Consider the following 57,100-nt stretch of genomic DNA (forward strand, 5'->3'; position numbering starts at 1 on the left):
GCCCGCGATCGCGCGGCTCGTGCTCAATCGATCGGACGATGAGCGCAGCTGGCGCGAGAAGTGGTGGGATCGCCTGCGTCGAAACGTGACCAGCGACGAGCAGCGCGAACTGACGGACATCGCATGATGGTCCGGGAAAGGAGAATACGATGTTGAAGATAGACGAAGAGAACGGGCTACTGTGGATACGCGCGAGTGGCCAACTCGAAAGCTCGGACTACGATGACTTCGTGCCTCGGTTCGAACAGCTTGTCGGGCGAAAGCCCGGCAAGCTGCCGATGGTAATCGAACTTGCGCCCGATTTTGCAGGCTGGGATCTGCCTGGACTATGGCGCGACCTCAAGTTCGACGCGCATCATCCGGACAGCTTTGGCAGGATTGCCATCGTCGGCGATGCGAAATGGGAGGAATGGGGCACCAGGCTCTCCGATCCGCTCTTCCGCGCCGAAATGAAGTTTTTCGAGCCCTCCCAGCGCCAGGTTGCCGAGAACTGGGCCCGATCCGGGGAGGACACCGCATGAGTGGGGACCATGATATCGATCTCGGTTTGGCCGGGAAGCGACGGACGCTGTGGATCGTGCTCTGGCTGAACGTCGCAATCGCGATCGGGTTCTTCGTCGTCGGCTACTTCGCGGACTCGAACGCGCTCTTGGCGAACGGGCTCGACAACTCGTCCGACGCGATAGTCTATGCGCTCAGCCTGCTCGCGCTGGCCCGCTCGCGCATCTGGCAGCGTGGTGCGGCGCGGTTCTCCGGGGTCATGCTCTTGGCGTTCGCGGCAGGTGTCATTGCCGATGCCGTGCGTCGGTTCGTGGAAGGCTCGGAGCCAGGTGGATTTATGATGCTCGCGATGGCGGCAGTCGCAGCCGTGGTGAACCTTATCTGCCTGCGGATGCTCCAGCGGACGGAGGACAAGGACGTCAGCATGCGCGCAGCGACGACCTTCAGCTTCAATGATTTCATCGCCAATGGCGGGATCATCATCGCAGGCATCGTCGTGATGCTTACCGGCGCTAATTGGCCCGACCTGGTGGTAGGCGTCGCTGTGGCATGCATTGCCCTTTATGGCGGCATCCAGATCCTGCGCGATGCCCACATGGATATCCATGACGAGGAAGGAAGCGAGCATCGGAAGGGGGATCAGTTCCGGACATGAGCAATCAACACACACATGGTGGTCATGGCGGCCACAGCCACGGCGAGGAGAACCTGAGCGATCGCCAGCTGATCTTCGCGGTCGCGATCAACGTCCTGCTCACGCTCGCTCAGATCGTCGGCGGGATAGTCTCGGGTTCGCTCGCTCTCATTGCCGACGCCCTTCACAACTTCAGTGACGCCGCCTCGCTCGGCCTCGCGTGGTTCGCCCGTAGGATCGGCAGGCGTCCCGCCGACAGACGGATGACGTTCGGTTATGCGCAAGGCGAGGTCGTCGCTGCGCTCATCAACCTGACGACGCTGCTCATCATCGGCTTCTATCTGCTCGTGGAAGCGATCAACCGCTTCGCCGATCCGCAACCAATCGAAGGATGGATGGTGATCACCGTTGCGGGCGTGGCATTGGTGATCGATCTGGTGACCGCTTTCATCACCCACCGCGGCGCCAGGGACAGCATCAACATGAAGGCGGCGTTCCTGCACAATGTGTCCGATGCCATGGCTTCTGTCGGTGTGATCGTCGCAGGGGTCCTGATCCTGCTATACGATCTCTACGTGGCCGATTTGGTCATCACCGTCATCATCGCCGCCTATGTGATCTGGCAGGGGCTTTCGTTAATGCCGCGCACGGTTCGCCTGCTTATGGGTGCGGTGCCCGACGACGTTGAACTGCGAGAAATCATGGACGAACTCGAGGCGATCGACGGCGTCGAAAGCATCCACCACCTTCACGTCTGGAACCTGGGGGAGCACCGCCGTGCTCTCGAAGTGCATATCGTGCCATCCAGCCCGTCACTCGAACGGTTCGAAAACCTGAAGCGAACGGTGCGGCGGCGCGTGTCCTCCCGATTTGGCATCGAGCACACGACGCTTGAAGCTTGCCTCGCAACAAACTGCGATGAGGGACTGATAGCCCAAGCTGGGCATTCCGGGAGGGTCTGAAGACCGCGACGGGGCGCTCGAGTCTTATGGGCGGGACGTTCCGCGCAGAAGCGAAAAGCTGCCGGCGCGAGCTAGATTCCAGGCGTTTGGCATCGCGCAATGCTAGGCATTCCGTGTCCGCTATCTGCAGTCATGAGCCGAAGAGCGGACAGACAGCTGTCGGCCCAATTGCCGTTATTCACCTTCCCACTCGACGGATCAGGGTCTCGGCAGTGAAATTGTCCAATGATTTGAGTGCCCATCTTTGTCCTCTATGGGGCACCACATTTCAGGAATGGCGAAAACCACCGACTTTGCGCACCCCCATAGACGACTGCGGAGAACTTTTGGGCTAAATGGGCGGGCAAATGGCTGCATCGCGCCCAAATTCGGGTCATTCAGTTGGTCGCAATTTTCGCTCGAAAGCTGTAGTTGGTTCAGACTAGCGTCGATACCAGCCACACCTACCCTCGTAAGCAGATACTTTCAAAATCACTTAAATCTAGAAAGCAGCAAGCTCAGGATCTCGCCGCGAGTTCGACAAGAGCCCGCACATCAAAATCGCGCTCAATCTCTCCGGCCAGCTGCTCGCTCAGTATTCGTTCTTCAGCCGCAGACAGAGATGCTTCGACCCTGATCGAAATCCAAACCGGATTTTGCCCCTGGGGCCTGTTTCGAGTGAATCGGGATTCGACCGAGACCGGCGTGACCCCATCCATCGCCTCAAGGTCTTTCTGCACCTCCGCGGAAATTCGCTGGGCTACCGATGACTGCTGAAACTGAGGAGCCCCGGAAAACTGGACCGCGATAAGCACGCCGATACAGACTACGCTGCCCAGCAGCGAGATCGCAGAAAGCCAGCTCTTGCCGCGAGGGTATCGCGCGCCAGAAGTAGACATGCCATAAATTCGAAAAACGACGAAACCGGCGATATTTATGCCAACCATCTGGATGCTGAGCGCCCAAAGACTGGATATTACAATATCCATCTGTCCTATTGCTAATCCCATGCCGACCAACCCGGCGGGGGGCGCCAGCGCCGCTGCTACGAGCATGCCAGTGGCCGCCCCGCTGACAAGGCTGCTGCGTTCGGACTGAACCAGGTTCAGGGCTCCCGCCACACCAGCGGCAAGCGGAAGGAGCAGTGAGACGGACGATCGCATACTGGTCTCGATCATGAGACCGGTCGCAATTTTCTGATCGAAGATACGACTGAGTAGAAAGGTCGTGAGGATGGTAGAAAAAAGGGCGACCACGTAACGGATCAGGGATCGCCATAGTAATTTGCCGTCCCCCCTTGCGGTCGCTATCGCCGCAGTCATGGCCGGGCCGGCGAAAGGCGCGATCAACATTGCGGCCACCAACAAGAACACGCTTTCCGTGAAAAGCCCGATCCAGACTATGACCCCTCCGGTTACCGCATATCCGATGAGGCCAGGCCAAGAGCCTATGCTCTGCAAAGCACCTAAGAAAACCTCCAGCGGACTGCGCGCCTGAATGTCGAGCATCTGTCTTTCCGGTTCGGAAGCTGGCGGGCGCAGCGAGATAATTCCTTGCGGGGCCAAGATCACCCGCAGGCTTTCCGCGCTTTCGATCCTGCGCAGAAAGTCCTCGATTTGAGCATTTGGAGCCTCGAAGATGAGCATCCGCCGTTCTTCGCTCTCATCAAGAGTTTCCACCTGTGCAAAAAGAGTAAGCCCGCTGGTTTCAGCAGCTCGAAGAACTGGCTCAGTCTCGGTTGCGAGCACATTCAGCGAGAGTTGCCGCATCTTGATTTCCCGGATTTTTCACGGCCCGAAGAGGACTTGTTTCTTCGTTCAGGGCTTAGCCAAGCGTTCGTGCATCTTGGCCACCAGTTCGCCGGGCAGGATATCAGCAAAAAGGTCTTGCACCTTGTTGAGGAACCCGCTGACTTCTTGCGTTTCGCCCTTGAGCACCGCCTGGTAGCCATCTTGAGCGACCTTGGCCGGGTCTGCCTTGTTTTCCATCTGCCCGGCGTTCGTCGTTTCCATTCCTGCGCGCTTGAAGAATTGCGTGTCGGTCACTCCAGGCATGAGGCAGGATATTACTATGGGCGTATTCTTGAGTTCGTTCGCGAGACCCACGCAGAAGTCGTTCACGAAAGCCTTAGTCGAGTTGTAGACCAGCTGATACGCGCCGGGCATGTCCCCCGCGATCGACCCAGTGACGAGGATCCGCCCCTTATCCCGAAGCACCATCCGCGAGCCAACCTTGTGGATCAGGGAGACGGTGCCTTTGATATTGGTATCGATCACATGTGCGATATCGTCCCACCGCTGAAGAAGAAACGCATCGCCGAGCCCGTGCCCGGCATTGGCAATCAACGTGTCGACATTACGATCGCCGATCTTCTCCATCAGCTCGTCGATGCCAGCCGCTGTTCCCAAATCAACCTCGAGAGTCTCTATGGACTTTGCCCCGGATTCGCGAGCCGACGCCTCTGCAGGCGCGAGATCACGGTCTGCCACCAGCAAGAGATCACAACCGTCCTTGGCGGCAAGTTTAGCCAGTTCCAAACCGATCCCGCTTGACGCGCCAGTCACCACTACGAAGCCCGAAAGTTTGGCGGTCGGATTCTTGCTCATACTGTTTCTCCCTTTTCCATTTCGGGCTTGAGGACCACTTTGGTCCAGCTGTCCTGTTCCTCGCGGAAGTTCTTGTAACCGCGAGCGGCATCTTCCAGCGGGAGGCGATGCGAGATCAGGAAAGTGGTGTCGATTGTCCCGTCCTCGATCTTTTCGAGCAACGGCTTGGTATAACGCTGCACGTGGGTCTGGCCCGACTTGACCTGAAGACCCTTTTCCATAAGCGCGCCGAGCGGAAACTTGTCGGTCATGCCGCCATAGACGCCGGGGATCGAGACGCGTCCGCCAGGACGCACTGCCAATATCGCCTGCTTCAGCGCAGCGGCTCGGTCTGCCCCGATGCCAATGGTCTGCTTCACCATGTCGAGCATGTTATCGACCGCGAAGCCGTGTGCTTCCATGCCGACTGCGTCTATGACCGCGTCGACACCGATCCCCCCTGACATTTCCATCAAAGCCTCGCGCACGTCGGTTGTCTTGAAGTTGATCACTTCCGCGCCGAGTTGCTTCGCCAGTTCCAGCCTGTGAGGATAGTGATCAATCGCGATCACCTTGCTCGCGCCCTTGATGATGGCGGATTGGATCGCGAACAGCCCCACCGGGCCGCAGCCCCATACGGCGACCGTGTCATCAGGCTGGATATCCGCATTCTCCGCCCCCATCCAGCCGGTCGGCAGGATATCGGACAGAAACAGCACCTGCTCGTCTTCCAAATGGTCGGGGATCACGATCGGCCCGACATCTGAGAACGGCACGCGGACGTATTCCGCCTGACCGCCCGAATAGCCTCCCGTAAGGTGCGAATAGCCGAACAGCGCAGCCATCGGATGACCGTAGAGCGTTGCCGACATGTCCTGCTTTTCGGCAGGGTTTGAATTCTCACACGCGGAATATTGCTTGATCTGACAATGGAAGCAGCCGCCGCAGCTGATTGTGAAGGGTACCACTACGCGCTGGCCCTTCTTCAGAGTGCTGTCTTTCCCCGTCTCCACGACCTCGCCCATGAATTCATGTCCGAGCACATCGCCGGGTGCCACGCCTGGAATTACCCCATCATACAGATGGAGATCCGAGCCACAGATCGCCGTTGAGGTAATCTTGAGGATTGCGTCGCGCGGATTGATGATTTCGGGATCGGGCACTGTGTCCACGCGGACGTCGTGCGTTCCGTGCCATGTGAGTGCACGCATTATCCGTTCTCCTGCTGTTTTGCTTTGCGCGTTTCGCTCTTGCGATGGGCGGACGTGGCGATCTCGCCCGTTTCCATCAGCATCTTGAAACGCTTGAGATCGTGGCGGGCCTGCACTTCGGGTTCGCGCAGGAAGGCCTTGGCAATCCCGCGCCCGATGGCGCCGCCCGGTGCGTCGTATTCGATCCGCAGCGAGACGCGGGTGCCGCGATCGCCGGGAGCTTCCGTAAAAGTCACCTCGCCGGTGGTCTCGATATCCGAGCCTTCAAGGGATGCCCATGCGATCCGCTCGTTCTCGACATCATCCGTGATCTCGGTTTTCAGATCGACCGTCGTCCCGGCGGGTGCTTTGATCGTCCAGTTCGCGCGGCCCTTCGTCCCGCCTTGCTTGGTGATCTGCTCGACGTTCTCCATGAACTCGGGCAGGTTTCCGAAGTCCCGCCAATAGGCATACAACTCGGCGGCAGGCTTGCGGATGGTAACTGTGCGGCCAACCAGCGTGTGTTCGCCCTGGTTTTTTCGGCGGGCGATTTTCGGCGCATCTTCGTTGCCACCGTCATGCCGGCGGGAGAGGAAGGCGCCAAAGGCCACGGCGCCCAGCGCCACACCCGCGGCGGCAACACTGCCCGCAATGCCGATTTCTCGATTGTTTTTCATATCGGTATCCTTCCCACTCAGTCCTGCTTCACGCTCTCGCGGTCCCAGAAGCGCAGCTCGCCGCATTTTTTGATGAAGTCGCTGGCCGCGTCCTTGCCGGTCGAAACATCGACGAACCCGTCGTCCATCCAGTTCCACACGCCTGCCGTCTCGAAGAGCGGTTTGACCGCGGGGACGTAGGCGACGAATTTCGCATGGGCGAAGGCGTCATTGACGAAGTCGATGCTCGGCTTGTCGGTGTTGTAGCGCTTGGCCGAAGCCTCGCTCATCACGACGGCCACCGCATCGTAGGTCACCGAAGGACCGCCATCGATCTTCTCGTCGGCTTCCATCATCTTGCCATCGGAAAGCTTGGCGCCGGCCACGTGCGGCGCAACGATCTCGACCATGCCGCCTGCGCTGGTCGCGGCATCCTTCAGCGCCTTGACCACATCTGCATCGCCACCCTCGGCAATATAGATGCCCAGCTTGCGGCCCTTGAAATTGCCGGGGCCGTTCTTGAGGATCGAGAGCGCGGGGCTTTCGGCCAGATCGGTGATCGGGTCGCGCGCCGCCGGTACCTTCTCGGGCAGTTCGGGAAGGCCGATCCCGTCGGCTACCTCCTGCGCAAGTCCTTCGTCGATGTGCCGCAGGTGGCCGATCATCCGCTTGCGAATGCTCATGCGGCCAACCTTGGAAAGCTCGAAGGTCAGCGCGTTGGCCATGTGCGTCTGCTCGACCGGGGTCTGGCTGACGTAGAACTGGCGCGCCTGGCTGTAGTGATCGGCGAAGGTTTCGCTGCGCACGCGCATCTTGGGGCCTGCGACCGGAGCCTCATAGCTCTGGAAGCCTTTCATCGGGCAGGCGCGCGGGCCGCGATCCTCCTCGGCACCGTCGCCATCGCCCCAGCTGTTGGGCTCGTAATTCACCCGGCCCTTGGGGTTGGTCATCGCCATATGGCCGTCCTGCTGAAAGTGGCGCACCGGGCACTTGGGCGCGTTAATCGGCAGATGCGTAAAGTTGGGGCCGCCCAGCCGCTTCAACTGCGTGTCGAGATAGCTGAAATTGCGCCCCTGCAGCAGCGGATCGTCCGAATGGTCGATGCCGGGCACCAGGTTCTGCGTGCAGAATGCCACCTGCTCGGTCTCGGCGAAGAAATTGTCGACATTCGCGTCGAGCGTCAGTGTGCCGATGATCTCCACCGGGACTTGTTCCTCGGGAATGATCTTGGTCGCGTCGAGGACGTCGAATTCGAACTGTTCGGCGAATTCCTCGTCAAACACCTGAATGCCGAGGTCCCACTGCGGGAAGTCCCCCGCGTCGATCGCATCCCACATGTCGCGGCGATGGAAGTCGGGATCCATCCCGTTGACCTTGAGCGCCTCGTTCCAGACCACCGACTGGAGGCCTAACTTGGGCTTCCAATGGAACTTGACGAAGTGGCTTTCGCCCTTTTCGTTCACCAGCCTGAAGGTATGGACGCCGAAGCCTTCCATGAACCGGAACGAGCGCGGGATCGTGCGGTCGGACATGATCCACATGACCATATTCATCGCTTCGGGGCTAAGGCTGATGAAGTCCCAGAAATTGTCGTGCGCGGTCTGCGCCTGCGGGAAGCCGCGATCGGGCGCGGGCTTGGCGGCATGGATCAGATCCGGAAACTTGATTGCATCCTGAATGAAGAACACTGGGATGTTGTTGCCGACGAGGTCCCAGTTGCCCTCCTGCGTATAAAACTTGGTAGCGAACCCGCGCACGTCGCGCGCCAGATCGGGCGAACCCTTGTTGCCCGCCACCGTCGAGAAGCGCGTGAAGGTGGGCACCTTGACGCCCTCTTCATTAAAAATCCGCGCACGCGAATACTGCGGGATCGCTTTCTTCAGCTCGAAATGGCCGTGCACACCATAGCCGCGGGCGTGAACCACACGCTCGGGGATACGCTCATGATCGAAATGAAAGATTTTCTCACGCGCGATCTGGTCTTCGAGCAGCTGCGGTCCGCGCGGGCCTGCAGTTAGCCAATTCTGATCATCCGCGATCGGATGGCCTTGTGCCGTCGTCATTACATCGTCGTCGCCCCGAGGCTTCTGATGGTTGGCGCCCCCTTTGGACAATTCGAAATCTTTGGTCATACGCGACGCTCCGATAAGGGTATGGCTCCCAAACGAAGTCGATTGAATTAAGTTGCCCAGTTTGAAATATTAAATTTGATTGGCACCAAATCTTATTACTAATTAACATATGTTAACCGCTTTTTTCAAATAAATAAGTGTGTCCATCACCAGCAGGAATTTTTTCTGCACTGATCTATTCGTGTTTAATTTTCCAGGATCCACACTTAACATATGGCAATTGCCTTGTTGCTAAGTGGCTTATAGGTTCGTCGCTTCGGTATCGAGGCTTTCCCCCATGAATGACGTTGCCAGTTCTAATGATCTTGCTGGTCAACGAACCGATCTCGCGGAAGATCGTACGGTCCTAGCCAACGAACGAACTTTCGCCGGCTGGATGCGCACCGGCCTTGCAGCGGTGGGCATCGGTCTGGGGTTCAATGCTCTGTTCGGCAAAATGGAACCTGCGTGGCTTCCCAGAGTAATAGCTACCTGCTTCATATTGTCCGGTATGGTTGTCTTCTATCTCGCCGAACGAAGTTCCTGCAGCGTGCTCAAAAGATTGGATGCTCACTCGGTCCAACCTCTCAAGCGAATTAATTTGCGTTTGGTCGCTTCCCTGATGGGGTTCGGCTCTTTGGTTTTGCTCTTCGGCATCTGGTTCTTAATTTAGCGCTGACTGGAAATTCAGCCGCCGAAGCAATCCAAGTTGCACACAAACTGGAAAGCAGCGCTTACACGGCGCTTCGAGGCGGCTGCGCTCAGTAATTTAAGACGCGGGGATGTTTTCAACATCGACAAAGGCAGCGCTTGAACTTCCTCCAGAAATCCGCGCGATCTCGCATGGCAGGCTGTCACAAGATTCAAGCCTGGCCACCCTTGCCGTATGTTTGAAAGAAGTTGCGTTCTTTTACCTGAGAGCCGCTACCGCGTTACGCGCGCAGCACATCGCTCAGCCCAGTCACGGATGGTGGGATCGGCTGGCAGCAATTCCTTGAACCATTGGAACGGCGACGAACAGAGCATATCCGCCGCACTGAACCGCTCCCCTAGAAGCCAAGGTCCTGAGCGGAGCGGCTCGGCCAGACGCTCCAGCATGGTGGCCTCGTCACGCAGGCCAGACTCGATGGCGGGATGCGATACGCCGGCCCATTTCAGGATCAGCAGCGGTTCCATCACGCCCTGATACCATGCCAGCCACGACAGATAGCTACCGCGCCCCTCTTCGCCGACGGTCGGCCCCAGTTTCGCTGCGGGGTAGGCATCGGTGAGATACAGCACAATCGCCCCGCGCTCGCGAATGTGCTCGCTCCCATCGACGAGATAGGGCACCTTCTTCTCCGGATGCGGATTATCTGGATCGGGGCCTCCGGTGCCGTCCTGCCGCGCGATCGTCACTTCGCGAATTTCGATGTTGGCGCCGAGCAGGCGGACGAGATCTACGACGGTGTCGGACCGCGATTGAGGGGAATGATAGAGGGTGGTCATCGGAATACTCCTTTCGTTGATGGAGACGAAGGGATAGGCTCTGCCTCCTGACAGATTGAGGCAGGAACAGGTATGGCCAGACAGGACAGGCTGATGCGCTTGCTCGCCGCGCTCAGGCGATTACCCGCTCCCGTCACCGCCGACCGGTTGGCAGCCGAGACCGAGATTTCGACACGTCAACTCTACCGCGATATCGCCACCTTGCGCGCTGGCGGTGTGCTGATCGATGGCGCTGCTGGATATGGCTACACGCTGACGGAAGACCCCGCACTGCCCCCCCAAAGCTTCTCCCGCCTCGAAACCGAAGCGCTCATGCTTGCGGTGGGAAGTCTCGATCAGTTGGGTGACGAGCGGCTTACCAGAGCGGGAAAGGATGCGCTGGCCCGGATCATCGCCAGCCTGCCCGACCGCCAGTCACGTCAATCCATGCACGCCATCATGAGATCGTGGCGACCCACCGTAGAGCGACCCGACATAACCATCGACATAGAGCTGTTACGCGAGGCCTGTTGGGACGAAGTGAGCGTTCATTTCGTTTATCGCGACAAGCAGAACCGCCTAACCGAGCGGGAAATTCTGCCGCTCGGGCTGTCCTATAGTCCGACCACGCTCATGATCGTAGGCTGGTGTTTGTTGCGCGAGGATTATCGCACTTTCGAAGTCGCTCGCATGACCGCCCTCGCCAAGGGAGCCACGAGCTTCCGTCCACGCCGGGTCGAGCTACTCAGACGGTACGTTGCCCTGCGTATGGCGGAATGGGAAGCGGAGGAGGCGGCATAGAAACTCTTCGATCCGAAGAGAACTGAATGGCTCTGGAAGAGGAGACTTCCAGCCTAATACTAGCCGCTTTCGGCGAGAGCTTCTAACACCGTCACTGCGGCCTTTGTCGGATTGGCGTAGGGTGCGTCATCCTTGGCCAGCCAGCGTCCGTCGCTCAGAACTAGCCCTTCAGCGTGAAACGCAGGTGATTTTTCATCGGCAGGTGTGAGCGCGATCGCAGCCGGACCAGCATTAATAGCGCGAATATCCATTTCGAATGCCAGCATCGTCAGGCGCGCGCGATCGACAAGCGCTGAAGCGGGCTCGGGCAGCGGTCCGAACCGATCAAGCAATTCGTCTTCAAACGCTTCGAGTTCCGTACGATCCCGAAGCCGCGCGAGACGGACGTAGAGATTGAGACGAACTTCCTCTTCCGGGATCCATTCTGGCGGGAAACCGCCGACCTCGCCAGTGCGGATATCGGGCTGCCACTGGCGTTGCTCCTCGCCCTGCGCGCTGCGAAGCGCCCCTTCGAGCAGGTGCTGGTAAAGTTCGACGCCGATCAGCTTCATATGCCCGGACTGCGCATTGCTCAGAACGTCGCCGCCTCCGCGCTGATCGAGATCCGCTCCAGCAATGGCAAACCCCGAGCCGAGCTGGTCGAAGGTGGCAAGTGTGCGCAGACGTTTCTCCGTTGCTTCACCGATCTCATCACCCTCGGTCGCAAGGATGACCTGGCCACGCCGCCGCCCGCGGCCCACGCGCCCTCGCAACTGATGCAGCTGAGCCAAGCCAAAGCGGTCCGAGCGCCAGATGATCATCGTATTCGCGCGCGGAACGTCGAGCCCGGTTTCAATGATGTTGGTTGCAAGCAGGATATCGCCCTTTCCGCCTGAGAAGTCGATCATGGCCTCGTCGAGTGCAGCGCCCGGCATTTTTCCATGCGCTTCGATCAGCGTGAGGTCAGGCACTAGGCGTTCGAGCATCGTCCGCATATCGGCGAGATCGGCAATACGCGGCACGACCACGAAGCTCTGCCCCCGGCGGGCCTTTTCGCGGCGCAGCGCGAGGCGTATCGCTGTATCGTCGACTTCGCTCACCGTGGTGCGGATAGGTTGCCGACGGGCAGGCGGGGTTGCGATGACGGAAACCTGTTGCAGGCCGATCATGGCGCGGTGCAGCGTGCGCGGTATCGGTGTTGCGCTCATCACAAGCAGGTGGATGCCCTTGTGACCGCGCAGCTTCGCCTTGTCCGCCGCACCGAAGCGTTGTTCCTCGTCAATTACAACCAGACCGAGCTTGGCGTAACTAATGGCCTTGCCAACCACCGCTGCGGTGCCGACAACCACGCCGATCGATCCGTCGGCCAACCCTGTCTGGACCTTCTTCCTCTCGCCAGCACTCGATAGTCGCGACAAACCTGCAACCTTCACGCCGGTATCGGAGAAGCGGCGAGTGAACTCTTCCAGATGCTGGCGCGCCAACACAGTGGTCGGCGCCGCCACGATAACTTGATAACCCGAAAGGGCAGCGATGGCCGCCGCGCGCAATGCGACCTCGGTCTTACCGTAACCGACATCCCCGACGACAAGGCGTTCCATGGGTTTGCCGGCCGCCAGATCATCGCGCACCTCGCGGATTGCTCGCGCCTGATCCGCAGTCTCGCTGTAGGGAAAGCCGGCGACAAAGCGCTCGTAAGCGGCACCGTCAGGCTCCATCACCGGCGCCTCAAGCTTTGCGCGTTCCTCTGCAAGATCGATCAGGGAAGTCGCAGTCTCGGCAATCGCTTTGTCGATCTCCGCGCGGCGCTTGTTCCAGCTTTTGCCTTCAAGCTTGTCGAGCGTGACGCTGTCACTGTCGCCGCCGTAGCGCCACAGCAATCCGGCGTCGCGCACTGGCACGAGGCGTCGGTCCTCATCGCATATTCCAGAGCGATAACCTCGCCATCTCCATCGGGAGCCGGTTCAAGGCCCAGCACCTTGGCGAAACCATGGCTTTCGTGAACGACGAGATCGCCGATGCGTATTTCTGCACCGCCAAGCCCCACAGGTTGCACCGGATTGGAATTATCTTGGATCAGGGCGCGCGTACCTAAAATATCCGCGGCAGCAATCAGGGTCATCTGCCCATCACAGGCTCCCCGGTCTAGCGGCGCACTGATGGTCACGACGTCCCCTGCGTCCCGCTCTTCCAATTCGCGAATGTCGCCGATCTCGCAAGCGCCAGACAGGGCTCCTTGCAGCCGGATACGCAGGAAACGCAAGTCGCGTTCACTTCCGATCAAAGCGATGGCGCGCCCTTTTTCCCGTTCGGCGGCGAGAAAACGGGTAAACGCCCGGGCTATCGATTTTTTCTCCGCGAAGCGCGGTACCGATGCGATGGCGTTGCCACCCGCTTCGTCCAGATCACTTTCGGTTCGCCAATCCTCGAGCGCTGCTGCCCAGCGCTCGTCCGAAACGGCGTCGACCTCGGTCTTCATCTCTTGGGCCGTCCGCTCAGCCAATTGCACGAACCGCTTGCGCCGCTTCTCGGCGCGGCGGGACAGCAACACGGTTCCTGTAGAAAGGTGGGTAAGCATAGTCGCCTCCAATGCCTCTTCGGGCTCTGCGGCGCGGCCAATCTCTATTGCATCGCAAGCTTGACCGCGGCGCTGCGTGACCGGATCGAAATGGTGGATTGCACCGATATGGCTGTCCACAATATCGATGCGCACCGGCCCGCCTGCATCGGCAGGGTACAGGTCGATTACTTCGCCGCGCACGGCTATCTCGCCTGGCTCGTCGATACGATCGTCGGCGAAATAACCGTTTGTGACCGCCTCGGCGAGGAAGGCGTCCACATCGATGCTATCGCCTACGCGGACTACCGGGGGCTCGGCATCGAAAGCTTCCGGACAAGCGTAGCGTCGCGCAGCTGCCTCGCCGCTGCTCACCACAATCGGACCTGAAGACCTTGGGTCCACCGAGAGCGCCCGCAGTCGGCGCAACGCAGTAACGCGGCGACCAATGTTAGAGGGCGAGGCAGGGGCATCCTCGCCGGGCAAAGTGTCACTGGCCGGAAGGTGGATGACCGGTGCATCCGGAAGCAGTCGCTCAAGGACGAGCGCCAGTCCTTCTGCCTCGGTTTCATCATCAGCAAGATAAAGCACGGTTTGGCCGTCTATCACGCCAAGCACCCGTAAAACCTTGGCGCCGACCCCATCTATTTCGAGGCCCTTTTGCGCATCAAGTGGCTTGTGCACGCTGTTTTTCCTGTTCTTAATGACTGCCGAAAAGTTTCCGGCTCGCCAACAACGACCGGATGCGACTATTCGTTGCGCGTCTCGTTGGGTTGGACAGAAAGAATGTGCGATTTATTCGCGCCAAGTGGCGTTTGCGGGTATCTAGGTAAGAGCGGCACTCGCCCGTATCGTACGGCTCCCGGGTCCACCGCTTTTGCCTCTCGACTTATGTCGCGGGCTGGGCAGAATAGCGCTTTGACACCCTTAACCGCCTCGGTTAGCCGCACGATCACGCTCCAAAAGTTACAGGAATTAAATGTTGCACACGAAGCTTTTCCTGCAAGGTCGACTCCGCCACGAATTGGGCACACGAGAAAAGGTCTGGCTCGAAGAAGCAATCAAGCGCACCATCCGGCTGAAACCGCGAGAAACTCTGGTCGAACGCGGCACGCGGGTCGAGCATTCCTATTACATCATTGAAGGCACAGTTCTTCGCCATCTTGATGACCGAAATGGGGAAAGACAGCTAGTCGGCCTCAATTTTCCGGGCGATTTCGTGGACCTCCACGGTTTTCCGATGAAACGGCTGGATCATAGCACGGCGGCCCTTGGCCATGTGCATCTGGCAGAGGTACCGCATTCCGCCATCGCCGAACTGGTTGACAGGTCGGGGCATCTTGCACGCGCACTCTGGTTTTCCACTCTACTCGATGCTGCCATGCACCGCGAGTGGATCTTCCGGCTCGGAAGGCTAAATGCCGAGGGCCGAATTGCCCATTTGATCTGCGAAATCGTCGAAAGGCATAAATTCGTGGGTCTTTACGACGGCCACAATCTGCCCGTCCAATTGCTGCAGCGCGACTATGCCGAGGCCTGCGGCATAACCCCAGTTCATGCCAATCGGAGTTTCCGCAATCTGAAGGATCGCGGTATTTTGGAACTTGGCGGTGACGGCCGGATCGAAATACTTAATGAGGCAGAGCTGAAGCGCTTGGGCGAGTTTCGCGGAGATTACCTTTATGGAGAAGGCGATCTCGCGCTCGATTCCTTCGAAGATCGCGACGGCGGGGCGGCGCGGTAAATATCCAGAATTTGTCGGGCCATCCGCGCGCTTGAAAAACGCTCTTCGAACCTGTCGCGGATACGCTGCCGATCAAGGGTAAACACTTCATCCAAACGCTCGGTCGCTTCTTTGAGACTGCCGACCACAATGCCGGTCAGCCCATCTTCCACCACTTCGGCTACGCTACCCTCGCGCCAGGCGATGACAGGTGTTCCGCAAGCCATCGCTTCGATCATCACCAAGCCGAAGGGTTCGGGCCAATCGATCGGGAAAATCAAGGCCCCGGCATTGCCCAGAAGGTCCTGCTTCTGTTCGTCGTTGACATTGCCAAGATGATGGGTGGCATCGTCCAGCTTCGGTCTGACCACTGTTTCGAAATAAGCGGGATTGCCAGGATCGATCGGCCCGGCAAGTTTCAGCACTCGGCCACTGGAACGGGCCAGTTCGATTGCGCGGTCGGGCCGCTTCTGGTCGGTCATGCGGCCCAGAAATGCAAGATAGCCGCCCCGGCCATCGCCAAGCCGGTAGCGGGATGAGGGCATGCCGTGATGCGCCACACCGGCGAGACTGGCCGATGGCACAGACTTCGCTTGCGAATGCGAAATGGCGATAATGCGTTCATCGGGGAAGGCCCGGAAGTGCTCATGATGGTCAAGCTCGTCCGCACGCCAATGGATCGTGCGGAAGACCGGAAGGCCAAGTTTTCCGGCGATCGCACTCGCATGGGCCGACCCATGCAGGTGTAGCACGTCGTGATCGCCGCCATGCTCCAGCAGATCTCTGAGTAGCTGCGCTTCGAGCACCGCTGGCAAACCCGCCGGAACATTGCTGGCATGTCGTTCATGCCAGCTCAGCGAATGGTAATCTCCGACTTTAGTCAGGCCATCCAATGCAGAGTCCGCGGGACAAAACACCGTTACGTCATGCCCTTGCGCAACCTGAGCATCGGCGAGGTCAGCGATGACGCGCTCCGTTCCGCCATAGGTTTGCGGCGGGACCGGATGTATCACGGGAGCGACGTGGGCTATTCGCACTTAGACAACATTTATCACCCTGTTTGCCAGGAACTTGGGAGGCTTCGAACCACTCGGTAATAACATACCTGGAGTTCGTCGATGTTTGTCTGTCATATCGCCCTGCAGGGCTGCCTCACATTGTCGGATGTCCCCTACGGGATCAACGCCGACACCGGGGGGCACATTACTTACCTCTTGGAGCTGGCCTGCGCGAGCGCACGCGATCCGTCCATCGACCGCATTGATATCGTCACGCGCGGCTTCACAGACGCCCAGCTGGGTAGGCGGTTCGAAGCGCAATGCGCGGAGAGCCGCGGGAAAATACGTCTTATCCGTCTGGACGATCACGATCCTGATTATCTTCCCAAGGAGCGTCTGCACGAACGCCATGACGCACTATGCGCTGCCTTTCTTAGATATCTGGATGAAACGGGCAGTGTCCCGGACATCATTCACGCGCATTATGCCGATGCGGGTGTCCTCGCGCGCCACGCGAAGGAGCAGCGCGGAATACCGTATATTTTCACGGGCCACTCTCTTGGAGCGGTGAAACGCGAGGTCAACGGAGGCGCTGATGCATCACTTCGGCAGCGGATCAAAATAGAATCACAAGCGCTGGAGCTGGCCGACGCTGTCATTGCAAGCTCGCGCGACGAGGCCGAGGCACAATATGCGCATTACGATACTATCGAGGCGGGACGCATCCGGGTTATCCCTCCCGGCTGCGATCTGACCCGCTTCCAATCCGCCGTTCCAAGCGAGAAGGTGCGGGCAGATCTCGACCATTTCCTGCGCCATCCCGCCAAGCCCATGCTTCTCGCTATCGCTCGACCGGTGCGAAAGAAAAACCTGCTGGCATTGATCGAGGCCTTTGGTGCCGACAAAGAGCTTCGCGAAACCGCTAATCTGGTGATCGTGGCTGGTTGCCGATCACTTATCGGCGATTTGGAGCAAGAATGCCGCGAGGTCATGCAGGAGCTGATCGAGGCCGTGGACCGCTTCGATCTGTATGGTAAAGTCGCTTATCCCAAGAACCACGAACAGACAGACATTCCTGCTTATTACGCTTTGGCGCGCGAAAGTGGCGGCGTCTTCGTTAACCCGGCGCTCAACGAGCCTTTCGGTCTTACATTGTTGGAAGCAGCCGCGTCCCGGCTTCCGGTGGTCGCAACCGATAGCGGGGGCCCGAACGACATAATCGAACGGTGCCGTAACGGCGAGCTTGTTTGTCCACGCGATCCGGCCGCAATCGCCGACGCCTGCCTCGGAATCGTGACGGATAAGCGAAAATGGATCCGCTATGCCTCAGCCGGGCTCGACGCTGTCAGCGCCTATGACTGGGAAGCGCACCATGATCTTTACCACCACCTCATTGCCGAGCTTATCGAACCAAGCGCGCCAATGCCCCGGTGGGAGCGCATCCTGTGCTGCGACATCGACAATACGCTGCTGGGCGATCGCGACGCCTTGCACGAGTTTCTCCACTGGCAGGCTGACAATGCAGGCACAATTGCGCTCGGCATTGCCACGGGTCGCAGTTTTCACAGTGCGCAAGCTATCCTGGCATCAGAAGGTGTGCCGACGCCCGATGTCATCATCAGCAGCGTCGGTACGCGTATACATTGGTATGACCGTGAAGCCCGACAGTTTCGCGAGGATTGCGACTGGCGTCGACAGACCGAAAGCAGCTGGAGGGATGAACAGGTGCGGGCCCTTGCGCGGGATTTGGAATTGCGGCCACAGGCCTTGCTGGAACAGCATCCCGGAAAGGCAAGCTACTTCCTGGACGGACGTGATCCGCAAGCAATCGAGCGTGCTTTTCGAACTGCCGGAATAGCGGTTGAGATCGTAGCGAGTCACGGACGATATCTCGATATCTTGGCCGAGGGCTCGAGTAAGGGGCACGCCGTCGCCTATGTAGCCGACCGGTTGAACCTTACCCAGTCGCGGGTGGTGGTTGCCGGAGACAGTGGGAACGATCTGACGATGTTGCGGGCCTGCCCCTTCCCGATCCTGGTTGGCAATTCAAGCGACGGCCTCGCGCAGGAACCGTCACTATCCCACGCCTATCTGGCAAAGGGCCATTTCGCCGCAGGCGTGCTTGAGGGTGTGCGTCACTATCAGGCACAGGGCAGCTGGTGAGCACCTATCGATCCGTTTCGGTGCTGACGTTAGTACGCGGGCGCCAGCAGCACTTGGACCATTTGGTGGCCGGTCTGGACGCGCAGCGGTTTCCGCCGGACGAACTTGTTGTCGCTTATATGCAGGATGACGCGCCCAATATCGAAACGAAGGGCGCCTTTCCGGTTCGGTATGTGCGGGTGGAAGGCGAGCCGATGCCGCTCGCGGCAGCGCGTAATCGAGCTGCGAATATGGCGGATGGCAATGTACTGGCATTCCTCGATGTCGACTGCATTCCCGACCCGGACTTTGTCCGCCGGGCAGCAGAAGGGCATGCTTTCGACCCACAGGGCGTATTCCTTCCTGAAGTGCGATATCTTCCCGGGAACTCGGAGGGCTGGCGTAAGAAAAACGGGGCGCCGGATTACAATCTTCTGGCAGCGAGGGGTGTTCGCCACCCCAGCAAGCGCCCGCTAAACGATACCAGTTTTGCCCCAATAGCTGATTTCGGCGAATTATGGGGTCTGGCGTTCATCATGGCAGCCTCCGTCTGGCGGTCAGCAGGTGGCATGGACGAAGATTACGTCGGCTACGGCGCTGAAGAAACCGATCTGGGCCAACGCCTCAGGCTAAGTGGCGCGAACATGTATTGGATCGGCGGCACCGTCTGTTTCCATCAGCATCACCACGTCCACCAGCCACCGATGCAGCACTTCCATGCAATTGTGCGCAATGCGCGACTGTACCATAGCCGGTGGGGCAAATGGTGCATGGACTACTGGTTGGACGACTTCGAACGGCGCGGTCTGGTAAAGCGAACCGCAGGCCGGCTCGAAATTATGCGATCCCCCACGACTGCCGAAATAGCCGCCTCCCGGCAAGGCGACGACGTGTTGTTCAGCTAACCCTCCAAAGGTCGGTCGCGAGAGTCTCCAGCCATTCCGCAGCTTTCAGTGCGGCATCATCTTGATGCAGTGAACTGAGGATTGCGGTGTCGAGCGCGTCTGTTTCGTTGAGCGCGCGTTGCCATTCGGGAATGGAGGCTGGCCAAGTCTCGCGGTAAGTTGCCGCTCCCAACCGCGCCAGTTCGCGCGCCTTGGCCTGCTGTTCATCGAAATAGCGCCACTCGGGAATGCATAAAAACGGCTTTCCTGCGCGCGCGATTTCATGGACCGTGTTATCGCCCGCCGACGCAATCACGCGGTCAGCGGCGCAAAGATAGTCCGTTAAATTGTCGATCCACCCTAATTCGCGCAAATTGCCGAAATCGGTTTCGTGCCCTTCGCGGTGAACGGGACCAGCGATTAGCCACTGCGTATCCGGCTCGGCCCTCGCGGCTACGGTCAGCGGCGCGTAAGGCGTGCCGGAGCCACCGCCGCCCGCAATCACCAAGGTGATGCGCCTGTCTTCCGGCAAGCCGAGCTTTTCGCGCGCTTCTTGCCGCCCGCGCAGCGGCGCCTTCGTCGTGCAAAGGCCACCGGTATAGAACGTCCGTTCGCGTAGGCGGTGGGTGTAATTCGCCTGCTCGATCCGCTCGTCGAACGGAGCGAGCATCCCCACACAGGCTTCGTAACCAGCAACATGGCCCTTGTCGTCTCGGTCCCCGTGCATCCTGATGGTAACCGCTGGCACGCTCATGATTCTGGACAACATCGCGATTTCTGCCGAAACGTCGATGACGAATAATGCGGGGTCATGCTCGCACAGGGTCTGCGCAATCACCCCCATGTGGCGGCGCATTTCTTCCACGCCAAGCGGGACGCAGTGCATCGTTTCGGGCGTCGGCTGATCGTGCAGCGCCGGGCTGCGCGAAGGCGCGCCGATCATGTTTGGGAGTTCGACCATCCTCGCTTTGCGTGGCCGGTCGTCGAACTGTGCCGGGTCGGCGGTCATGATGATAACAGGCCGTTCCTCAGGCAAGTGCTCGAGAATTGCCATTATCCGATTTGCATGACCGCGACCCTGATGGTGTGCGAAGAATACGATAGGCTTGAGCAAAGGTAGAACTCCGTCAGACATCGTCATGCGGGGTGAGCTTGGCGATCAGCGAACGCACAGTACCAAACAGCATCGAGACCATCGCCACCAAACCGGCGCTAAGGATCACGACTATCCAGTACAGCACTTTGTAGAGCATCGGAAACCAACGAGCCGGAACATCCTCGAATTCGCCAATCGGCATTGTCATCAGCAGCAGCATCACGACAGCCCCGGCCAGAAGCACCGTCGAAAGAGCAGCGATCCGGTAAATCTGCCTGTACATCAGAGGATCGAATTCGGCGTTAGCACGGCGCACCAGCCCCAGCAGGGTCAGCATGAGAGCAAGCGTTGTAGCAGCGCTCGAAGCGATCGCACTTCCGAGATAAAGCGCTGGGCTGGATAACGCGGAGATCATCTTCCGAGCTTCCAATGAGGAATAAATGGCGCCGGACGCGAAATGGCCAGCCAATCCCACCAGAAGAATTCCGATTGCTGGTCCAAGGGTCGTCGCAATTCTTTTCATGCTACGTCCCCGCTCTTTGCGTCAGTCCCTCGGCGGGGGTGTTTCCTTGGGCCGAGGTAGCGATAAACACCCCATAGGTTGATCAGCAGCAACGCAATGTTCTGCCAACCAATTCCCTGGGCATCTTCGCTCAAGAAGCCCCATGCCGTGAGTGCGAGCGACGATGAAACGAACAGAACAAAGGCCCATCCCGTAACACGTTTGCTCACATTCGATGCGACGATCAAGGCAGCAATGACGGCCGCAATCGCGCCGTACCATTCGAGAATATCGAGCATCGCGTCAGCTGCTCACGGTGAAGTCGATGGGTTTGAATGTCCCCCCATTCGATGCATAGGCGGCGCAAGCGGTGAGCCCGATCACAAGGTCCATCTCGGCTCGGAAGCGGGTAAATGTGCCTGGCGTGGACCGGGGCGGGTCGACCGAAATTGTACCATCGCCAGCGACCGGCACGTTCATGAATACGTTGAAAGCCGTGGGAATGGCGTCCCTAGCCACGCCGTAGGGAGCGAGCGCGTGCGCCAGATTTCCGAAACAACCTCGATGGATCGGCTTGTCCGGATAGAAATGCCGGAAAGTGTCTTCGGAACACGGCGTAAGCAGGAAATCATGGGCTGGGGCGGTATCTTCCACGATGGTGAGCATCGGGTTCGACCTGTTCGACCAAAGGCGCGCACCCGTGGTGAGCATGATCCGCTCCTCGTAGTCAAAGGTCCGGCCATTCGATAAGATTTCCAGTGGATCAGAACGCGACACTGCCAGCAGGTCGCTGACCTGGCCACCCTCCGGATCCGTCACAGTGAGGACCTGCCCCTTTGCGATTTCGATCGCGGTGCCTGTACGTGGTGGAATGCGAGTCATGATTTGGTCCTTGGATCCGAAAAAGGGCAGGCCCAATCTTTTGAAACTGCACGGCCGCTATACTGACGTGCTTCACTAACAGTGCCATGACGCGAAAGCATGGGGTTCAGCGACCCATCCAGCTTTATATCCCGCTTCAGAATGGTTTCTCGCATACGTTCGTAGCGCTGCGATGCCCGTAGCGCCTCGAACTGATCATGCAGATTGAAGACAAGCGTTGGATGCGGCGTGCGGCGCGCTTTTCGAGACGCGCCTGGATGCATTCCGACCACAAAATAAGCCTTCCCCCCGAAACTCATAGAGAAGTGAGGATCCGCTGGATCGCTGCTGACTTGAGGATCGTAGCGCTGTCCGCGCCAGCCGTCTTTTGCAGCAAGCGAATTGAGCCGTTCCCACATCGCTTTTTCGAACTGCACTTCGCTCAGGTCTTTGGGGCCAGAAAAGACCACGGCCAGACTGCGAAGGCCGCTAGGATCTTCAGCATAGGCGCTGCTCCAATCGAGCAACGCCTCGTGGATTTCCAGGTCGTTCCATGCACTGGTAAGCGCCCGGGCGGTCAATACCTTCAGTCGCCCCGTAGCGAGAGCGGACTTGGCCCCGACACATGGAAATCCATCCTCGGAGATGTGCTCGCGCAATGTATCGACCAGTGCAGGCTTTTCGTCAGCCCCAATCGCGGCGTTTTGAATTTCTGTATGGCCTATCATCGCCTGCCCGACGATCCTCCGGCCAATTCGTTTCGGCCATACAACATCGATCAAGCAGAACCCTGTGCAGTCGAAGGCTAAGGCGCATCCTGCAACTACGGAGATCAAGATTGCAGAAGGGAAAATTCAGGCGTTTTCAAGTTTACGGTCAGCGCTGTAGCGGTACTAACGCGCTGATAAAGTTACTCGAACAGAACCTTAAAGAACTCCAGTTTACCGAGGAATACGGTTTCAAGCATTGGCTTGTTTCACCCGAGATCACCATTCCGGACGATGTCTTTGTCATCGTTATTGCGCGGCGCGTCGACCATTGGCTTCGCAGCTTGTACGCGACTCCTTGGCATGTACATCCGGACCTCAAGGCCATGACCTTCGGCCAATTCATACGCGCGGAATGGCGCACTGTTTGGGATCAAGACTTTTGGGGTATCGATAGGGAGCATCCGAAATTCGGCTCCCCGATCTTGGAGGAACTGTGTCCCGAATCCGGCGGCCCATTCGCCAATGCCATCGCAATGCGAACTGCCAAATTACAAAATTGGATTCGCGCCGCGTCGCGCGCACGCGGCCATCTCTTGGTCAGTCACGCCGAGTTAGTGGCGAATCCGGCCGGCTTAATTTCACGCATTGGCTCCGCTTCGAGAACCAGCACTAGAGGCACGTTCAAGCCGGTGACCTCGTACAAAGGACAGGGGAAAAAGGCCTTCAAGGCTTCCTCCTACGAGACGCTGAATGCAATGGACCACTGGCATGTATCGCGACATCTCGATGCGGATATCGAAGAACGATTTCAATATAATACCATAATTGCGTGAGGAATCTGCGGGCCCGGAAGATTTGTTTCTCGAAACTACAGCCGAGAGACGGTTGCGGATCGTAAAGCATCTAGCGGTGACTGCTTAGGTCAGCCTAGTCTGGTCAGGTTCTCCGCGACTTGCATACATCCAATTGTCCAAGGCAGCACCTCTTAGTGCCATCCGCTGCCGCGAGTATTAATCCCGGCGAGCGGTATGACGCTTTTCCGGACTATAGCAGCGATCGACTTCTTTCATGACTTCCTCAGTTGGGTCAGCCTTGCCCGATATGATCGAGATAGCGCCGGTACTCTCCAAAACCATGGCTCGTACATCGGATATGTTTTGGATACCTTGTAAGCGTATCTCGTAGAGAACGTCGCTTTCGCTAACACGCGTTTTCGCGAGCGCACCTTCGAGGATCTTGCCATCGTGCATCAACATGACGGGATCGTTTTCGATGAGGAGCTGGAAGGTTCGCGAATCACGCCGAAGAATTGCCAAAACCACTTGAGCAGTAAGCAACGCCAAGATCGCGCTGCACGCTTGGACAAGCGCAGTCCACTCCGTAACGGAAGCAGCAGATGCCAGGAGCGAACCGGTAGCAAGCGTAATAACGAAGTCGAAAGCGGTCATCTTAGAAAACGTTCGAAGACCGATTACCCGCACTACAAGGATTACCCAGATCAGCGTTAGAATGCCGAGCGCTGACCCGCGCAGGATTGCATCGGGGTAATCTGTTAAGCCAAACATGCGTTAATTTCCTTCGCTGCTACTTTCGAAAACACGACCTGCTTGGCCCGGCAAATAGCAAAACACCTCGAAGTTCCCCTTTTCGCTTCACCTTACCTACGCATTCGAAGGTCTAGCACCCTCGGTCCCACCGTCACCGCTGGGTACTTCTGAATACCGCGAGTGATAGGAATTGACGGAGGCCGCGCCTCATTGATCGACTGGGTAGCGGACCGGCAAGAATAGATTGTTCGCCCAATTGCGCGCGCTATCGGTCCCGGCTGTGGCCAGGCTGGGTAGAGTCCCATTGCCAGAAGTACGAGGGTCGCGAGGTAAACGCCACAAGTGGTCTTCTTTGCAACTTAACATTGAGGAGGGGCACGTCGCTAATGGCGAGTGCGATCTTGCTCTTAACGTGCCATGGCTCTGGAGAGGTGACCGCGCTGCACAGGATTAGGCAATAAGCTCCTCGCGGAGCGCCATCATGCACAACGCGGCTTGAGTTCAGAAAGCGGCCGTCAGCGAGAAGACCACCGCATTGTCAACGATCTCGGGTGTCGCGCCAGCCGCGACCGCGTTGAAATTGGAGATGTCGGTGTCGACATAGGTGACGCGCGCGATCAAGGCGTTCCAGCTTGCGCTCGCGCTCAGGGACCAGTCCGTATAGCCACCGCCGGGGGTGAGCGTCGTGTCGCCCTCGGACCGGCCGACATGCGCATCGAGCCCAAACGGGGTCCTCTCGATCGGCAGCGCGGCATCGGCGGAGACATAGAAATTGTCGTTGCCCCCGATCACATCCTGCGCGGGTGCGTAGGCAACGCCGAGCGTAAAAGCGGCGGGACCTGCCGCCAGAGCGAGCTTGGCATAGGGCTCGAAGAACTCGAATTCCCCGCCCGTCGAGCCCGGATAGGCATAATAGATCACCCCGCCATCGAGCGTGACGTCGTCGGCAACCTCGGTTTTGTAGCCGGCGTAAAGATCTAACTCGACATTGGAGCCGCCGAGCTCGCCGAATCCGTCGACGCTCGAAGCCCAGGTGCCGGCATAAAGGCCGCTCTCGTGGGTGACGCTGACCCATCCTTGCACCGCCACTTTCTCGTCCGACAGGTCGATCCCGCGAAACCGGTAGGAGGAAACGAGCGCCGTTCCGCCCGAGACCGTGACAGCGTCGGCCTCGGTCTGGACGGTTTCCTCCTGCACATCCTGAGCGAAAGCGGGCGTAGCGAGCGAGGCCGCAAGGGCGGCGAGGCAGATCAAGCGCATCGGGGAATCTGTCCTTGATGAAAGTGCGGCGACCATCGCCGCACCGTGCACATGGTCTCTCCTCATTTCGCCCATTAAATTGCCATGCGGATCGCCGGGGTGGCCCGTGAAATCCGCATGAAAGCCTAACGAAGCTGGCGCATTTTCACGCTCTTTTAATGCCACCGCACGCGATAGCCCCGCGAATTTTCATGCGCGCGAGGTCCAGAGCGGCTCCCAAATAAGGGAGCTGTTTCGCATGACATTCGATCTCATCCTCGTGGGGCTCGTGGCGCTCGGGCTCTTGGCCTATCTCACCGCGGTCCTCCTGCGGCCGGAGCGCTTCTGATGGAGCGCGCTGCCTCTGGCCAGACAGGGCTGTTCCAGCGCGAGCTGGTCGTCCCCGCGATCCGCGATTCTTTCGTGAAGCTCGATCCGCGCACGCTTGTGCGCAATCCGGTGATGTTCGTCACCGCGATCGTTTCCGCGACCGCGACGGTGATCCTGCTGCGAGGGATCGCCACCGGGGCCCAAGAGATCGGCTTCCAGGCCCAGCTGGCCTTCTGGCTGTGGCTGACCGTGCTGTTCGGCAACTTCGCCGAAGCGCTCGCCGAAGGGCGCGGGAAGGCGCAGGCCAAAGCGCTGCGCGACACGAAAGAGAGCCTTGTCGCCCGGCGGATTGGCAAGAACGGCGATACCGAGAAAATCCAGGCGACCGAGCTGCGCTATGGCGACATCGTGCTGGTCTGCGAAGGACAGCAGATCCCCGCCGACGGCGAAGTCGTGGCCGGGGTGGCCTCCGTAAACGAAGCGGCGATCACCGGCGAAAGCGCGCCCGTGATCCGCGAGGCTGGCGGCGACCGCTCGGCGGTGACCGCGGGCACCACCGTGATCTCGGACGAAATCCGGGTGAAGGTGACCGCCGAGCCGGGCAGCGGCTTCCTCGACCGGATGATCGCGCTGGTCGAAGGCGCGAGCCGGCAGAAGACGCCGAACGAGATCGCGCTGACGATCCTGCTGACCGGGCTGACGCTGATCTTCCTCGTCGCGGTGGGCACGCTGCCTGCTTTCGCCAGCTATGCCGGGGGAGCGATCGCGGTGCCGGTGCTTATCTCCCTGTTCGTGGCGCTAATCCCGACTACGATCTCCGCGCTGCTGTCCGCGATCGGGATTGCTGGAATGGACCGCCTGATCCGCTTCAACGTGCTCGCGAAGTCGGGCCGTGCCGTCGAGGCGGCAGGCGATGTAGGGACGCTTCTACTCGACAAGACCGGCACGATCACCATTGGCGACCGCCAGGCCAGCGAGTTCGTGATGCTTCCCGGGATCGCCGAGGCCGACCTGATCGAAGCCGCGCGTCTTTCGAGCCTCGCCGACACGACACCAGAGGGGCGCTCAATCATTGTGCTGGCGGGTGGTGACGATGTGCAACCGGGTGATGCCGAGCCGGTCGCCTTCACCGCGCAGACCCGCGTCAGCGGGGTCGATCTGCCCGGACGGACGATCCGGAAGGGCGCTGTCGACGCGGTTCTCAAGCTCGGCGAATTTCCCGAAGAGACGGTATCAGCGCTGCGCAAGATCACCGATCGGATCGCACAGGCCGGAGGCACCCCGCTCGCCGTGGTCGAGAACGGCCGCCTGCTCGGGGCGATCCATCTGAAGGACATCATCAAGACCGGCATTCGCGAGCGGTTCGTCGAACTGCGCCGGATGGGGATCCGCACGGTGATGATCACCGGCGACAATCCGCTAACCGCTGCGGCCATCGCTGCCGAGGCTGGCGTCGACGATTTCCTGGCCGAGGCGACGCCCGAAGACAAGCTCGCCTACATCCGCAAGGAACAGGCCGAGGGCAAGCTGGTCGCCATGTGCGGCGACGGGACTAATGATGCCCCCGCGCTCGCCCAGTCAGATGTCGGCGTGGCAATGAACACCGGCACGCAGGCCGCGCGCGAAGCGGGCAACATGGTCGATCTCGACAGCGATCCGACCAAGCTGATCGAGGTCGTCGGCATCGGCAAGCAGCTGTTGATGACGCGCGGCAGCCTCACCACCTTCTCGATCGCCAATGATGTCGCGAAGTATTTCGCGATCCTCCCGGCGATCTTCGTGGTGCTCTACCCCGCGCTGGGTGCGCTCAACGTGATGGGTCTCGCAAGTCCGCAGAGCGCGATCCTCTCTGCGATCATCTTCAACGCGATCATCATCCCGTTGCTGGTGCCGCTGGCGCTCAAAGGCGTCGCGTATCGCCCGATGCCTGCCGCCAGCCAGCTGCTGCGCAATCTCGGCATCTACGGCGTGGGCGGCGTCATCGCCCCCTTCGTCGGCATCAAGCTCATCGATCTCGCCGTCGCCGGCCTCGGCCTCGCGTAGGCCCGCGAAAGGACACTCCCATGCTTTCCGCAATTCTCACCACCATCCTGATCGTCGGCGGCACCGCGCTGCTGGCATGGCCACTCGGCATATACATGGCCGGGCTCTTTTCCGGCCGCTTCGCAAGCGCTGACGGGCTTTTCGTCCGCACGGTCGGCGGCGCGCCAGAACAGGACTGGAAGCAGTATTCGATCGCTCTTTTCGCCTTCAACATCGTGATGTTCGGCTTCGTCTTCGCGCTGCTGGCGACACAGCACATGCTGCCGTTCAACCCGGATGGTCAGGGCGCGGCAAGCCTGGACCTCGTGTTCAACACCACGGCCAGCTTCACCACGAACACCAACTTGCAGCACTATTCTGCCGAGAGCACCTGGAGCTATCTGGCCCAGATCGGCGGGCTGATGTGGCTGCAGTTCGTGTCTGCGGCGACCGGTATCGCCGCTCTCGCTGCGCTGGCGCGGGGCATCGGGCGCAAGCCTACCATGGGCAACTTCTTCGTCGACGTGCAGCGCGCTTCATTCTGCGTGTTGCTGCCGCTGGCGATGATCGTCGCGGCGGTGATCGCGTTGAACGGCGTACCGATGACGCTGCAGGGCGCAGCGCAGGTCACCACACTGGAAGGCGTGGCGCAGACCATCGCGCGCGGGCCTGCCGCCGCCTTCGTCGCAATCAAGCAGCTGGGCACCAACGGGGGCGGCTTCTTCGGCCCCAACTCCACGCATCCGCTGGAAAACCCGACCTTCTGGTCGAACGCGTTCGAGATGGTCGCGATCATCCTGATCCCGATGGCCTGCGTGTGGATGTTCGGGCGGATCATCGGCCGGCCCAAACATGCGATGGTAGTGTTGGGCGTGATGGCGGCGCTGCTGCTGATCAAGATCGTCGCGTCCGTCGGCTTCGAGACCGCTCCGACCCAAGCCTTCATGGACCTGCCGGTCGCGCAGGATGTCGGCAACCTCGAAGGCAAGGAGCTTCGCCTTGGGGCCACCTCCGGCCCGCTGTGGGCGGTGCTGACCACTTCGACCAGCAATGGTTCGGTCGGTGCGATGCACGACAGCCTCAATCCATTGACTGGGCTCGTGCCCATGGCGGGCATGTGGCTCAACGAGACCTTTGGCGGCGTCGGCGTCGGCATGATCAACATGTTCCTCTACATCGTCGTCGCGGTGTTCGTCGCGGGCATGATGGTGGGCCGCACGCCGGAGTATCTCGGCCATCGGATTGAGGGGCGGGAGATGCGGCTGGCGGTGCTGGCGCTGATCAGCCACCCGGTGCTCATTCTCGGCGGGACGGCGCTGTTCGCGGCGACCGCCTGGGGGCAGGACACGCTCAACAACGCCGGTGCGCACGGCTTCTCCGAGATCCTCTACGAATTCAGCTCGGCAGCCGCCAATAACGGTTCCGGGTTCGAAGGGCTGGGCGACAACACCGTACCATGGAACATCGCCACAGGTCTGGTGATGCTGATCGGCCGCTACCTGCCGATCATCGTTCCGCTCGCCATCGTTGGTTCGCTGATGGCCAAGCGCCGCAGTGCGGAAAGCGCGGGCACGCTGAGCGTGGAGAGCAGCACTTTCGGCGTGATGCTGTTCATCACCATCCTGATCTTCGGCGCGCTGACCTTCTTCCCCGCGGCCGCCCTCGGCCCCATCGCCGAACACCTCACGTTAATGCGCTGACGGCAGCCCAGACAAGGAACCGATACGATGAACTATGTCCTCCCTTCGCTCCGCCTGTGGCTGGCGACGATACTCATCTGCGTGGTTGGCTATACCGGACTGATGCTCGTCTTCGCTCAGACCATGGCCCCCTACCAAGCTAATGGCTCGATCATTGAAGTGGACGGCCAGGCCGTGGGCAGCGAGTTAATCGCGCAGGACTTCACCAAACCACGCTACTTCTGGCCGCGCCCCTCGGCCGCCGGTTACGACGGGATGGGCGCGGCGGGGAGCAACCTTTCGCCTACCAGTGCCGACCTCGCCGCCCGCGCGGCCCAGACGGTCGCGCGCTACGGCGCGACCGCTAAGAAGCCGATCCCTGCGGACCTGGTAGCCGCCTCGGGTGGAGGGCTCGACCCCCACATCTCGCTCGCCGGCACGTTCTTTCAGGCCGACCGGGTTGCCGCTGCGCGCGGGCTCGACGAGGCTCGGGTGCGCGACGTAATCGAGGAGCAGGCCGCCTCGCCTGGCGCGATCTTCGCGCCGGAGCGTATCGTCAACGTACTGCAACTCAATCTGGCGCTCGACCGCCTGAAAGAATAGGCGAGGCGCGATGGTCGAAGATCAGCCCACCAGCGATGCGAGTCGGTTCCTGCGGCTCGCTCGCGCCGAGGAACGCGGTCGCCTGACCGTCTATCTCGGCGCGGCACCCGGCGTCGGCAAGACCTACCGCATGCTACAGGACGCGGCACGGCGGAAGGCGGAAGGCGTCGACGTAGTCGTGGGTGTCGCCGAGACCCACGGACGGAGCGAGACCGCGGTGTTGCTCGAGCCGCTGGAAGTGATGCCGCGCCGCCATTACGACCACGACGGCCACCGGCTGGAGGAGTTCGATATCGACGCCGCGCTGGAGCGACGCCCGCATTTGATTTTGGTCGACGAACTGGCGCACACCAATACGCCTGGCTGTCGCCATCCCAAGCGTTGGCAAGACGTCGCCGAACTACTCGTTTCGGGCATCGACGTCGCAACCACTATCAATATCCAGCACCTCGAAAGCCTCAACGATATCGTTGCGGGGATCACCCACGTTCGCGTGCGCGAGACAGTGCCCGACAATATCCTCGAACACGCCGAGATCATCGCCGTGGATCTCCCTCCCGAAGCGCTGATCGAACGGATGGAAGCGGGCAAGATCTATCTGCCCGAAACCGCCAGACAGGCGCTGTCCAACTTCTTCACCCCCACTAAACTCGCCGCCCTTCGCGAGCTTGCGCTGCGCTATGCGGCGAGCAATGTCGATCGGCGGCTGAGCAATCAGCTCGAACTGAGCGGCGAAGGTGGCGGTTTTGTCTTCGGCAACCGGCTGACGGTGGCGGTTAGCCCTGGCAAGGGCGGTGCGCAGGTTGTGCGCGAGGCCAAACGTTTGGCCGACATGCTGCACGCCCCGTGGACCGCGGTGGTGATCGAAAGTGGCAGCGCGCGCGCGGTTTACGGTGCGCAACGAGAGCAATTGGCGGACAATCTCGCGCTCGCATCGTCGCTCGGCGCCTCGCTGATGACGGTCGCGGCGACCGATGTAGGCCAGGCGCTGGTCGATCAGGCGCGCGAATTGCGGGCGAGCCAGATCGTGATAGGCAAGAGCCGTCGCAGCCGCTGGTTCGAGTGGCGGCACGGCTCGATCGCGCAGGAGGTGATCCGCAAGGCCAAGGGCGTTTCGGTCCACGTCGTGCCGGTGGACGAAGCGGACGAGAAACCCGCGCAACCGAAAGACCCTTACTCCCAACGCAACAACATCTTCGCCTTTGGGTTGGTTGCCTTCACCATCCTCGGGCTGCATTTTGCCCAGCCGCTCATTTCGCGCAGCGCAATCGACTTGGTCCTGCTGCTGCCGGTGATTATCAGCGCAACCTTTCTCGGCATGCGACCGGGAATCTGGGCGTCGATATGGGCGGCGCTGGGCTACAATTTCTTCTTCACCCAGCCACTCTATACGCTCGACATCTACAGTACGGCAGACGTCGTGACCTTTATCGTCCTGTTCGCGGTGGCAGTGATCATCGGCGGGCTGGCTGGCAAGGTGCGCCGTCAGGCCGAAACCAGCGCGGGTGTTGCCCGGCTCAACGCCTCGCTGGCGCGCTTCGCAGGGCTGATGGGCGGGCTCTGCGACCGGGACGACACTGCGCGCGTCGCGTGCAGCGAGATCGGCGGCCTGCTCGATGTGGAGGCGATCATCGTTTCGATCGAGGATGACGGGCTGGTAGTGCGCGGCAACGAACACTATCGCCAACTCGACATGGTCGATGAGGCTGCGGCGAAGTGGGCGCTCGAAAACGGCGTGCCAGCGGGCCGCGACACAGGCACACTGAACGCAGCCGACTGGCAATTCCACCCGCTCAAGACCGCGCTGGGGATGATGGGCGTGCTGGGGATCGCACGGCCGTCGCAGCAGCGCGTAATCCGCCCCGACGATGCCACGCTGCTCGCCTCGCTGGTCGACCAGACCGCGCTTGCGCACGAGCGGCTTGTGCTCGAAGCGCGAGCGCGCGAGGTCGACGCTCTGCAACAGCGAGATCAGCTTCGCGGAGCCCTGCTCGGCAGTATCGCCCATGATCTGCGCACGCCGTTAACGTCGGTGATCGCCGCGACAGACGCGATCCCGTCAGAAGGCTCATTTGCCAGCGAGGTGCTGATCGCACGTGAGGAATCGCGCCGGTTGCAGCGCTTCCTGAACGATCTGCTCGAAGCCTCGAGAATCGAGCATGGCGAGATCCAGCCCAACATGGAGAGCGTGGACATGACCGATGTGATCGCCGCGGTCCTGCGCGATCTGCGGCAGGCCGGCCCCGATACGAGGGTCGAGACCGCGATCGATGCCGATTGCCCCTTGATCCATACCGACGCTCTGCTGCTCCGCCATGTACTGATCAACCTGATCGACAATGCGCTCAAATTCTCGCCGCGGTCGAGCAAGATTTTGGTTGAGTTCGATTGCAGGGACGATGACTTGGCGTTGCGAGTGCTCGACCGGGGCCCTGGCCTGCCGCCGGAATCTGCTGCGCTGTTCGACCGGTTCGAGCGGCTCGAAGGAACCGATCGCGTTGGCGGCTCGGGCCTCGGCCTATGGATTGCGAAAAACTTCGTCGAGGCGGTGGGTGGTTCGATTGCGGCGGAAAATCGCGAAGGCGGCGGCGCAATGTTCGCGATCGCGCTGCCCCTGGCTAGGGGCGTGTCCGAGGAGACCGCCGACCATGCGTAGCGACGTACTGATCATCGACGACGAGCCCGCGATCCGGCGTTTGCTCGTCGGCGCGCTCGACCGCATCGGGATAAGCCATGCCGAGGCGACGAACGCAAGCGAGGCACTACGGCTCGCAAAGCTTCAGCCGTCACCAATTGTGGCGCTGCTCGACCTTGGCCTGCCCGACCGCGACGGGCTCGAGATCATCCCGCAGCTCGCCGGTCTGGGTCTCGCGGTGATCGTTCTGACCGCGCGCGATGCCACCGAGGAAAAGGTCGCTGCGCTGGACCTGGGTGCCGATGATTTCGTTACAAAGCCATTTGACAGCGAGGAGTTGCTGGCACGGGTGCGTTCGGCGCTTCGGCGTAAGGCGGGGCCTCTCGCCGACAGCGCTTCGCGGGAATTCGCCGATGGCTCGATCAACCGCGAGGCGCATTATGTCACTTTGCGGGGCGAGAAAGTCGAACTTACTCCGCGCGAATTCAACCTACTCTGGGTGCTGGTCGACCGCCCGGGTCGGGTGGTCACCCACGATAGATTGCTCGAGACCGTCTGGGGGCCTGCGCACCGACAGGATTTGGACTATCTGCGGGTTGCAATACGTTCCCTTCGTCGGAAGATGGAGAAAGATGCGAGTAACCCGAGGTTGATCGTAAACGAACCAGGCGTTGGCTATCGCGTAGCCCCGTAACCCAAGGTCTGCGGCATTGATCTGATCCGATATGAGCGTCACATTGGACTGTCTGCTTACGGCCCAGCAGTTCCCTTCAGCTTGGGACCAACCCTGCGCAGGCCATCGTTTTGCAAACCGCTCAGGTGCAGCATTATTTTGATCCCAAAATGCGCGATGCATGCAGTATCACGCGAACGGTATCCTCTGGCTGATCCCACATCGGAAAGTGTCCGCTATGATCGACCAGTGCAGCGTGGCTTCAGAGAAGGCCTTGATGGAGCGATCCGCTTGCTGCGGTAGACACAACCGATCCTTGAAACCCCAGCCGATGACAAAAGTCGCAGCTGTTGCCGCAGGGCCCTCCTGCTTTGCGCCGTTGGCGAGGTCGTGTCCCAAGAGCCCGAGGTCGCCCTTAGTCCATGAACCAGGAGGAGAGGTTTACCGCGCCCAGTGCGCGTGTAGTGTGTCATGTAGCAGGAACATCTCGCACCGGACGTATGGCCCCCTGGATGTCCATATTGCCGAAAGCGAGGCCGAGAGCGGATAGTCCGCTGTCGGCCCAAATGCTGGCTTGCCTCCGTTGGCTTCTAGGCCGACGAACCTAACTGTGGTCAAAGCAGGTGACAGCGCTGGGCAACCAGAGCGTTTACAAATGGAGATTCCGAGAGCTGGCAATTTGCTCTGCGCTTACGCGACGATCTTTACCCATCGCGTCACAACTTTCATCAAGTTCACTTGGTACAAACGCGCGGCAGTGATGAAAGTCGACTGCTGACGCATTTTTCAGCCAAAAAGCCATACCACTATAATGCCTAGCACAATACCTAAGGCCAGTCGTTGAGTGTACCGTTTACGGTCGTCTTTTTCAGGATTAGGCATACAGTTCGTCAATGAAATCGAAAAGCCACACTGGCATGGCAACACCTCTTTTTCAGCGGAATTTATCAAGCCTCCTAAGCACAAAGCATGGCACATATTCGTTGGAATTCTTCAAAAGAGCGGAGACGCGGGCTTTGCCCACTTTATCGAAACGGTAACGGAAGGCTGGCTCATCCCAACGCTGGCGCAGCCGATCAAGCATCGCGGCATGACTTGGGTTGTCGTAGGCTGCTTTTAACATCTCAAAGCCTCTCCGGCCCCAATTCGAAAATCCATACGCAAGGTTCAACTCGCGATTTTCGATGTATTCGACCAGCCATTCAGCTTCATCTTCGCTACCTGGAGTGCCCCGTGCGATAGAATCCATTGCAATTCGGTTCTCGAAGCTGGTGATGTCGTAGCCAAGTCGGCGGTCGCCGTAGAGCGCAAATTCGCCTGCAGGATCACTGTAGGGTGTCGAATAGCCATTATAGCAGCCGACCTGTTCGAGCTCGGCGATCTTCATTTCGTCGGGAATGCCGCTGCGGAAAGTACCGTCAGCGTATTTGAAATCATTGCCTTCCTGACTGGAGAAGCTGGCCATCACCCCTTTCATCCGGCCGCTAACGCCCATCCATTCACGCCGGTATTCAACGGAAGCATTCATAGTCCCGAGCGATACGTCAGTTGTCAAATAGCCCTCGGTCTGACGACGCTTCCGTTCAGCGGCCAGCCAGCCAGCAAGCGTGTTCTTCTGGCCATCGAACGGAGCGTAAGTGCCGTCGCGCTCTGCGTCGCACCTCTCCTTCGATAGAGTGCCCAGATCACAAGCGAGCGGACGTCCGACAGCCAAACTGATTGGGCGCACATCGAACTTCGCCAGCATGGTTTGCGGCTGGTCGATCTCGGACCAGTGAAGCCCAACGAGTCCAAGGGTCGTCACGACGGCTGAAATCTGCGCCAGTCTATCGAGCCCGATCCAATTGGTCTTCGAACCCTTACGGATCCGAGGCAGCGCCCTCATCGGCGGCAGGTCGCGCAACAGGGAGGTGGCCTGCGCCTGGGACAGGGAAGGATTGCTCGCGAACTCCTCTGACCGCGGGGACGAATGGCTGTTGAAGACCATCGAACCGGTCGTACGAGCGAGCGCCGCCACGCGTTGCGCCACGGTCGGGTGGGTTGCATTGTCGCCATCGGTATCGCTGGCGATCATCATCGCATCGTCTTCGTTTCGCGCGCCCTCGACGCGATAGGCATGCTCGACCTTGACCAGGGCGGAGGCCATCGCACCAGGATTCTTGGTCAGCGAGACCGCTTCTGCATCGGCGATATATTCGCGGCGGGAAGATATCATCAGGCGCGACATCTGGCCCGCCCTGAGCGCGACCACGCCGATGAAGCTGCCGAGCAGCGCGAGCGGCAGCATCACCGGCACCGCTAGGGCCATCAATCCGTGGACCGGCGTAACCTGCATCGGGTTCGATCTGTGCATGTCAGTGAGTGCCGACATGAAAATGTTCGCCGCCGCCATCAACCGGATGTCGTTGTTCTTGATGTGGCTGAGCTCGTGAGCGAGCACGCATTCGAGTTCCTCGCGGGTCAGACTGTCGATCAGGTCCCGGGTAACGACCACCACCGCCTTCTTGCGCCCGATCCCGCAGGCGAAGGCATTGCGCGCTTCGCTCTCGATCACGCCGACGAAGGGCACTGGCAGCCCCCACGTAGTGATCAGCGGTTCGATCACCGCGCACAGATACGGTTCGTCGCGATTGTCGATAAAGTGGAAGCCGACCGCTTTTTTCACGGTCTCGATATGCCACCAGTACTTGACTGCGAACCAGACGACCGAGATCGCCAGAACTATCGGCGCGTAGCGGACGAGATAGCCGACCGTATTGAGAAACGGAGCGTGAAGCTGGTCGAAGATTACCAGCGGCAGGAACAGGATCGGGATCGCGATCAGTTGGACGGCGAGCATGAACGCCAGAAACAGACCGAGCGAACGTCCGTCATTGCTCCTGATCCAGCCGTAGAGGCCAGTCGGTACGCCTTTCGCCATGATCCCGCCCCCGGGCCTGCGCCCCGTTAGAACTGGACCGCCATCGGCTCGTCGATCAGCGTGCGCTCAATCCCCAGATCGTATTGCTGGCGGCTGTTGAGGCGCAGCTTCGCAGCGATCACATTGCCGGGGAACATGCGCAGCGACGTGTTATATTCCTCGATCGCGAGATTGTAGAATCGACGAGCCGAAGTGATGCGGTTCTCGCAATCGGTCAGTTCGCGGCGGAAATTGACGAATTCTGGCATCGTCTTGATTTCGGGATATTTGTCTAGCGAAGCCATCAGGGTGTCCAGCCGCGCGGTGAGGTTGCCCTCGGCCTTCAGCTTAATGTCCGCACTCATGCTGCCCAGCGCCTTGTTGCGCGCCTCAATCACGCCGAGGACCATGTCCTTCTCGTGATCGCGCACGCCCTTCACCGTGTTGAGCAGACTGGGTATGAGATTCTGACGATGCTTCAGGTGCACGTCGATATCGGCGAAGGCGGTGTCGCAGCGCTCGTCCAGCGCAACCAGCATATTGTGCATCGATTTAAATCGAAAATAGAGCCAGATGGCGCCCGTGATCAGCGCAGCGACCAGCCCCAGAACGACGTATAGCAGCGTTTCCATCGACAACCCCCATCGACTTGCGGTGTTCGGGCTCTTGGTTACTTCATGAGAATTAACAATTTTCTACCGGTCCGATCGTTAGCCGATTAACCGCATTTTAAAATCTGAATGGCAATAGTGTTATAATCGCACTCATACTGCAGGGGGTTTGAAATCATGGCTGAATCCGTACTCGCTCGCGTACGCCGCGTCCTCTCGGGCCGGATCGAGGACTCCGTCGACGCGATGGAGCGCGCCAATTCCGATGGTACGATGCGCGAAGCGATCCGCGAGGTCGATCGCGCCCTTGACGAGGTACGCGGCGATAAGGAAGCTGCCATGACGCGTCGCCTGCAAGCCGCGCGCCAGCAGGAGATGATCGGCACGAAGATCGATGAGCTGACGGGCAAGGCCAAGTTCGCGCTGCAGGAAGGGCGCGAGGACCTCGCCGAGGGTGCGCTCATTCGCCAGGTTGATCTTGAAAGCCAGTTCGCCAAGCTCGAGAAGCTGCAAGCGCTGAGCCGGATCGAGGAACAGAAGCTCGAAGAAAGCATGACCGCACTGCAGGCCCGCAAGTCGGAAATGGAAGAGGCGCTGGCTGCCTTCACGATAGCCCGCTCCGACGCCTCAATGGGCGGCGATGACGGGTTGGACAACAAGCTCGATATCGAGAAGAAGATTCGCCATGCCGAAGCGGCGTTCGATCGCGCCATGACCGGTGCTGGCGGCATCGAATTTTCTCGCAGCGATGCCAAGGCGATCAACGCCGTGGCCGAACTCGACACGATGCAAAAGGGCGCCACCGTAGCCGAACGTCTCGCCGCGCTAAAGCAGGAATCTGGCAAGGCCGCTTGACCTGATCTTCGGAACTTGATCGGACAGGCGGGACCGCGAAGCATGATCCAGAAACCCAAGGATGAGGACTTCCGCGAAAGTCGCGTCGTGACGACCGCGCGGACGACGAGCAAGATTGCGGTCGAGGGGTCGAAGGGCATCGGCGCTGGCGTGGGTCGACTCTATCTCTACTGGTTCGGGGGGATGATGCTGTTCGGCCTAGTCGTCAGCGCCATTCCATATATCGGCTTCTGGGGCTTCCTGGTTTTAGCCGGTGGCGGCATATTCTGGTGGAGGGATCATCGGAGGCAGGCTGCCGCGCGCATCGAGGCGCTTCGTCAGCAGCCACAGCGTTTCTTCGCTGCGGCCTCTGTCTCGAATCCAGCAGCGGCACCCCAGCCTCATGCCCCATCGCCTTTTGCCAGTGTCAGCGATGACGGGGGATTCGCTTTTCCCGCGCATGTGCGACGCGAAGCCAGAATCCTGTTCGATATCGGGCAAGTCACGCAACAGGCGGCGGTGTTGCTGGTTGCTGGCCTCTTCTTCCTGTTCGTGTTGGGTCGTGCGCTCGACAATGGCGGCACCATTTTGGGTATCGTGCTGGTCACGCTTTCGGTGCTGGTCGCCTCGCGCTTGCTCGGCGATCGCGCGGCGATCGAGTGGACGCCGCGCGAGGTGACGGTTCACCACCTGCTTTCGACGGGTAGGATGCAGTGGGCGGATGTGGACGACGTGACGGTCGAGAAAAGCTCGAAGCTCAATTTGAAGACGTACTTCCAGTCCGGTTCGAGCAAGAACATCGTGCTTCGCGCGCCGATCAACCGGCTCGGTGGCCCCACTGAAATGCGGGTGCCGATCCGTCTGCTGGGCATGGAAACAACCGAACTCGAACTACTGTTGGCCGACCTGTTCTGTTGGCGGGCGGCGGGCAACGCTCATCCGGCAGGCTACGCGCTGCCGTTCGACCGCCCCGAGTTGGTCAGCAGTCAGGAAATCGCTGCCGAGCCACTGGCCAGCGTTTCTCCTTCGGCCCATCCAAATGCCAGCTTCGATGCGGATGCGATCATCGAACGCCATCTCGCCGAACGTCGGCGTCTCTCGGCGGAAAATCGGCCTCCCATGCACCCCAATTACGACCTAGGTTCGTCTTCCGCCAGCGCTCAGATGTTCACTAGACGGACATTCGGGCGGAAAAAATTTAGATTCTGGCGCTAGTCTAGGTCTACGAAGTTCCTAATCCGTCGAGCGGTGCGGCCTTTATCGTTCCGTTTGGCCGATTCATCACCATCGGCGATTATTGGCGCCAATGGCGTTTCACTTTTAACTAAACAGATGGGTGGTTTTACGACAGTCTGTTTAGATGCGAAGTTTCTCGGAAGCAGCCGATACCTTGGCTTGTCTTTCCACCTGCGATCTTGATGTTAGTTCGCGAACGCGCCTGACGATATGCTGGTCAGCATTTTCCGGCGAGCCGGAGAGAAATGGCGGCTGCGGATCGTATTCAAGCATCAGCTGCACCAGCTTGGCATGCTCTTCGCCTCTTATCATCGCCATCAAAGTGAGCGCGAAATCGATGCCCGCCGTGACCCCTCCGCCGGTCACGAATTTTCCGTCGACAACTACTCTTTGCTCCATTGGGATGGCGCCGAAATCGGCCAACACAGGCCGGGACAACCAATGACTGGTCGCCTGCTTTCCGCGGAGAAGGCCCGCTGCGCCGAGCACAAGTGAGCCGGTGCACACGCTTGTTATCCAGTCAGCTCCTCCCGAGACTGCCTGAAGCCATGCCATCAATTCGTGATCGAGCATGGCGTCGTCCGCACCCGCTCCTCCTGGGACGCAAACTATATTCGGCTGCGGGCAGTCCTCAAAGGTGCAGGTCGGATTGATCGAAAACCCGCGTCTGTCATCACCGGCTTGAGAGATTTTGCCACGAGGTGCACGGTCGTGTTGCCCAGTCGCGATAGAACTTGCACCGGCCCTGTCAGGTCAAGTTGAGTTACGTTGGGAAAGAGAACGAAGGCAACGTCGAGAGCATCCATTAGCCAAGATTAAGGCTGAAAAAATGCGTCCGCAATTGGAAAACAGCGACGGTTCAGAGAATGACTGAAATCGGGTCGTTAGCGGAATGGCTGATTTCCCTAGTAAAGCTATCATTACCGGACCGACCGCTATCGACCCCGTTCCTGCCGTTTGTGATTGGAGACGGGTAAGGGCTCCGACTTCAATCGGAGTGTGTCGGTTCCATCCGTGCGGTGCGTGGAGGATAAACTAAGTGGGCCTCCATCAATTTGGTGGCTAGCCTAGAGGCGTCCCGCGCTGCGCGAGGGATCGGAGCGCGCTTCAATAGGTAGGCCAGGTGTCTATGCTGATCAGCACTGAAGCCGTGAGTAAGAATTTCGAAGTGATAGACCGTGAATTGCTGTTTCCGACCTGCAGCGTCGAACAGCCTGTGTAGCCAGTCCTGATCGTAGCTAGGAGCATCCGTGGCCATAATCACCTGATGACCGAGAAGGGCATTTAGCCAATCACAGACCTCGCCCGGATTATAACCGTGCTGATTTAAAGTTTGGAGCGACAATCCGTGGGCTGCCTCCGCAGATACCACTTCTTAGCCACGAGGCTGTCGGGCGGATGATCCTTGCCCCGGTTTCGATCAGCTTTGGCTCACCTTGGACCAGGGCCACACCGACTTCGATGGGATAGCTCCTAAAGCCCAAAGCGGAGGCTTCAATATCAAGGATCGCAACCCGCCGATCACTTCGGGTGAGTATATCTTTCATTCGTGCAGCATCCTTTCACCTCATCCACCTTCAGCCTACCAGCATGTGATGATTTTGAAACTATCGCAAAGGGTGCCGCCAAAGGCTGATCGCATCTCCCCTCGTCTCAGTCACATCAAGCACTGCTAAGCATGTAACTGTCGTATGCTATGGACGTGGGAGAAAATTTCCCATTGATTTGAGTGCTCTTTTTGTCATCTATGGGGCACCACCTTTAGCCACCGATCGGCACTGCCGTTTTGTGTTGCCACTTATCCATCAATTCGCTGGCACGCTCCCAACCTTATATTGTTGTCGCCTTTTGCGTGTGTGCAGACTCGATCGCATGGTGTTGGCGGCTGTGTCACGAGAGCGTCCCAAGGCCGCAACGTTGCCCCTAATATGCAACCAAACAGCACGCAAAGTGACACCTTCGGCTTCTAACGCGCAGCGAGCCTCGTTGGATATCCGAAGGAATACAGATGCCCTTGAAAGTACATCGCCTCGCTCTGCTGGCTTCAGTGGCTTTGCTGCCGGCGCCCCTACTGGCGCAGGAGGCAATTGCCGAAGACGCGGATGAGCCGGGTGACACCATCATCGTCACCGCACAGAAGGTCGAGCAACGCATAGAAGACGTGCCCATCACGATCAGCGCGTTGAGCGGGGAAGCGATCGCCGAACTCGGCGTGGCCGATCTGGACGAGCTGTCCAACTACGTGCCCGGCCTCAACATCCAGGAACAGAGCGCCAACAATCCCGGCATCGTCATCCGCGGGATCACGTCCGACAGCGGCTCGGCCCAGCAGGGCCCGCGCGTCACGCTCTATTACAACGGCGTCGACATCTCGCGCTCGCGCGGTTCCTATCAGGCCATCTACGACCTTGAGCGCGTGGAGGTCATCAAGGGCCCGCAGGCCACGCTGTTCGGCACCGCCTCTGCGGTGGGCGCGATCAGCCTCGTCTCGGCCAAGCCGAAGCCGGGCGCGTCCGCCGCGCTGACCGGCAATTACGGAAATTACGACGCGACGCTGCTTTCGGGCTTCGTCAATCTGGGCAACGACGTGATCGCAGGGCGCATCGCGGCCGAGTGGCGTACGCGCGACGGCTATGTCGAGAACCTCGCCGCGAGCCAGGAAGAAGAGCTCTACGCGAAGAACCAGTTCGGCGTGCGCGGTTCGCTGCGCTTCACGCCGAGCCCGTTCGTGACGGTCGATCTCGTCGGTACCTATGACCAGCAGCGCCATGGCGGCACGCCCTTCATTTCCGGCTTCTTCCCGGCCTATGCCGGAGCGCCCGGCGGCGCGGCCAACGCATTCGAAGATGCAAATCTGGGCGGTTCGCCCTTCTCGGCAGAGGCGCTGGGCGACGACCAGCTTGGCCTCAACCGCGAAGTCTACGACGTCAACCTGACGGCGCAGATCGAGCTGAACGACTCGCTGACCTTCACCACCGTCAACGGCTACCGAAAGTTCGACAGCGACGAGGTCTTCGATGCCGATGGCTCGGCTGCTCCGTTCCTCGAATTCGCCGAAATCGCCGGAGGCGACCAGTTCAGTCACGAAGGCCGGTTCAGCTATGCCGATTCCGGCTGGCGCGCGGCTTTCGGCTGGAACTTCTTCACCGAAAACGGGCGGCAAAACGTGCCCTTCTCGACCGAGGAAGGCACTTTCCTCCAGTGCCTGACCGGCCTGTTTGGCTCGCCGCTGATTCCGGGCATCCCCTGCGTTGCGCCCGATGGCAGCGTGCCTGCTGCCGGTGTGACCGAGATCGCCACGGGCGGCGCGGCTACGGCTGTCCCCTACACCTCGGTGTTCGAGAACCAGGGCGAGAACTCCAGCTATTCGCTTTTCGGTGATGTCACCTACATCGCAACGCCCAGCCTCGAACTGACCGCCGGCGCGCGTGTTCTGATCGAGAAACGTCAGTCGTCCTACTTCGCCGACGTGCCCGATTCGGTGCTGAGCGGGGCGCCGCTCGTCCCTGGCCAGGCCGATACGGGCGGGACGATAACTGCGGAAGACAGCTTCACCGCCGTCCTGCCTCGTTTCAACGTTCTCTATCGTGTCAGCCCCGATGTGAACATGTTCGCCACGGTATCGAAGGGCCGCCGTTCCCCGGTGGTGCCGGTGAGCGCGGCCGGTGTGCAGGACCTGATACCCGAAGAGACCGTCTGGAACTACGAGGGCGGGCTCAAGCTCAGCTCGGGCCCCGTGTCCGGCTCGCTCGGCGTCTATTATCAGGTGTATGACAACTTCCAGGTCTCGGTCGCGGAACTCGACGGCGACGGCAATCCCACCGGTTCTTTCGTCACTGAAAGCGCGGGCGCGGCATCGAACCTCGGTGTCGAGGCAGAGATCGCGCTTGAGGCGAATGACTGGCTGCGTGTGTTCGGCAATGTCGGCTACATCGCCGGCGGGATCGACGAGGATGGCGCGTTTTCGCCAGAATACTCGGGCGCGCGCTTCCGCCTCCAGCCCGAATGGCAGGCCGCAGGCGGCTTCACCATCGACTACCCGGTCGCCGAGGGTGTGCGCTTCTTCGCGACGCCCAGCGTGACCTATCGCAGCCGCATCTTCTTCGAAGTGCCCAATGCTCCTCTGATCTCGCAGGGGCCGGTCACGCTGGTCAACGCGCGTGCGGGTATCTCTTTCGCCGACGATCGCTTCGAACTGGCGGGCTTCATCCGCAACGCTTTCGACGAAGACTATCTGCTCGACGCGGGCAACACGGGCGGGGCTTTCGGGGTTCCGACCTTCATCCCCGCCGAGCCGCGTTTGTTCGGAATCGAACTGACAGCACGCATTGGCGATTGAGAGCCATTTTCTGGGAGGAGACCTGCCGGGCCTTGGTTCGGTGGGCCTCTTCCTTGCTGCTGCCGGGCCGGTCGTGCAGAGGCCGCAAGTATCTGTGATAACTATAATTGCCAATTCTCTCGGGTAATCCCGATCGCCTTCCTGGCCACTACGAAATTATCTCTATTCTCAAGTAGCAACGCCGAAATTGGCGCTCTCAATAAAGGGTGATTGACATTTCGGCATAACGAGCCTTATTCTTCCTTTAGCGCACAAAAGGTAGCGCTACCAATAATCAGCGAACCGGCTGATATGGTGGGAGGATGACATGATTGGCTTTTCAACGCGCTCACGTGCGGTTCGCACCGCTTCAGCGTTCGCTCTTGCGACTACATTTGTTAGCGCTAACACTGCTTTTGCGCAGGAAGCGGAGATAGTCGAGGACAATACTGAGCCGCAGGCAAACGATGATGTAATCGTCGTTACTGGTATTCGCGCATCTCTGGATCGATCCGTCGACCTGAAGCGCAACTCTTCGGGCGTGGTCGATGGGATTTCGGCAGAGGAGATCGGCAAATTCCCTGATACGAACCTCGCCGAGTCGCTCCAGCGCATCACGGGTGTTTCGATCGATCGCGTTAATGGCGAAGGTTCGCGGGTTACCGTTCGTGGCTTCGGCCCGGGTTTCAATCTCGTCACTCTCAACGGGCGGACGCTGCCTACGGCCAGCATTGCTTCAGTCGGTCAGGATCAGAACGGCGACTTCGTCTCCGGCACCACCCGTTCCTTCGATTTCGCCAACCTCGCATCCGAAGGTGTGGGCAGGTTGGAAGTTTACAAGACTTCGAGGGCGGCCATTCCGGGTGGCGGCATTGGCGCGGCGATCAATATCGTCACGCGCCGGCCGCTTGATGCACCCGAGGGGATTAGCGGGTCGATCGGTGCAAAGGCCGTATACGACGGCTCCGACACATTTGATCACGCCAGAGTTACGCCTGAAGTGTCCGGATTGGTAAACTGGACAAACAGGGATGCGACCTTCGGCGTCGGTCTGTTCGGCAGCTATCAGAAGCGCAACAACTCGGCCGTCTCTGAATCGGCAAACGACTGGAATATTCTGACCTACGAAGAGTTTGCGTCATCGACCACATTCCGGCGTGCTGACGGCTCCACGGTGATCACCAACGCACCTGAAGATCCGCAAACCTTGATCGGGATCCCCAATGATACGCGTTATCACTATTCGGAATTCCAGCGGGAGCGTCTCAATGGCCAGCTGACACTTCAGTTCGCTCCGACGGATCGCTTGTCGGTGACTGCCGATGCGACCTACTACCGCAACGAGGCTGAAGAGCAGCGCGTTGACCAGACGACGTGGTATAACCGTCCGTTCGACGCGATCGAATTCGACGGTAACGACGAGGTTGCTACGGCAATCTTCATCGACGATGTCATCACCGCCCCGAAGGACGGCGGCTTCGAGCAGCAATATCGCGCAACCAAGGACGAGCTCTATTCACTTGGCCTGAATGTCGCCTACGAGGCTACTGACAACCTGACGTTCATCCTCGACGGACACCATTCCAAGGCAGAGGCTCAGCCGAACAACCCGCTCGGTCACACCTCGACGCTCGTGGCGATTGCTCAAAAAGGTATCGTCGACCAGGGCGTTCGCATTGTCGACGGCTTTCCACAGCAATTCATAAGCTTCGACGACTCCGTCAACGGCAATGGCAACGGTATCCTCGACATTCCCGATCTCGGTTCCCAGGTCGCGAGAAGTCAGACGGCGTTCCAAGAGCAGACGGTCGATGAAATTCGGCTCGATGGTATTTGGGAAATGGGCGACGACGACCGTGTCCAGTTTGGCGCGAATTATCGCTCTGCCTCGATGTCCAGTCGGACAACCAGCACCAACGATACCTTAGGTGACTGGGGCGTTAGCGATATCGGCGATATCGCGGAAACTGCTCCTGGCGTGTTGGAACCCTTCTGTCTCGTGTGTCAGTGGCGCGATTTCGACACGGGAATTCCCGCAGGAAGCCCCTTGCGGACAGCTTTCCGCGGCGACGCAACAGCCCTGTTCAACGCATTCGGCGTTCCGGGAACGCTGGAGTCGCAAAGCGATAACAATGTCGATGAAGATATCTGGGCTGTCTACGGACAGGTGGAAATCAACACAGAGTTGATGAGCAGGCCCGTTAATATCGTGGCCGGAGTCCGCTACGAGCGTACGGATTCAGAATCGGTTACGCTCCAGGGCATCCCCCAGAATATCGTCTGGACTGCGGATAATGACTTCCGTGCGGAGCTCTCTGATGACGAGCAACCCGTTTCCGGCGACAACAGCTACGATCACATCCTGCCAGCCCTCGACTTCTCAATCGATCTCACCGATGATTTGAAGGGCCGCATTTCTTTCGGTCGATCGATTGCGCGCCCTGACTTCGGCTCGCTATTTGCTTCCACCAGCACGGGTAATCCGAACCGGCCTACTGCATTGGGCGGCGTCCCGGGGGGCAATGCAGGGAATCCGCAGCTGATCCCACTCATTTCGGATAACTTCGATGCGAGCCTCGAATGGTATTTCGCCCCGTCGAGCTACGCTTCGATCGGTTTCTTCGACAAGCGGGTCAAGAATTTCGTCGGTACGGGCCAGGTCACGCAGGATCTCTTCGGTCTGCGCGATCCAAGTTCCGGCGCGCCTGGCACGCGGTCGGGGCAGGCACTGACCTACCTTCAGGACAACGGTCTGGACCTTTCGGACGTCAACCTCTTCACTCTAACTGCGCTGATTGACCAGTTCGGCTTCGACGATGCCGTGACGCAATTCAACGCGAATTTGGGTGCTGGTGGTCTAGACCAGGGATTTGTCGATCAAGTTCTGGGTGATTACGACGTCGTCGCCAATGCCGACGATCCATTGTACCAGTTCCAGACCCAGCGGCCGGTCAACAGTGAAGAAGCCCACATCTACGGTATGGAAGTTGCTGGCCAATACTTCATCGGAGACACCGGTGTCGGGGTTGCCGCAGCATATACGTTGGTGCGCGGCGACGTAGGTTACGACATTACTGCACCGACCGATGCCGATCAGTTTGCTCTGCTTGGACTCTCGGATACGTTCAACGCCTCGCTGATCTACGAGAATTTCGGCCTCTCGGCTCGCCTGACCTACAACTGGCGTGATGCGTTTCTGTCGAACAACAGCCGTGGATCGTCGCGCAACCCAGTCTTCGTGGACTCCTACGACCAGCTCGACCTGAACGTCAGCTATGACATCACCGAGAATGTCTCAGTGTCATTCGAAGGTATCAATCTGACTGGATCCAATACGAAGACCTACGCTCGCACGGAGAACCAGCCCTGGTTCATCGTCGAGGGACGTCCTCGCTACTATCTTGGAGCTCGGTTCCGCTTCTAACTCCAGCACACGGAACCGCAAAGAGGGGCCGTTGCCGATCCCAACTGGCAGCGGCCCTTTTCTTCCGCACACAAGCTTGTAGTCTTTCCGCTATGCAGACCGCCTTACTCGACAATGTAGTCCATGCGGATCTGAGGCTGCGTCGCGCCTCTGGGGCGATCCATGGCGATCCATGCGGACAAGTCGAAATTTTATTGCCGGAGATTCCCCAAATACAGAGGGAGTTTCCGATCCTGTTCAGCAAGAACAGCGAGGGAGCCTTCAGGCCGCTTGCGATACTCGGCCTTGAGCCGCAAGAATTGCTGTTCGAACGGGACAGCCAGTGGGATGCGAGATATGTGCCCGCACTAATCCGGAAGGGACCGTTTCTCCTCGGCACGTCCGGTAGTGACGATCCGGTCGTGCACGTCATTCTCGACCATCCGAAGATCACCGACGATGAGCGGAGTTCGGATCCTCTGTTCCTGCCCCACGGCGGCCACGCTCCGGCGCTGGAAAACGCGCTCGACGCCTTACGTTTGGTGCACACCGGCCTTGAGAGCACTAGCCAAATGAGCAAGGTGCTGGATGAGGCCGGGCTGATCCGTCCTTTGCCTCTCAACGTGCAGGTGTCCGAGACAAAAACCGTTAAGTTCGGCAATTTCCATGCGATCCTGCCCGAGACATTGCGGAATTTGGCAGAGGAGAAAGTGCTCGAACTCAACCGATCAGGCTTTCTTCAGTCAGCAATTTTGATTGCTCACTCCCTCGGCAATATGAACGATCTCGTGCGCCGGAAGAGGATGCGTGAAAGCTGATCATGGGCGATCACTCAGGCCATTCGGTGGAGAGCGCCAATCCCGTCGAGGATTATGACACTCCCATGCCGCGCGGGGCCGAGCTCGACCGCTTTCTTACCTCCGTCGGTGGTCCGGCGGTTTTCAGAAGGGCAGGCTATGAACTGCCGATCGTCCGGGAGGCGCGGAATTCCAGCGCATCCGTGGCGAGTTATCTTCTGGACAAATCCGCAGAAAGACCTTTGACCGTTTACAGGGCGGGCGACGAAACCGGCGGGCGTTTTCACTACAATGATGCTGTCGATGGCTTCAACTTTTCAGCCTCGAAAAACGATCTCGCGCCATTGCTAGAGGAAATGCTCTCCGACCCATCCGAGCCCATTTATGTCGGCTCGACCGACCTCAGGCTGTTCTTCCCTGGGTTGTGGGAAGAAAACGATCCGGGCCTGGACGGCCTGGTGGATGAAAGCAGCGCACCCATTGTGGGAAGCCTATGGATGGGCAACCGGACCGTCACGCCCGCGCATTATGATTTGTCCAACAATTGCGCGCTTTGCGCCGCAGGTCGCCGCCGCTTCACACTGTTCCCGCCGGATCAGGTAAGTAATCTCTATCCTGGGCCGTTGGAGCCCACGCCGGGGGGGCAGGTCGTCAGTATGGTCGATTTCGCTGCCCCGGATCTGGATCGGTTTCCGCGATTTGCCGATGCGGTTGAGACGGCTCAGTCGGTAATCCTCGAAGCTGGCGATATACTCGTTTATCCGGCCATGTGGTGGCATCAGGTCGAAGGGCTCGACGCCTTCAACATTTTACTGAATTGGTGGTGGAACCCTGTTCCCGATTTCGTCGATACGCCTCAGTTAACGCTGTTGCATGCTTTGCTATCGATAAGACAGCGACCCACCCATGAAAGGGAAGCGTGGAGAGCGATCTTCAATCACTATGTGTTCGGTGATCGTGCGACCGCCAATGCCCATTTGCCGGCGCATATCCAGGGGCCGCTTGGCGAAATGGACGCATTATCTGCGCGGCGGCTACGCGCTGTGCTCACGCGAAAGATACAGCGATGACTGGGGGCCAGCCGGTTAGAGTGGTCATTGCGGGTGGCGGCACCGCCGGGTGGATATCAGCTTGCGCGCTTTCGCGGCAGCTCGGGCGTCTCGTCGAAGTTACATTGGTGGAAAGCGACGCCATTCCAACTATTGGCGTCGGGGAAGCAACGATTCCGACAGCGCGCAGCTTTCACGAATACTTGCGCATCGACGAGCGCCTTTTCATGTCGGCGACCGGCGCGACGTTCAAACTCGGAATCCGCTTCGATGACTGGGGTGCGCTCGGCGAAAGCTACATGCATAGCTTCGGCACCTTCGAGATGCGTAACTGGGTGGCGGAATTCCAGCATTTCTGGCTCGAAGGCCGTGATCGCGGCGCGGTTCACCCGATCGGTGCCTACTGCCTCGAACACGAAGCTGCGCTCGCAGGGAAATTCACCACCGCGGGTAAGCCTAATCTCAATTATGCTTATCATCTGGACGCGGGCCGTTACGCGGCTTTTCTGCGTGCCATCGCCGAAAGGGATGGCGCGCGCCGGGTCGAGGGTCGTATTGCGACTGTGGAGCAGCATACCGAGACCGGCGACATCGCTGCCCTCCTGCTTGAGAGTGGCGAGCGTATCGAAGGCGATCTCTTCATCGATTGTACCGGATTCAGAGCCTTGCTGATCGGCAAGACCCTGGGCGTCGGATATCAAGACTGGAGCCACTGGTTGCCCACTGACGGGGCTTGGGCGGTCCAGACAGAAGCGACGGAGCAGCCGCTGCCCTATACTCTTGCTGCGGCTCATGAAGCAGGCTGGCAGTGGCGCATCCCACTTCAACACCGGACGGGAAACGGGTTGGTCTTTGCAAGCGACTATCTCGAGGTAGAAGAGGCGCGGGAGAAGCTTCTCACTAACATTGCCGGTGAAGCAGTCAGCGATCCGAGGCTCATCCGGTTCGAAACTGGCAGACGGGCGACCATGTGGTCGAAGAATTGCATCGCTCTCGGCCTGTCTTCAGGTTTTATCGAGCCGCTGGAATCCACCAGTATCCATCTGATCATGAGCGGAGTTACCCGGCTCATCCAATTGTTTCCGTTCGGCGGTGAAATGCAATCCCTGCGCCGACGGTGGAATGCCCTCGCTGATTATGAACTCGAGCATGTCCGTGATTTCGTCATCCTTCACTATCATCTGACCAAGCGCGCCGACTCGGAATTCTGGCGGAGCAGAGCGGCGATGGACATACCGGCTACTTTGAAAGCCCGGCTCGAAAATTTCACTGAACACGCGCAGGCGTGGCAGGATGCCCACGAGCTTTTTCGGACCGAAAGCTGGCTCTACGTCATGCTTGGACAAGGACTTATGCCGCGCCACTGGCACCGCTTGGCCGGCCTGATGGACGATAAAAGGCTGATAGGGATACTGGCTCAGCAAAGAGATGCAATTTCATCTCGGGTCGCTGAAATGCCCGCGCACGGTCAGTTCATCGCCTCATACGCTGCCGCGCGCTGAGCGCTCTTTGGCCTGATCCTTTGTTCAACCGCCGATGGAGGCAAGATGCGGCGTTGCACCGCTATCGCCCTCATTGAGGCGGTGACCGCGACTTTTGCCCGGCATGGCCGCCACGATGCGGGAGACAAGCTCTTCCTGCTGGTCATCCCGCTGCAGGAGTTCACGCAGATCCAATCCCTCGGTGCCGAAAAGGCAGAGGTGGAGACGGCCGCGGCTGGATAGCCTGAGGCGATTGCAACTTTCGCAAAAGCCCGGAGAATAGGGGGCAATCAGGCCAATCCTGCCGCGATAGGCCGGATGCGCATAATCGACTGCGGGCCCAGCGCCGATCTCGCGCGATTGAGGTTCCCACCCTGCCGCCAGGAGTCTGTCGCGGACGATTTCTCCTGGCGTCGCCTGCTGTTCATGAAAAGCGGTATTGTCGTTAGTGCGCATGAATTCGATGAAGCGCCACGATAAGTCTCGCGTTTCGACGAAGCGCAGGATGTCATCCCAGCCGCTGCGTTCGAGATCGCGAAGCAGGACGGAATTTACTTTTACGGTGTCGAACCCCGCTTCGAGCGCTGCGTCCACGCCAGCCACGACATCGGCTAGGCGATCGTGTCCAGTCAGGCTGGCAAAGGCTTTCGGGTCAAGTGTGTCGATACTGACGTTGACGGCATCGACACCCGCCTCCCGCCATTCGCTGGCCCGTTGTGCCAGGCGATAGCCATTGGTTGTCATCGCGATCCGGCGAATGCCTTCGATCTCGCGCAATTTACGTGTGATTTCGGTGAAATCATGGCGCACCGTGGGTTCGCCACCCGTGAGTCTCAGCTTCCACAAACCGAGGCCGGCGAACGCAGCAACGGCCCGGTAGATTTCTTCGCTGGAAAGCTCTGAAGGCAAGCCTTGTTGCTTTACGAAGCCGTTGGGCAAGCAATAGGTGCATCGGAAATTGCACCGATCGGTGAGAGATAAGCGCAGGTAAGAAAAACGCCTTCCAAACCCATCCTCGAGGCGCTCGCCTTCTAAGCTTCCAGGTGGATCGAACAGTGCCATTGCCGCATAAGTACCCGCTCAACCTCACCTTGGCCAGCGTCTGCTAGGATCTAGAAGTCGGACAAATGATATGCTGGATTACGCCCAAGAGGCTGGGCGGGGGCTCGGCATTAAGGTGCACCCAGTGGCGCGCCCTACCAATTGGTGAAGAACGCGCCCGTATTTATTGCGCTGGCAATTTAACAGTAGGCTGGCGTGTCAGGCGGGTACACAGAAACGATCGTAAAGAGTGCGAATGACTGCTTTGACATCCTCACTCGCGAGGGAATAGTAAATGAACTGTGAACTCCGCCGCGTAGTGACGAGACCTTCACGGCGCAAAACCGAAAGATGCTGCGACAAAGCGGATTGTGAAAGATCGACCAGGTTGACCAATTCTCCCACCGTTATCTCTCCTTTTGCCAAGTGACAAAGGATGAGTAAGCGCGACACATTCGCCATAGATTTGAGCAAGGTCACCGCGTTTCCCGCGTTTTCCTCCATCTCAGCTATCGGAATGTTCAGGGGCACAGTGAATTCTCCACGGGGACTTACGGATAGGGGGTAATACTTGTTCTTTGAACCGAGAGTGGGGTCATATGCAAGTCTTTGCATGAACTTTTTCGACGAACGCTTTTTTCCGCCGGTCTAAAGTTATCAGAAAATTTAATGAAATGGGAGATGAAGAGTGAATAATGGTCCGTTAACCGGCTTGAGAGTGGTCGAATTTCAGGGAATCGGCCCCGCGCCGCATGTGGCAATGATGCTGGCCGATCTCGGTGCCGACGTCGTGCGGATCGAACGGCCAGGTAACCGGCCGATGAATCCCGTCGTGGAGCGGGGGCGTCACCGAGCCGAGGTGGATCTCAAGAGCGATGCGGGTAAGGCATTCGTTGGAAAAGCTCTCGCTCACGCCGATGTGCTTCTTGAAGGCTACCGGCCCGGGGTGATGGAGCGTCTGGGGCTTGGGCCTGACGAGATGCTGTCTGCCAATCCGCGCCTCATATATGCCCGCATGACCGGCTGGGGACAGGAAGGCCCATTGGCGCAGGCGGCAGGGCATGATCTCAATTACATCGCGATTACCGGCGCGCTCGACAGCATCGGCGTTAAGGGAGATCTGCCGATCCCGCCGCAAAATCTCGTGGGCGATTTCGGTGGAGGATCTATGTATTGCGCGTTCGGAATCATGGCCGCGCTGTATGAACGCGAACGAAGCGGCCGAGGCCAGGTGGTCGACGCGGCCATTGTCGATGGCGTGACCAACCTCATGACCTTTTTTCATGGCCAACCGCACAGCGCGCTTCGCACCACCGAGCGCGGCGCCGGCCTGCTGGGAGGGGCGGCACATTTTTATCGCTGCTATGCTTGCCTCGATGGAAAAGAAATCACTGTCGGCGCCATTGAGCCGCAGTTCTACGCAGAATTGCTTGCGCGGTCCGATGCACCAAAGGAATTGGCCGACGGGCAACTCGATCCCGCGAACTGGGAGCCCTACACCGAAAAGCTTGCGGCGCTGTTCAAGACCAAGACGCAGGCGCAGTGGATCGCTCTGCTCGAAGGAACCGACGCCTGTTTTGCCCCGGTCGTTCCGCTGGACGAGGCGAAGGATCACCCCCACATGAAAGCGCGGGCATCCTATTTGGAACACGGAGGTCGTCCTCAAGCGGCGCCTGCCCCGCGGTTCGGGCGCACACCCGGCGCAATCCGCGACAGTGCGCAAGATGGCGAGGAGGTGGTGGCGCGCTGGGCGTCAAATGGCTAATGACGCGGTCCAAAGGAGAGACGTTCCATGCGCGAATGCACCAAATTCTACATCGATGGCCAATGGGTCGATCCGGTCACCGAAAACACGCAGCCGGTAGAAAATCCTGCAACTGAAGAGACAATCGGCCACATCAGTTTCGGGACCAAGGCGGATGTCGACAAGGCTGTCGCCGCGGCACGCAGGGCCTTCGAAAGCTCCAGCCAGACGACGCGAGAAGAACGTCTGACCCTGCTGCGCGCAATTCAGGCCGAGATCGAGAATCGCAAGGAAGAACTCGCTCTCGCGGTCAGTGATGAGATGGGCGCCCCGATGAGCCTCGCCAGCGGCCCCCACGTCGGCATGCTGGCAGGACATTGCCAGAAGACGATCGAGGTGCTCGAGGATTTCGCCTTCGAACGAAAGGATGGGCAAACGCTGCACGTGTGGGAGCCGATCGGTGTGGTCGGAATGATCACCCCATGGAACTGGCCGCTCAACCAGATCGCCTGCAAGGTGTTCCCGGCGCTGGCGACAGGCAACACCATGGTGCTCAAGCCGACCGAGATCGCACCGTTCAACGGCTATATCTTCGCTGAGATCATGCATGCGGCTGGCGTGCCAGCGGGTGTGTTCAACCTTGTGAATGGCGACGGGCCGGGCGTGGGCGAAGCCATCAGCGGGCATCCGGATATCGACATGGTCAGCTTTACCGGTTCGACCCGCGCAGGCGTTCTCATTGCTAAGAATGCGGCAGATACGGTCAAGCGCGTGGCGCAGGAACTGGGTGGCAAGAGCCCCAATATCGTGCTCGACGACGGCGCCTTTGCGAAATCGGTGGCGAGGGGCACGGTCTCCATGATGGGCAATTCTGGTCAGACCTGCACTGCGCCCAGCCGCATGCTCGTCCCGCACGCACGCATGGAGGAAGCCAAGACCGTGGCCAAGGAAGCGGCGGAAGGCGTCATGCCCGGTGATCCCAAGGGTAATGCGGCCATCGGCCCGGTTGTCTCGAAGGCGCAATGGGACAAGATCCAGGGCCTGATCAATAAGGGCATTGAGGAAGGCGCCACGCTCGTTGCCGGTGGCCCCGGCAAGCCTGAGGGCCTCGAAACGGGTCACTACGTCAAGCCGACCGTCTTCGCCGACGTCCAGAATGATATGACCATCGCGCGCGAGGAAATTTTCGGCCCGGTGCTCTGCATTCTCGGCTACGACGATTATGCCGATGCCGTGCGCATCGCAAACGACACCGAATATGGCCTCGCCAGCACGATCATGGGCGAGGATATCGACACCGCCCGCAGCCTCGCCAAGCGTATTCGCGCCGGCCGGGTGACGATCAACGGCGCCCACGACATGAACGCCGCCTTCGGTGGTTACAAGAAGTCGGGCAATGGCCGCGAATGGGGCGAGTGGGGCTTCCACGACTTCCTCGAGGTCAAGGCCGTGATGGGCCACGGCTGATGGCGGGCAAATTCTTCGACGGGTGGCAGGTCGGCGACAAGCTGACCCACGAAATCCGGCGCACGGTGACCGAGGCGGACAACCTCTTCTTCACCGTGATGACCCACAATCCGCAGCCGCTCCACCTCGATGCGGAAGCGGCAAAGGAAAGCGAGTTCGGTCAGATCCTCGTCAACGGGACTTTCACCTTCTCGCTGATGGTCGGACTGAGCGTGGGTGACACCACGCTCGGCACGCTGGTGGCCAATCTCGGTTATGACAAGCTGGTCATGCCCAAGCCCGTCTTCATCGGCGATACGCTGCATGCGACGAGCGAGGTCATCGGCCTGCGCGAAAGCAAGTCGCGCCCCGAAACCGGTATCGTCACGTTCCTGCACGAGGCGGTGAACCAGCGCGGAGAAGTCGTATGCCGCTGCGAACGCTCGGCTTTGCTGAAGAAAAGCGCGGCCTGATCCTGCACCCCTTCGCCCTGCTCATGCGTTGCGGGGCGAAGGGGAGAGTGCATGAGCCACGATAGATCGGGCAAGGAGCCCGAAAGCGTCGAGGATGTGATCGGCGAACTCGACGATCTGGCGGCCAAGGGCGACAGCGTCCGCGTGGCCGATGTCCTCGATGATTTCGGCAAGCGTAGCTTCGGCCCGTTCATCATGCTTCCGGCATTGCTCGAACTCACGCCCGTTGGGGCGATCCCCGGCGTTCCCACTTTTCTCGCCAGCGTCATTGCGCTTGTTGCGGTGCAGTTGTTGCTGGGGAAGGACCATGTCTGGATGCCGCGCTTTGTCCAGAACCGGGCCGTGGAATCGAAGAAGCTTCACAAGGCGATCACGAAGCTGCGTGGGACCGCACGCTGGCTGGACGATCATAGCCGCGACCGGCTCGAACCGCTCACCAAAGGTATCTGGATCAGGCTGGCCGCACTCGCCGTCATTATCCTGTGCATCACCGTTCCGCCGCTTGAAGTCCTGCCCTTTGCCAGTTCGGCGCCCATGCTTGCCATCGCCACGATCGGGCTTGCACTGATCGTGCGCGACGGGCTGGTCATGCTGGCTGCGCTGCTGCTGGCTGTGGCCGCGGTGGGCGGCGGCACCTACTATTATTATAGGTCGGATGACGATGGCGAGAGTGGCGGCGGTATGGCGTTGGAAGAGCCATACCATTACTCCCCGCTTGCCAGGCGATCAGCGTAATCGGAAATAAGCGCACATCGCAGTCCTGCTAAACTTGCCATTCAGCCCCGCGCGCCTACATTCCATCCCATAGGAAAGGATTGCCCTGCAATGCGCGACGATAACGACAATTCGAACCCGGAACCGGAAGGCAATGGTCCCAACCCGTGGATCAAGAGCCTGCTGGTATGGGGCGGAATTTTCCTCGGCCTGCTGCTGGTCGTTTCCATGTATGGCGGAGGCAGCTCTGCCTCCGGCACGCAATTGCTTTATTCGGACTTCAAGGAAAAGGTCGCCGAAGGATCGATCAAGTCGGTGGAGATCGCCAATGATCGCATCACGGGCCTGACCACCAGCGGCGAAGCTTTCAACACCGTTCCCGTGCCGGACGACACCACGCTGACCCCGCTCCTTGAAGAGAACGGCGTCGAGTTCTCTGGCAAGGAAGCCGATAGCGGCAACCTGCTGATCTATGCGCTCATCAACATTCTGCCGTTCCTGCTGATCCTCGGTATTGCGTTCTTCGCCTTGCGCCAGGTGCAGAAGGGCGGCGGCGCTGGCGGTGCGATGGGTTTCGGCAAATCCAAGGCCAAGCTGCTGACCGAGAAACAGGGACGGGTGACCTTCGCCGATGTCGCCGGGATCGACGAAGCGCGCGAAGAGCTGGAAGAGATCGTTGAATTCCTAAAAGATCCCAGCCGCTTTTCGAAGCTGGGTGGCCAGATTCCCAAGGGCGCTTTGCTGGTCGGGTCGCCGGGTACCGGTAAGACGCTGCTTGCACGCGCCATCGCGGGTGAGGCGGGCGTGCCCTTCTTCACGATCTCAGGCTCTGACTTCGTTGAGATGTTCGTCGGCGTCGGCGCCAGCCGCGTGCGCGACATGTTCGAACAGGCCAAGAAAAACGCACCCTGCATTCTCTTCATCGACGAAATCGATGCGGTTGGCCGCAGCCGCGGACACGGTCTGGGCAATTCGAATGACGAGCGCGAGCAGACGCTGAACCAGCTCCTGGTCGAAATGGACGGCTTCGAAGCCAACGAAGGCATCATCATCATCGCGGCGACGAACCGCCCCGATGTGCTCGACCCTGCACTGCTTCGTCCGGGCCGCTTCGACCGTCAGGTCGTTGTCCCCGTGCCGGATATCGAAGGCCGCGAGAAGATCCTCGCCGTGCATATGAAGAAGCTGCCGCTGGCACCCGATGTCAATCCGCGCACCATCGCGCGCGGTACTCCGGGCTTCTCGGGCGCCGATCTGGCAAACCTCTGCAACGAGGCAGCTTTGCTGGCTGCGCGCCGCAACAAGCGGCTTGTCGCCATGCAGGAATTCGAAGACGCCAAGGACAAGGTCATGATGGGCGCGGAACGCCGTTCGATGGTCATGACCGAAGACGAGAAGAAGATGACTGCCTATCACGAGGCGGGCCATGCCCTCGTCAGCCTCAACGAACCGGCATCCGATCCCATCCACAAGGCGACCATCATTCCGCGTGGTCGTGCGCTGGGCATGGTGATGCGCCTGCCGGAACGCGACAGCTATTCCTACCACCGCGACAAGATGCATGCGAACCTTGCCGTGGCCATGGGCGGCCGTGTGGCCGAGGAAATCATCTTCGGGCACGACAAGGTGTCTAGCGGTGCGTCGGGCGATATCCAGTATGCGACCGACCTTGCCCGCAATATGGTCACCAAGTGGGGCATGAGCGACAAGCTCGGACCGCTCCAGTACGAACAGAGCCAGGAAGGCTATTTGGGCATGGGCCAGACCGCGCGCACCATGTCGGGCGGCGAGACCAACAAGCTCATCGATGAAGAGATCAAGCGGCTGGTCGAGGAAGGTCTGGCCCGTGCCAAGGACGTGCTGACCGATCAGGAGGACAAGCTCCACCTGTTGGCCCAGGCCATGCTCGAATATGAAACGCTGACCGGCGACGAGATCGACCAGCTCATGAAGAATGGCAAGATCGATCGCCCGAACGAACCGAAGGG

49 protein-coding genes (1 of these 49 cut by a window edge) are annotated in these 57,100 nt (G+C 59.6%); 27 read left to right on the top strand and 22 right to left on the bottom strand.

The window, feature by feature from the left end; genetic code table 11:
- Positions 1–149: 149 nt before the first annotated feature.
- The 3 genes from ACI2I1_RS14355 to ACI2I1_RS14365 are packed head-to-tail and all read left to right on the top strand — an operon-like array spanning position 150 to position 2,097.
- Positions 150–521 carry an STAS/SEC14 domain-containing protein gene (locus ACI2I1_RS14355; RefSeq protein WP_404679672.1) on the top strand — a complete coding sequence of 124 codons (372 nt, stop codon included), beginning with the start codon at positions 150–152 and terminating at the stop codon, positions 519–521.
- Positions 518–1,156 carry a cation diffusion facilitator family transporter gene (locus ACI2I1_RS14360; RefSeq protein WP_404679673.1) on the top strand — a complete coding sequence of 213 codons (639 nt, stop codon included), beginning with the start codon at positions 518–520 and terminating at the stop codon, positions 1,154–1,156. Before ACI2I1_RS14355 ends, ACI2I1_RS14360 begins: the two co-directional genes overlap by 4 nt.
- Positions 1,153–2,097, top strand: coding sequence for a cation diffusion facilitator family transporter (locus ACI2I1_RS14365; RefSeq protein ID WP_404679674.1), 945 nt, complete (start codon positions 1,153–1,155; stop codon positions 2,095–2,097). The genes ACI2I1_RS14360 and ACI2I1_RS14365 overlap by 4 nt, the downstream gene beginning before the upstream one ends.
- 497 nt (positions 2,098–2,594) lie before the next feature.
- On the opposite strand, the gene ACI2I1_RS14370 is transcribed toward ACI2I1_RS14365, so the two are convergent.
- Genes ACI2I1_RS14370 through ACI2I1_RS14390 form a run of 5 tightly spaced genes read right to left on the bottom strand, consistent with a single transcriptional unit; the run spans position 2,595 to position 8,639 of the window.
- On the bottom strand, positions 2,595–3,845 hold the full coding sequence (locus tag ACI2I1_RS14370; protein WP_404679675.1) for a DUF389 domain-containing protein: 1,251 nt from the start codon (positions 3,843–3,845) through the stop codon (positions 2,595–2,597).
- Positions 3,846–3,893: 48 nt separating this feature from the next.
- On the bottom strand, positions 3,894–4,682 hold the full coding sequence (locus ACI2I1_RS14375; protein ID WP_404679676.1) for an SDR family NAD(P)-dependent oxidoreductase: 789 nt from the start codon (positions 4,680–4,682) through the stop codon (positions 3,894–3,896).
- Positions 4,679–5,872: a zinc-dependent alcohol dehydrogenase gene (locus ACI2I1_RS14380; protein WP_404679677.1), complete on the bottom strand. Its 1,194-nt coding sequence runs from the start codon at positions 5,870–5,872 to the stop codon at positions 4,679–4,681. The genes ACI2I1_RS14375 and ACI2I1_RS14380 overlap by 4 nt, the downstream gene beginning before the upstream one ends.
- Positions 5,872–6,528 (bottom strand): SRPBCC family protein, encoded by a 657-nt coding sequence (locus tag ACI2I1_RS14385; RefSeq protein WP_404679678.1) that lies wholly within the window; start codon positions 6,526–6,528, stop codon positions 5,872–5,874. Before ACI2I1_RS14385 ends, ACI2I1_RS14380 begins: the two co-directional genes overlap by 1 nt.
- A gap of 17 nt (positions 6,529–6,545) precedes the next feature.
- Positions 6,546–8,639: a catalase gene (locus ACI2I1_RS14390; RefSeq protein WP_404679679.1), complete on the bottom strand. Its 2,094-nt coding sequence runs from the start codon at positions 8,637–8,639 to the stop codon at positions 6,546–6,548.
- 277 nt (positions 8,640–8,916) lie between these two features.
- Here ACI2I1_RS14390 and ACI2I1_RS14395 point away from each other — a divergent pair, with 277 nt between their 5' ends.
- Entirely contained in the window at positions 8,917–9,291 is a 375-nt protein-coding gene (locus ACI2I1_RS14395; RefSeq protein ID WP_404679680.1) for a YidH family protein, read from the top strand.
- A 251-nt stretch (positions 9,292–9,542) separates the two neighbouring features.
- Here the strand turns inward: ACI2I1_RS14395 and ACI2I1_RS14400 are convergent, their stop codons facing one another.
- Positions 9,543–10,106 (bottom strand): glutathione S-transferase family protein, encoded by a 564-nt coding sequence (locus ACI2I1_RS14400; protein ID WP_404679681.1) that lies wholly within the window; start codon positions 10,104–10,106, stop codon positions 9,543–9,545.
- A gap of 72 nt (positions 10,107–10,178) precedes the next feature.
- Between ACI2I1_RS14400 and ACI2I1_RS14405 the strand changes: the two genes are divergently transcribed.
- The gene (locus tag ACI2I1_RS14405) at positions 10,179–10,886 is read left to right on the top strand and encodes a helix-turn-helix transcriptional regulator (RefSeq protein ID WP_404679682.1); all 708 of its coding nucleotides are present in this window, start codon (positions 10,179–10,181) and stop codon (positions 10,884–10,886) included.
- A gap of 59 nt (positions 10,887–10,945) precedes the next feature.
- Here ACI2I1_RS14405 and ACI2I1_RS14410 read toward each other — a convergent pair whose 3' ends face one another.
- On the bottom strand, positions 10,946–12,583 hold the full coding sequence (locus ACI2I1_RS14410) for a helicase-related protein (protein WP_404679848.1): 1,638 nt from the start codon (positions 12,581–12,583) through the stop codon (positions 10,946–10,948).
- 41 nt (positions 12,584–12,624) lie between these two features.
- Positions 12,625–14,106, bottom strand: coding sequence for a hypothetical protein (locus ACI2I1_RS14415; RefSeq protein ID WP_404679683.1), 1,482 nt, complete (start codon positions 14,104–14,106; stop codon positions 12,625–12,627).
- Positions 14,107–14,401: 295 nt separating this feature from the next.
- On the opposite strand from ACI2I1_RS14415, the gene ACI2I1_RS14420 reads away from it, so the two are divergent.
- Complete coding sequence (locus ACI2I1_RS14420; RefSeq protein WP_221542245.1) at positions 14,402–15,166, top strand: Crp/Fnr family transcriptional regulator; 765 nt, start codon at positions 14,402–14,404, stop codon at positions 15,164–15,166.
- Here the strand turns inward: ACI2I1_RS14420 and ACI2I1_RS14425 are convergent.
- Positions 15,103–16,158, bottom strand: a complete 1,056-nt coding sequence (locus ACI2I1_RS14425) for a glycosyltransferase family 4 protein (RefSeq protein ID WP_345719315.1) — start codon at positions 16,156–16,158, stop codon at positions 15,103–15,105. The two genes, ACI2I1_RS14420 and ACI2I1_RS14425, sit on opposite strands and share 64 nt — an antisense overlap.
- 105 nt (positions 16,159–16,263) lie before the next feature.
- On the opposite strand from ACI2I1_RS14425, the gene ACI2I1_RS14430 reads away from it, so the two are divergent.
- Together ACI2I1_RS14430 and ACI2I1_RS14435 are read left to right on the top strand one after the other, a co-directional pair.
- Positions 16,264–18,306, top strand: a complete 2,043-nt coding sequence (locus tag ACI2I1_RS14430; protein ID WP_404679684.1) for an HAD-IIB family hydrolase — start codon at positions 16,264–16,266, stop codon at positions 18,304–18,306.
- Positions 18,303–19,190 carry a glycosyltransferase family 2 protein gene (locus ACI2I1_RS14435; RefSeq protein ID WP_404679685.1) on the top strand — a complete coding sequence of 296 codons (888 nt, stop codon included), beginning with the start codon at positions 18,303–18,305 and terminating at the stop codon, positions 19,188–19,190. Before ACI2I1_RS14430 ends, ACI2I1_RS14435 begins: the two co-directional genes overlap by 4 nt.
- On the opposite strand, the gene ACI2I1_RS14440 is transcribed toward ACI2I1_RS14435, so the two are convergent.
- From ACI2I1_RS14440 to gntA, 5 genes are all read right to left on the bottom strand, one after another.
- Positions 19,183–20,223, bottom strand: coding sequence for a glycosyltransferase (locus tag ACI2I1_RS14440; RefSeq protein WP_404679686.1), 1,041 nt, complete (start codon positions 20,221–20,223; stop codon positions 19,183–19,185). The genes ACI2I1_RS14435 and ACI2I1_RS14440 overlap by 8 nt on opposite strands.
- 73 nt (positions 20,224–20,296) lie before the next feature.
- Positions 20,297–20,788: a hypothetical protein gene (locus ACI2I1_RS14445; protein WP_404679687.1), complete on the bottom strand. Its 492-nt coding sequence runs from the start codon at positions 20,786–20,788 to the stop codon at positions 20,297–20,299.
- Positions 20,785–21,066, bottom strand: coding sequence for a hypothetical protein (locus tag ACI2I1_RS14450; protein WP_404679688.1), 282 nt, complete (start codon positions 21,064–21,066; stop codon positions 20,785–20,787). The genes ACI2I1_RS14445 and ACI2I1_RS14450 overlap by 4 nt, the downstream gene beginning before the upstream one ends.
- A 4-nt stretch (positions 21,067–21,070) precedes the next feature.
- Positions 21,071–21,649, bottom strand: coding sequence for a DUF1989 domain-containing protein (locus ACI2I1_RS14455; RefSeq protein ID WP_221542238.1), 579 nt, complete (start codon positions 21,647–21,649; stop codon positions 21,071–21,073).
- Complete coding sequence (gene gntA / locus ACI2I1_RS14460) at positions 21,646–22,410, bottom strand: guanitoxin biosynthesis heme-dependent pre-guanitoxin N-hydroxylase GntA (protein ID WP_404679689.1); 765 nt, start codon at positions 22,408–22,410, stop codon at positions 21,646–21,648. Before gntA ends, ACI2I1_RS14455 begins: the two co-directional genes overlap by 4 nt.
- Before the next feature lie 56 nt (positions 22,411–22,466).
- Here gntA and ACI2I1_RS14465 point away from each other — a divergent pair, with 56 nt between their 5' ends.
- Positions 22,467–23,171 (top strand): hypothetical protein, encoded by a 705-nt coding sequence (locus ACI2I1_RS14465; protein ID WP_404679690.1) that lies wholly within the window; start codon positions 22,467–22,469, stop codon positions 23,169–23,171.
- Between the two features lie 177 nt (positions 23,172–23,348).
- On the opposite strand, the gene ACI2I1_RS14470 is transcribed toward ACI2I1_RS14465, so the two are convergent.
- Positions 23,349–23,903 carry a DUF421 domain-containing protein gene (locus ACI2I1_RS14470; RefSeq protein WP_404679691.1) on the bottom strand — a complete coding sequence of 185 codons (555 nt, stop codon included), beginning with the start codon at positions 23,901–23,903 and terminating at the stop codon, positions 23,349–23,351.
- A gap of 483 nt (positions 23,904–24,386) precedes the next feature.
- Positions 24,387–25,145: a TorF family putative porin gene (locus tag ACI2I1_RS14475; protein ID WP_404679692.1), complete on the bottom strand. Its 759-nt coding sequence runs from the start codon at positions 25,143–25,145 to the stop codon at positions 24,387–24,389.
- Positions 25,146–25,383: 238 nt separating this feature from the next.
- On the opposite strand from ACI2I1_RS14475, the gene kdpF reads away from it, so the two are divergent.
- From kdpF to ACI2I1_RS14505, 6 genes are read left to right on the top strand one after another with little or no spacing between them, the layout of a single operon-like run.
- Entirely contained in the window at positions 25,384–25,473 is a 90-nt protein-coding gene (kdpF, locus tag ACI2I1_RS14480) for a K(+)-transporting ATPase subunit F (protein ID WP_197635597.1), read from the top strand.
- Positions 25,473–27,497, top strand: coding sequence for a potassium-transporting ATPase subunit KdpB (kdpB, locus tag ACI2I1_RS14485; RefSeq protein WP_404679693.1), 2,025 nt, complete (start codon positions 25,473–25,475; stop codon positions 27,495–27,497). The genes kdpF and kdpB overlap by 1 nt, the downstream gene beginning before the upstream one ends.
- Before the next feature lie 20 nt (positions 27,498–27,517).
- On the top strand, positions 27,518–29,176 hold the full coding sequence (gene kdpA / locus ACI2I1_RS14490) for a potassium-transporting ATPase subunit KdpA (RefSeq protein WP_404679694.1): 1,659 nt from the start codon (positions 27,518–27,520) through the stop codon (positions 29,174–29,176).
- A gap of 27 nt (positions 29,177–29,203) precedes the next feature.
- Entirely contained in the window at positions 29,204–29,758 is a 555-nt protein-coding gene (gene kdpC / locus ACI2I1_RS14495; RefSeq protein ID WP_404679695.1) for a potassium-transporting ATPase subunit KdpC, read from the top strand.
- A gap of 10 nt (positions 29,759–29,768) precedes the next feature.
- On the top strand, positions 29,769–32,414 hold the full coding sequence (locus ACI2I1_RS14500; protein WP_404679696.1) for an ATP-binding protein: 2,646 nt from the start codon (positions 29,769–29,771) through the stop codon (positions 32,412–32,414).
- Positions 32,407–33,087, top strand: coding sequence for a response regulator transcription factor (locus tag ACI2I1_RS14505; RefSeq protein ID WP_404679697.1), 681 nt, complete (start codon positions 32,407–32,409; stop codon positions 33,085–33,087). The genes ACI2I1_RS14500 and ACI2I1_RS14505 overlap by 8 nt, the downstream gene beginning before the upstream one ends.
- A gap of 913 nt (positions 33,088–34,000) precedes the next feature.
- Here the strand turns inward: ACI2I1_RS14505 and ACI2I1_RS14510 are convergent.
- Positions 34,001–35,986 carry a M48 family metalloprotease gene (locus ACI2I1_RS14510; RefSeq protein WP_404679698.1) on the bottom strand — a complete coding sequence of 662 codons (1,986 nt, stop codon included), beginning with the start codon at positions 35,984–35,986 and terminating at the stop codon, positions 34,001–34,003.
- 26 nt (positions 35,987–36,012) lie between these two features.
- The gene (locus ACI2I1_RS14515; protein ID WP_404679699.1) at positions 36,013–36,597 is read right to left on the bottom strand and encodes a LemA family protein; all 585 of its coding nucleotides are present in this window, start codon (positions 36,595–36,597) and stop codon (positions 36,013–36,015) included.
- Between the two features lie 156 nt (positions 36,598–36,753).
- Here ACI2I1_RS14515 and ACI2I1_RS14520 point away from each other — a divergent pair, with 156 nt between their 5' ends.
- Positions 36,754–37,431 carry a PspA/IM30 family protein gene (locus ACI2I1_RS14520; protein WP_404679700.1) on the top strand — a complete coding sequence of 226 codons (678 nt, stop codon included), beginning with the start codon at positions 36,754–36,756 and terminating at the stop codon, positions 37,429–37,431.
- Positions 37,432–37,473: 42 nt separating this feature from the next.
- The gene (locus tag ACI2I1_RS14525; RefSeq protein WP_404679701.1) at positions 37,474–38,625 is read left to right on the top strand and encodes a hypothetical protein; all 1,152 of its coding nucleotides are present in this window, start codon (positions 37,474–37,476) and stop codon (positions 38,623–38,625) included.
- A 141-nt stretch (positions 38,626–38,766) separates the two neighbouring features.
- Here the strand turns inward: ACI2I1_RS14525 and ACI2I1_RS14530 are convergent, their stop codons facing one another.
- Complete coding sequence (locus ACI2I1_RS14530) at positions 38,767–39,375, bottom strand: DJ-1/PfpI family protein (RefSeq protein ID WP_404679849.1); 609 nt, start codon at positions 39,373–39,375, stop codon at positions 38,767–38,769.
- A 581-nt stretch (positions 39,376–39,956) separates the two neighbouring features.
- On the bottom strand, positions 39,957–40,193 hold the full coding sequence (locus tag ACI2I1_RS14535; RefSeq protein WP_404679702.1) for a hypothetical protein: 237 nt from the start codon (positions 40,191–40,193) through the stop codon (positions 39,957–39,959).
- Positions 40,194–40,654: 461 nt separating this feature from the next.
- Here ACI2I1_RS14535 and ACI2I1_RS14540 point away from each other — a divergent pair, with 461 nt between their 5' ends.
- The 5 genes from ACI2I1_RS14540 (at position 40,655) to ACI2I1_RS14560 (ending at position 49,715) form a co-directional block, all read left to right on the top strand.
- Positions 40,655–42,985, top strand: a complete 2,331-nt coding sequence (locus ACI2I1_RS14540; RefSeq protein ID WP_404679703.1) for a TonB-dependent receptor — start codon at positions 40,655–40,657, stop codon at positions 42,983–42,985.
- 307 nt (positions 42,986–43,292) lie between these two features.
- Complete coding sequence (locus tag ACI2I1_RS14545) at positions 43,293–46,388, top strand: TonB-dependent receptor (protein WP_404679704.1); 3,096 nt, start codon at positions 43,293–43,295, stop codon at positions 46,386–46,388.
- A 92-nt stretch (positions 46,389–46,480) separates the two neighbouring features.
- On the top strand, positions 46,481–47,185 hold the full coding sequence (locus ACI2I1_RS14550; protein ID WP_404679705.1) for a SapC family protein: 705 nt from the start codon (positions 46,481–46,483) through the stop codon (positions 47,183–47,185).
- Between the two features lie 2 nt (positions 47,186–47,187).
- Positions 47,188–48,234 carry a cupin-like domain-containing protein gene (locus tag ACI2I1_RS14555; RefSeq protein WP_404679706.1) on the top strand — a complete coding sequence of 349 codons (1,047 nt, stop codon included), beginning with the start codon at positions 47,188–47,190 and terminating at the stop codon, positions 48,232–48,234.
- Positions 48,231–49,715 carry a tryptophan halogenase family protein gene (locus ACI2I1_RS14560; protein ID WP_404679707.1) on the top strand — a complete coding sequence of 495 codons (1,485 nt, stop codon included), beginning with the start codon at positions 48,231–48,233 and terminating at the stop codon, positions 49,713–49,715. Before ACI2I1_RS14555 ends, ACI2I1_RS14560 begins: the two co-directional genes overlap by 4 nt.
- 24 nt (positions 49,716–49,739) lie before the next feature.
- Here ACI2I1_RS14560 and moaA read toward each other — a convergent pair whose 3' ends face one another.
- Together moaA and ACI2I1_RS14570 are read right to left on the bottom strand one after the other, a co-directional pair.
- Entirely contained in the window at positions 49,740–50,756 is a 1,017-nt protein-coding gene (gene moaA, locus ACI2I1_RS14565) for a GTP 3',8-cyclase MoaA (protein WP_404679708.1), read from the bottom strand.
- A gap of 198 nt (positions 50,757–50,954) precedes the next feature.
- Entirely contained in the window at positions 50,955–51,266 is a 312-nt protein-coding gene (locus tag ACI2I1_RS14570; protein ID WP_404679709.1) for an ArsR/SmtB family transcription factor, read from the bottom strand.
- Positions 51,267–51,423: 157 nt separating this feature from the next.
- Here ACI2I1_RS14570 and ACI2I1_RS14575 point away from each other — a divergent pair, with 157 nt between their 5' ends.
- From ACI2I1_RS14575 to ftsH, 5 genes are all read left to right on the top strand, one after another.
- A complete protein-coding gene (locus ACI2I1_RS14575) occupies positions 51,424–52,500 on the top strand; it encodes a CaiB/BaiF CoA transferase family protein (protein ID WP_404679710.1) in 1,077 nt (358 codons plus the stop codon).
- A 27-nt stretch (positions 52,501–52,527) separates the two neighbouring features.
- On the top strand, positions 52,528–53,946 hold the full coding sequence (locus tag ACI2I1_RS14580) for an aldehyde dehydrogenase family protein (RefSeq protein ID WP_404679711.1): 1,419 nt from the start codon (positions 52,528–52,530) through the stop codon (positions 53,944–53,946).
- Positions 53,946–54,398 (top strand): MaoC family dehydratase, encoded by a 453-nt coding sequence (locus ACI2I1_RS14585; RefSeq protein ID WP_404679712.1) that lies wholly within the window; start codon positions 53,946–53,948, stop codon positions 54,396–54,398. Before ACI2I1_RS14580 ends, ACI2I1_RS14585 begins: the two co-directional genes overlap by 1 nt.
- 51 nt (positions 54,399–54,449) lie before the next feature.
- A complete protein-coding gene (locus ACI2I1_RS14590; protein ID WP_404679713.1) occupies positions 54,450–55,133 on the top strand; it encodes an exopolysaccharide biosynthesis protein in 684 nt (227 codons plus the stop codon).
- Between the two features lie 90 nt (positions 55,134–55,223).
- A protein-coding gene (gene ftsH / locus ACI2I1_RS14595) for an ATP-dependent zinc metalloprotease FtsH (RefSeq protein ID WP_221543422.1) crosses the window boundary here: on the top strand, positions 55,224–57,100 show its 5' portion. Its footprint extends 94 nt past the window's final position; only the first 1,877 of its 1,971 coding nucleotides appear in the window; its start codon is at positions 55,224–55,226; the stop codon falls past the right edge of the window.

The sequence above is a fragment of the Qipengyuania sp. NPDC077563 genome, assembly GCF_044901345.1.
Lineage (GTDB): Bacteria > Pseudomonadota > Alphaproteobacteria > Sphingomonadales > Sphingomonadaceae > Qipengyuania > Qipengyuania aestuarii.

Bases quoted from the DNA above. Each gene is read 5' to 3' on its own strand.
- ACI2I1_RS14420 (WP_221542245.1), top strand. From the start codon at position 14,402: ATGTTGCACACGAAGCTTTTCCTGCAAGGTCGACTCCGCCACGAATTG.
- kdpF (WP_197635597.1), top strand. From the start codon at position 25,384: ATGACATTCGATCTCATCCTCGTGGGGCTCGTGGCGCTCGGGCTCTTG.
- ACI2I1_RS14515 (WP_404679699.1), bottom strand. From the start codon at position 36,597: ATGGAAACGCTGCTATACGTCGTTCTGGGGCTGGTCGCTGCGCTGATC.
- ACI2I1_RS14470 (WP_404679691.1), bottom strand. From the start codon at position 23,903: ATGTTTGGCTTAACAGATTACCCCGATGCAATCCTGCGCGGGTCAGCG.
- ACI2I1_RS14370 (WP_404679675.1), bottom strand. From the start codon at position 3,845: ATGCGGCAACTCTCGCTGAATGTGCTCGCAACCGAGACTGAGCCAGTT.
- ACI2I1_RS14440 (WP_404679686.1), bottom strand. From the start codon at position 20,223: ATGGCAATTCTCGAGCACTTGCCTGAGGAACGGCCTGTTATCATCATG.
- ACI2I1_RS14520 (WP_404679700.1), top strand. From the start codon at position 36,754: ATGGCTGAATCCGTACTCGCTCGCGTACGCCGCGTCCTCTCGGGCCGG.
- ACI2I1_RS14550 (WP_404679705.1), top strand. From the start codon at position 46,481: ATGCAGACCGCCTTACTCGACAATGTAGTCCATGCGGATCTGAGGCTG.
- ACI2I1_RS14450 (WP_404679688.1), bottom strand. From the start codon at position 21,066: ATGCTCGATATTCTCGAATGGTACGGCGCGATTGCGGCCGTCATTGCT.
- ACI2I1_RS14560 (WP_404679707.1), top strand. From the start codon at position 48,231: ATGACTGGGGGCCAGCCGGTTAGAGTGGTCATTGCGGGTGGCGGCACC.
- moaA (WP_404679708.1), bottom strand. From the start codon at position 50,756: ATGGCACTGTTCGATCCACCTGGAAGCTTAGAAGGCGAGCGCCTCGAG.
- kdpC (WP_404679695.1), top strand. From the start codon at position 29,204: ATGAACTATGTCCTCCCTTCGCTCCGCCTGTGGCTGGCGACGATACTC.
- ACI2I1_RS14445 (WP_404679687.1), bottom strand. From the start codon at position 20,788: ATGAAAAGAATTGCGACGACCCTTGGACCAGCAATCGGAATTCTTCTG.
- ACI2I1_RS14365 (WP_404679674.1), top strand. From the start codon at position 1,153: ATGAGCAATCAACACACACATGGTGGTCATGGCGGCCACAGCCACGGC.
- ACI2I1_RS14590 (WP_404679713.1), top strand. From the start codon at position 54,450: ATGAGCCACGATAGATCGGGCAAGGAGCCCGAAAGCGTCGAGGATGTG.
- ACI2I1_RS14375 (WP_404679676.1), bottom strand. From the start codon at position 4,682: ATGAGCAAGAATCCGACCGCCAAACTTTCGGGCTTCGTAGTGGTGACT.
- ACI2I1_RS14585 (WP_404679712.1), top strand. From the start codon at position 53,946: ATGGCGGGCAAATTCTTCGACGGGTGGCAGGTCGGCGACAAGCTGACC.
- ACI2I1_RS14500 (WP_404679696.1), top strand. From the start codon at position 29,769: ATGGTCGAAGATCAGCCCACCAGCGATGCGAGTCGGTTCCTGCGGCTC.
- ACI2I1_RS14355 (WP_404679672.1), top strand. From the start codon at position 150: ATGTTGAAGATAGACGAAGAGAACGGGCTACTGTGGATACGCGCGAGT.
- ACI2I1_RS14475 (WP_404679692.1), bottom strand. From the start codon at position 25,145: ATGCGCTTGATCTGCCTCGCCGCCCTTGCGGCCTCGCTCGCTACGCCC.
- ACI2I1_RS14525 (WP_404679701.1), top strand. From the start codon at position 37,474: ATGATCCAGAAACCCAAGGATGAGGACTTCCGCGAAAGTCGCGTCGTG.
- ACI2I1_RS14400 (WP_404679681.1), bottom strand. From the start codon at position 10,106: ATGACCACCCTCTATCATTCCCCTCAATCGCGGTCCGACACCGTCGTA.
- ACI2I1_RS14505 (WP_404679697.1), top strand. From the start codon at position 32,407: ATGCGTAGCGACGTACTGATCATCGACGACGAGCCCGCGATCCGGCGT.
- ACI2I1_RS14360 (WP_404679673.1), top strand. From the start codon at position 518: ATGAGTGGGGACCATGATATCGATCTCGGTTTGGCCGGGAAGCGACGG.
- ACI2I1_RS14555 (WP_404679706.1), top strand. From the start codon at position 47,188: ATGGGCGATCACTCAGGCCATTCGGTGGAGAGCGCCAATCCCGTCGAG.
- ACI2I1_RS14545 (WP_404679704.1), top strand. From the start codon at position 43,293: ATGATTGGCTTTTCAACGCGCTCACGTGCGGTTCGCACCGCTTCAGCG.
- ACI2I1_RS14430 (WP_404679684.1), top strand. From the start codon at position 16,264: ATGTTTGTCTGTCATATCGCCCTGCAGGGCTGCCTCACATTGTCGGAT.
- ACI2I1_RS14535 (WP_404679702.1), bottom strand. From the start codon at position 40,193: ATGAAAGATATACTCACCCGAAGTGATCGGCGGGTTGCGATCCTTGAT.
- ACI2I1_RS14455 (WP_221542238.1), bottom strand. From the start codon at position 21,649: ATGACTCGCATTCCACCACGTACAGGCACCGCGATCGAAATCGCAAAG.
- ACI2I1_RS14510 (WP_404679698.1), bottom strand. From the start codon at position 35,986: ATGGCGAAAGGCGTACCGACTGGCCTCTACGGCTGGATCAGGAGCAAT.
- ACI2I1_RS14405 (WP_404679682.1), top strand. From the start codon at position 10,179: ATGGCCAGACAGGACAGGCTGATGCGCTTGCTCGCCGCGCTCAGGCGA.
- ACI2I1_RS14410 (WP_404679848.1), bottom strand. From the start codon at position 12,583: ATGGAGCCTGACGGTGCCGCTTACGAGCGCTTTGTCGCCGGCTTTCCC.
- ACI2I1_RS14380 (WP_404679677.1), bottom strand. From the start codon at position 5,872: ATGCGTGCACTCACATGGCACGGAACGCACGACGTCCGCGTGGACACA.
- ACI2I1_RS14395 (WP_404679680.1), top strand. From the start codon at position 8,917: ATGAATGACGTTGCCAGTTCTAATGATCTTGCTGGTCAACGAACCGAT.
- ACI2I1_RS14385 (WP_404679678.1), bottom strand. From the start codon at position 6,528: ATGAAAAACAATCGAGAAATCGGCATTGCGGGCAGTGTTGCCGCCGCG.
- ACI2I1_RS14390 (WP_404679679.1), bottom strand. From the start codon at position 8,639: ATGACCAAAGATTTCGAATTGTCCAAAGGGGGCGCCAACCATCAGAAG.
- ACI2I1_RS14580 (WP_404679711.1), top strand. From the start codon at position 52,528: ATGCGCGAATGCACCAAATTCTACATCGATGGCCAATGGGTCGATCCG.
- kdpA (WP_404679694.1), top strand. From the start codon at position 27,518: ATGCTTTCCGCAATTCTCACCACCATCCTGATCGTCGGCGGCACCGCG.
- ACI2I1_RS14540 (WP_404679703.1), top strand. From the start codon at position 40,655: ATGCCCTTGAAAGTACATCGCCTCGCTCTGCTGGCTTCAGTGGCTTTG.
- kdpB (WP_404679693.1), top strand. From the start codon at position 25,473: ATGGAGCGCGCTGCCTCTGGCCAGACAGGGCTGTTCCAGCGCGAGCTG.